This is a genomic window from Terriglobales bacterium (genome assembly GCA_035487355.1).
GTDB lineage: Bacteria > Acidobacteriota > Terriglobia > Terriglobales > Acidobacteriaceae > QIAW01.
Window position 1 is genome coordinate 1 of the sequence record DATHMF010000089.1, and the last position, 57,671, is coordinate 57,671.

Annotated in this window: 50 protein-coding genes (1 of these 50 running past the window's edge); 22 read left to right on the forward strand and 28 right to left on the reverse strand. The window is 55.3% G+C overall.

Annotation, left to right across the window (positions count from 1 at the left end; genetic code table 11):
• Nucleotides 1-402: 402 nt before the first annotated feature.
• Nucleotides 403-837 (reverse strand): hypothetical protein, encoded by a 435-nt coding sequence (locus tag VK738_16300; protein ID HTD24221.1) that lies wholly within the window; start codon nt 835-837, stop codon nt 403-405.
• 894 nt (nt 838-1,731) lie between these two features.
• Here VK738_16300 and VK738_16305 point away from each other — a divergent pair.
• Nucleotides 1,732-2,118, forward strand: coding sequence for a VOC family protein (locus VK738_16305; protein HTD24222.1), 387 nt, complete (start codon nt 1,732-1,734; stop codon nt 2,116-2,118).
• A 281-nt stretch (nt 2,119-2,399) separates the two neighbouring features.
• Here VK738_16305 and VK738_16310 read toward each other — a convergent pair whose 3' ends face one another.
• The gene (locus tag VK738_16310; GenBank protein HTD24223.1) at nt 2,400-3,743 is read right to left on the reverse strand and encodes an amidohydrolase; all 1,344 of its coding nucleotides are present in this window, start codon (nt 3,741-3,743) and stop codon (nt 2,400-2,402) included.
• A gap of 247 nt (nt 3,744-3,990) precedes the next feature.
• Here VK738_16310 and VK738_16315 point away from each other — a divergent pair, with 247 nt between their 5' ends.
• Entirely contained in the window at nt 3,991-4,410 is a 420-nt protein-coding gene (locus tag VK738_16315; GenBank protein HTD24224.1) for a hypothetical protein, read from the forward strand.
• Nucleotides 4,411-4,473: 63 nt separating this feature from the next.
• On the opposite strand, the gene VK738_16320 is transcribed toward VK738_16315, so the two are convergent.
• Nucleotides 4,474-5,316 (reverse strand): hypothetical protein, encoded by an 843-nt coding sequence (locus VK738_16320; protein HTD24225.1) that lies wholly within the window; start codon nt 5,314-5,316, stop codon nt 4,474-4,476.
• Nucleotides 5,317-5,771: 455 nt separating this feature from the next.
• Between VK738_16320 and VK738_16325 the strand changes: the two genes are divergently transcribed.
• Both VK738_16325 and VK738_16330 read left to right on the forward strand, forming a co-directional pair.
• Nucleotides 5,772-8,600, forward strand: a complete 2,829-nt coding sequence (locus tag VK738_16325; GenBank protein ID HTD24226.1) for a hypothetical protein — start codon at nt 5,772-5,774, stop codon at nt 8,598-8,600.
• Nucleotides 8,601-9,095: 495 nt separating this feature from the next.
• Nucleotides 9,096-16,994, forward strand: coding sequence for a hypothetical protein (locus tag VK738_16330; GenBank protein HTD24227.1), 7,899 nt, complete (start codon nt 9,096-9,098; stop codon nt 16,992-16,994).
• 610 nt (nt 16,995-17,604) lie between these two features.
• Here VK738_16330 and VK738_16335 read toward each other — a convergent pair.
• The 7 genes from VK738_16335 to VK738_16365 form a co-directional block, all read right to left on the reverse strand.
• A complete protein-coding gene (locus VK738_16335; protein HTD24228.1) occupies nt 17,605-18,588 on the reverse strand; it encodes a D-2-hydroxyacid dehydrogenase in 984 nt (327 codons plus the stop codon).
• A gap of 175 nt (nt 18,589-18,763) precedes the next feature.
• Nucleotides 18,764-20,371: a 2,3-bisphosphoglycerate-independent phosphoglycerate mutase gene (gene gpmI / locus VK738_16340; GenBank protein ID HTD24229.1), complete on the reverse strand. Its 1,608-nt coding sequence runs from the start codon at nt 20,369-20,371 to the stop codon at nt 18,764-18,766.
• Between the two features lie 61 nt (nt 20,372-20,432).
• The gene (locus VK738_16345) at nt 20,433-20,897 is read right to left on the reverse strand and encodes a DUF4442 domain-containing protein (GenBank protein ID HTD24230.1); all 465 of its coding nucleotides are present in this window, start codon (nt 20,895-20,897) and stop codon (nt 20,433-20,435) included.
• Nucleotides 20,894-21,496 (reverse strand): hypothetical protein, encoded by a 603-nt coding sequence (locus VK738_16350; GenBank protein ID HTD24231.1) that lies wholly within the window; start codon nt 21,494-21,496, stop codon nt 20,894-20,896. Before VK738_16350 ends, VK738_16345 begins: the two co-directional genes overlap by 4 nt.
• 42 nt (nt 21,497-21,538) lie before the next feature.
• Nucleotides 21,539-22,381 carry a DMT family transporter gene (locus VK738_16355; GenBank protein HTD24232.1) on the reverse strand — a complete coding sequence of 281 codons (843 nt, stop codon included), beginning with the start codon at nt 22,379-22,381 and terminating at the stop codon, nt 21,539-21,541.
• 3 nt (nt 22,382-22,384) lie between these two features.
• On the reverse strand, nt 22,385-23,698 hold the full coding sequence (gene eno, locus VK738_16360) for a phosphopyruvate hydratase (GenBank protein HTD24233.1): 1,314 nt from the start codon (nt 23,696-23,698) through the stop codon (nt 22,385-22,387).
• A 142-nt stretch (nt 23,699-23,840) separates the two neighbouring features.
• On the reverse strand, nt 23,841-24,869 hold the full coding sequence (locus VK738_16365) for a zinc-binding dehydrogenase (protein ID HTD24234.1): 1,029 nt from the start codon (nt 24,867-24,869) through the stop codon (nt 23,841-23,843).
• A 233-nt stretch (nt 24,870-25,102) separates the two neighbouring features.
• Between VK738_16365 and VK738_16370 the strand changes: the two genes are divergently transcribed.
• From VK738_16370 to VK738_16385, 4 genes are all read left to right on the forward strand, one after another.
• Nucleotides 25,103-25,924, forward strand: coding sequence for an XdhC/CoxI family protein (locus VK738_16370; GenBank protein ID HTD24235.1), 822 nt, complete (start codon nt 25,103-25,105; stop codon nt 25,922-25,924).
• A 134-nt stretch (nt 25,925-26,058) separates the two neighbouring features.
• Nucleotides 26,059-26,664 (forward strand): nucleotidyltransferase family protein, encoded by a 606-nt coding sequence (locus VK738_16375; GenBank protein HTD24236.1) that lies wholly within the window; start codon nt 26,059-26,061, stop codon nt 26,662-26,664.
• The gene (locus VK738_16380; protein HTD24237.1) at nt 26,645-27,388 is read left to right on the forward strand and encodes a haloacid dehalogenase-like hydrolase; all 744 of its coding nucleotides are present in this window, start codon (nt 26,645-26,647) and stop codon (nt 27,386-27,388) included. Before VK738_16375 ends, VK738_16380 begins: the two co-directional genes overlap by 20 nt.
• A 192-nt stretch (nt 27,389-27,580) precedes the next feature.
• Nucleotides 27,581-27,847 carry a hypothetical protein gene (locus tag VK738_16385; GenBank protein HTD24238.1) on the forward strand — a complete coding sequence of 89 codons (267 nt, stop codon included), beginning with the start codon at nt 27,581-27,583 and terminating at the stop codon, nt 27,845-27,847.
• Here the strand turns inward: VK738_16385 and VK738_16390 are convergent.
• Nucleotides 27,822-28,196, reverse strand: coding sequence for an iron-sulfur cluster assembly scaffold protein (locus VK738_16390; GenBank protein ID HTD24239.1), 375 nt, complete (start codon nt 28,194-28,196; stop codon nt 27,822-27,824). The genes VK738_16385 and VK738_16390 overlap by 26 nt on opposite strands.
• Nucleotides 28,197-28,420: 224 nt before the next feature.
• On the opposite strand from VK738_16390, the gene VK738_16395 reads away from it, so the two are divergent.
• Both VK738_16395 and VK738_16400 read left to right on the forward strand, forming a co-directional pair.
• Nucleotides 28,421-29,263 carry an ABC transporter substrate-binding protein gene (locus VK738_16395; GenBank protein HTD24240.1) on the forward strand — a complete coding sequence of 281 codons (843 nt, stop codon included), beginning with the start codon at nt 28,421-28,423 and terminating at the stop codon, nt 29,261-29,263.
• 140 nt (nt 29,264-29,403) lie between these two features.
• Nucleotides 29,404-29,835: an NUDIX domain-containing protein gene (locus VK738_16400; GenBank protein ID HTD24241.1), complete on the forward strand. Its 432-nt coding sequence runs from the start codon at nt 29,404-29,406 to the stop codon at nt 29,833-29,835.
• Here VK738_16400 and VK738_16405 read toward each other — a convergent pair.
• Together VK738_16405 and VK738_16410 are read right to left on the reverse strand one after the other, a co-directional pair.
• Complete coding sequence (locus VK738_16405) at nt 29,804-31,060, reverse strand: CBS domain-containing protein (GenBank protein HTD24242.1); 1,257 nt, start codon at nt 31,058-31,060, stop codon at nt 29,804-29,806. The genes VK738_16400 and VK738_16405 overlap by 32 nt on opposite strands.
• Nucleotides 31,061-31,237: 177 nt before the next feature.
• Nucleotides 31,238-31,879 carry a hypothetical protein gene (locus tag VK738_16410; protein ID HTD24243.1) on the reverse strand — a complete coding sequence of 214 codons (642 nt, stop codon included), beginning with the start codon at nt 31,877-31,879 and terminating at the stop codon, nt 31,238-31,240.
• 168 nt (nt 31,880-32,047) lie between these two features.
• Between VK738_16410 and VK738_16415 the strand changes: the two genes are divergently transcribed.
• The 4 genes from VK738_16415 (at nt 32,048) to VK738_16430 (ending at nt 33,492) form a co-directional block, all read left to right on the forward strand.
• Nucleotides 32,048-32,500 carry an ATP-binding protein gene (locus VK738_16415; protein ID HTD24244.1) on the forward strand — a complete coding sequence of 151 codons (453 nt, stop codon included), beginning with the start codon at nt 32,048-32,050 and terminating at the stop codon, nt 32,498-32,500.
• Between the two features lie 2 nt (nt 32,501-32,502).
• Nucleotides 32,503-32,844, forward strand: a complete 342-nt coding sequence (locus VK738_16420; protein HTD24245.1) for an STAS domain-containing protein — start codon at nt 32,503-32,505, stop codon at nt 32,842-32,844.
• Nucleotides 32,845-32,967: 123 nt separating this feature from the next.
• The gene (locus tag VK738_16425) at nt 32,968-33,207 is read left to right on the forward strand and encodes a carboxymuconolactone decarboxylase family protein (GenBank protein HTD24246.1); all 240 of its coding nucleotides are present in this window, start codon (nt 32,968-32,970) and stop codon (nt 33,205-33,207) included.
• Between the two features lie 18 nt (nt 33,208-33,225).
• The gene (locus VK738_16430) at nt 33,226-33,492 is read left to right on the forward strand and encodes a hypothetical protein (protein ID HTD24247.1); all 267 of its coding nucleotides are present in this window, start codon (nt 33,226-33,228) and stop codon (nt 33,490-33,492) included.
• Nucleotides 33,493-33,568: 76 nt separating this feature from the next.
• Here VK738_16430 and VK738_16435 read toward each other — a convergent pair whose 3' ends face one another.
• The 4 genes from VK738_16435 to queF form a co-directional block, all read right to left on the reverse strand.
• A complete protein-coding gene (locus tag VK738_16435; protein ID HTD24248.1) occupies nt 33,569-34,120 on the reverse strand; it encodes a hypothetical protein in 552 nt (183 codons plus the stop codon).
• A 160-nt stretch (nt 34,121-34,280) separates the two neighbouring features.
• Entirely contained in the window at nt 34,281-35,459 is a 1,179-nt protein-coding gene (locus VK738_16440; protein ID HTD24249.1) for a glycosyltransferase family 2 protein, read from the reverse strand.
• Nucleotides 35,456-36,700, reverse strand: coding sequence for an MFS transporter (locus VK738_16445; protein HTD24250.1), 1,245 nt, complete (start codon nt 36,698-36,700; stop codon nt 35,456-35,458). Before VK738_16445 ends, VK738_16440 begins: the two co-directional genes overlap by 4 nt.
• 4 nt (nt 36,701-36,704) lie before the next feature.
• Nucleotides 36,705-37,103 carry a preQ(1) synthase gene (queF, locus tag VK738_16450; protein HTD24251.1) on the reverse strand — a complete coding sequence of 133 codons (399 nt, stop codon included), beginning with the start codon at nt 37,101-37,103 and terminating at the stop codon, nt 36,705-36,707.
• A gap of 331 nt (nt 37,104-37,434) precedes the next feature.
• Between queF and VK738_16455 the strand changes: the two genes are divergently transcribed.
• The 7 genes from VK738_16455 to VK738_16485 all read left to right on the forward strand — a co-directional run bounded on the left by VK738_16455 (nt 37,435) and on the right by VK738_16485 (nt 44,209).
• Complete coding sequence (locus tag VK738_16455; GenBank protein HTD24252.1) at nt 37,435-38,664, forward strand: efflux RND transporter periplasmic adaptor subunit; 1,230 nt, start codon at nt 37,435-37,437, stop codon at nt 38,662-38,664.
• A 55-nt stretch (nt 38,665-38,719) separates the two neighbouring features.
• Complete coding sequence (locus VK738_16460) at nt 38,720-39,661, forward strand: tetratricopeptide repeat protein (GenBank protein ID HTD24253.1); 942 nt, start codon at nt 38,720-38,722, stop codon at nt 39,659-39,661.
• Between the two features lie 147 nt (nt 39,662-39,808).
• Nucleotides 39,809-41,176 (forward strand): TolC family protein, encoded by a 1,368-nt coding sequence (locus tag VK738_16465; GenBank protein ID HTD24254.1) that lies wholly within the window; start codon nt 39,809-39,811, stop codon nt 41,174-41,176.
• A 112-nt stretch (nt 41,177-41,288) separates the two neighbouring features.
• Nucleotides 41,289-41,762 carry a hypothetical protein gene (locus VK738_16470; GenBank protein ID HTD24255.1) on the forward strand — a complete coding sequence of 158 codons (474 nt, stop codon included), beginning with the start codon at nt 41,289-41,291 and terminating at the stop codon, nt 41,760-41,762.
• 155 nt (nt 41,763-41,917) lie between these two features.
• A complete protein-coding gene (gene hpnJ / locus VK738_16475; protein HTD24256.1) occupies nt 41,918-43,405 on the forward strand; it encodes a hopanoid biosynthesis associated radical SAM protein HpnJ in 1,488 nt (495 codons plus the stop codon).
• Nucleotides 43,406-43,451: 46 nt separating this feature from the next.
• The gene (locus VK738_16480; protein ID HTD24257.1) at nt 43,452-43,826 is read left to right on the forward strand and encodes an EamA family transporter; all 375 of its coding nucleotides are present in this window, start codon (nt 43,452-43,454) and stop codon (nt 43,824-43,826) included.
• On the forward strand, nt 43,823-44,209 hold the full coding sequence (locus VK738_16485) for an EamA family transporter (GenBank protein HTD24258.1): 387 nt from the start codon (nt 43,823-43,825) through the stop codon (nt 44,207-44,209). The genes VK738_16480 and VK738_16485 overlap by 4 nt, the downstream gene beginning before the upstream one ends.
• Nucleotides 44,210-44,241: 32 nt before the next feature.
• Here VK738_16485 and VK738_16490 read toward each other — a convergent pair whose 3' ends face one another.
• From VK738_16490 to recN, 11 genes are all read right to left on the reverse strand, one after another.
• Nucleotides 44,242-45,210: a phytoene/squalene synthase family protein gene (locus VK738_16490; protein HTD24259.1), complete on the reverse strand. Its 969-nt coding sequence runs from the start codon at nt 45,208-45,210 to the stop codon at nt 44,242-44,244.
• A gap of 24 nt (nt 45,211-45,234) precedes the next feature.
• The gene (locus VK738_16495; GenBank protein HTD24260.1) at nt 45,235-46,395 is read right to left on the reverse strand and encodes a phytoene/squalene synthase family protein; all 1,161 of its coding nucleotides are present in this window, start codon (nt 46,393-46,395) and stop codon (nt 45,235-45,237) included.
• A gap of 20 nt (nt 46,396-46,415) precedes the next feature.
• Nucleotides 46,416-47,513 (reverse strand): zinc-binding dehydrogenase, encoded by a 1,098-nt coding sequence (locus VK738_16500; GenBank protein HTD24261.1) that lies wholly within the window; start codon nt 47,511-47,513, stop codon nt 46,416-46,418.
• Nucleotides 47,510-48,634, reverse strand: coding sequence for a zinc-dependent dehydrogenase (locus tag VK738_16505; GenBank protein ID HTD24262.1), 1,125 nt, complete (start codon nt 48,632-48,634; stop codon nt 47,510-47,512). Before VK738_16505 ends, VK738_16500 begins: the two co-directional genes overlap by 4 nt.
• Nucleotides 48,635-48,636: 2 nt before the next feature.
• Nucleotides 48,637-49,389: a hypothetical protein gene (locus VK738_16510; GenBank protein ID HTD24263.1), complete on the reverse strand. Its 753-nt coding sequence runs from the start codon at nt 49,387-49,389 to the stop codon at nt 48,637-48,639.
• Entirely contained in the window at nt 49,373-50,389 is a 1,017-nt protein-coding gene (gene hpnA, locus VK738_16515; GenBank protein ID HTD24264.1) for a hopanoid-associated sugar epimerase, read from the reverse strand. Before hpnA ends, VK738_16510 begins: the two co-directional genes overlap by 17 nt.
• Before the next feature lie 44 nt (nt 50,390-50,433).
• Nucleotides 50,434-50,913: a hypothetical protein gene (locus VK738_16520; GenBank protein HTD24265.1), complete on the reverse strand. Its 480-nt coding sequence runs from the start codon at nt 50,911-50,913 to the stop codon at nt 50,434-50,436.
• Complete coding sequence (gene hpnH / locus VK738_16525; protein ID HTD24266.1) at nt 50,910-52,037, reverse strand: adenosyl-hopene transferase HpnH; 1,128 nt, start codon at nt 52,035-52,037, stop codon at nt 50,910-50,912. Before hpnH ends, VK738_16520 begins: the two co-directional genes overlap by 4 nt.
• Nucleotides 52,038-52,170: 133 nt before the next feature.
• Nucleotides 52,171-54,183 (reverse strand): squalene--hopene cyclase, encoded by a 2,013-nt coding sequence (gene shc / locus VK738_16530; protein ID HTD24267.1) that lies wholly within the window; start codon nt 54,181-54,183, stop codon nt 52,171-52,173.
• 3 nt (nt 54,184-54,186) lie between these two features.
• On the reverse strand, nt 54,187-55,191 hold the full coding sequence (gene ispH, locus VK738_16535) for a 4-hydroxy-3-methylbut-2-enyl diphosphate reductase (protein HTD24268.1): 1,005 nt from the start codon (nt 55,189-55,191) through the stop codon (nt 54,187-54,189).
• Nucleotides 55,192-55,366: 175 nt separating this feature from the next.
• Nucleotides 55,367-57,088 (reverse strand): DNA repair protein RecN, encoded by a 1,722-nt coding sequence (gene recN, locus VK738_16540; GenBank protein ID HTD24269.1) that lies wholly within the window; start codon nt 57,086-57,088, stop codon nt 55,367-55,369.
• A gap of 240 nt (nt 57,089-57,328) precedes the next feature.
• Between recN and VK738_16545 the strand changes: the two genes are divergently transcribed.
• On the forward strand, nt 57,329-57,671 hold the 5' end (the start) of the coding sequence (locus VK738_16545; protein ID HTD24270.1) for a MotA/TolQ/ExbB proton channel family protein. Its footprint extends 374 nt past the window's final position; only the first 343 of its 717 coding nucleotides appear in the window; its start codon is at nt 57,329-57,331; the stop codon falls past the right edge of the window.

The window sequence follows — 57,671 nt, forward strand, 5'->3', positions numbered from 1 at the left end:
CTCAGCGCCAAATAAGCGCCCAAGCCATACCAAACGAACCACTTGAGCTGTTTCATGCTCCCACCTCCAGAAAATCACCGATCGTGCAGGCGCCCCCAAGGGCCAGATAAGTTCAATCGAATCTCCGAGCTTTCGACGTTAGCTGCTCCCTGCGTTGCATTCGCTGATCAGCACTTGCAGTAAAACAAAACATGATCGTCTGAGGATGTATATGCCTCAGGAGCCCAACCGTCAAAAGCAATTTAATTTCAATTAATAGCGGAGAGAAAGTAATACTACGGGTTTAGCTCTCAGCGCGGCAAGAAGTTTTTTGCGTGGCCCCAACCGAAATTCCCATACTGGCCTTATTCCTGTTTTGAGACGGCTTTGGGAAATTCCGCATACATCCGCGGCGGAAATCAGCTACAGGTCCTTAAAGTTAATGACTTCAATTTCCGGCTGGAAGGCGCGTTTGACCGAAGGCCGGGTCAGATAGACCGCAATCGCTCCACCCCATAGCAGGAATCCGAAATAGAGCAACGCCATGAAGGACACAACGCCGAAGTGCGTCACCAGCAATATTCCGCTGGCTGCGCAAATAGCGAGCACGATTAAGCAGGAAACGCGCGCGCTGTTTTGCATATTCCACAGTCCCCAGCCTAGCAAACCGGGCAGTGCCATCACAAAAAGTTGAAACAGGGCCATAGGACCGTTAAACAAGACGGCGGGACCGTACTTGATGAGTTCGATCAGCAGTCCGAGCAAAGTGAATGCAATCGGCAATCCCGAAAGCGCCATCAAGAATATTGCGATGATCACCACTCCCACCGGACGCGCGGTTGTCTCTGCCGGGCTCATGGCTGCGAAGCATACCCCCCGCTCACGCTTGTCATTGGCCCAACCCGCAACGCAATTGGCTGACCCGCATTGAGGGCAATGGTCTGCAAACCCGTCAGAATACTAAATCACCCGCCCCTCCGTTGGGGTTGGAATATGGAAAAAGCAGTTGCCAACCGCGGGCACTCCTCCGTCTTTGTTCCTTTGTGTCCTTTGTGGTTAGCTTTTTTGAATTCCGCGAGTGACTCACTTCCCTTTCTTTTTTGCGTCCAATCTAAGCAACTGGTTGATGTAGAAATTTGCCGATACACCCATCTTGGCTGCTTCCCTGTGCAGAAATTTATGGTTTGCCGGAGTCAGTCGCATCGAAGCGGCGACGTGTGGACCACGAGCTTTGTGTGCGTATTTTTTCATGCTACTCCTTGTTCGCATGGCGCCAATCCACGCCTATAACGTACATAGACGCGGACTAAACCTTTGAATATTGGCTCACCTGCATTGGCTGGATTTTACATGATCGGCGGCGGTAAACCTCGGAATATTGAGTGCTGACTGTTAACTGAGTGGTATCACCCTGGTATCAAACAGCCCGTCCCAAGAGAATTGCAGGCCATAATTGCCCCGGGACGCGTGTTTTCGTTGCGCATTCAAGAAGCGGTTTGACCACTACTTGCAACGTTATTTATATGCGCCGTATATCGTTGATTTTGCATGTGTTAGCACACGCATCGACTACTTAAAGTAGTGGGGGTACTACTACTCGCGATACGTGCCGGGCATATGGCTGTGGCGCCGATATAGCACGCGAGTATTTGAGCGCCAAGGACAGCGACGCAGGCAAGAAGAAGTAGCCCTCAGGATTCAGGCCAGGCAATCCGCGTGCTAGAATGACCGCTACTTTTGAGAGGAGCCCTGATGCCCCCTACACTCGCCAACGGCAAGATATGTTACATCGAGATGCCCGCTGACGACGTCCGTCGTTCGGCTGATTTCTACACCAAGGTTTTCGGCTGGAACATCAGGAAGCGTGGCGACGGTAACATCGCATTCGACGACACCACCGGCCAAGTGAGCGGCACCTGGGTGGTCGGCCGGCCACCGTCTTCAACGCCGGGTCTGCTCATCTATATTATGGTTGATAGCGTGGCCGCGACCATCAAGGCTGTCATGGCCCAGGGATGCGAGATCGTGCAAGACGTCGGCGCGGATGCGCCCGAGATCACCGCCAGGTTCCGCGATCCCGGAGGCAACGTGCTCGGCCTCTACCAGCAGCCCAGCGGCTCTTCTTCTTCCAACAAGTAAAACAATCCGAGTGGCTAGACAGAACTTGGAGAAATCTGTGCGGGTAATGTGCGGGTAATGCAAGATGAGACGAATCACATTAACAGTCATCCTGTTTGGAGTGTTAGGACTGTCTGGTTTTGTAATTATCTCGGGACCCTATCGTGTCCTAGTCAAAGCCGGCGGGTTAATGATTATTTCTCTCCTTCTGTGCTTGCTGTCATTCCTCTACAGTAAAGCCGGCAAAGGCTCTGCAGATAAATGATTCTCTGCGCTACTCCGCGTCCTCTGCGGTTAAGTAATCACTGCTGATGCGTCAACTTCTGCAGATCATCGACCGATTTGTTCAGAAGATCGCGGAGCACGGCCACCTCGGCGGCGATGCCGGTATGCAGTGCGGGATCCACATCGGGAGCGAACAGCGGAGAGTGGTTCGAGGGCAGCGAGGTTCCCGCCGCGTTTGCCTGCGCGTATTTTTCAGGATTGGCTCCTCCCAAAGTGAAGTAGAAACCGGGGATGCCCTGTTCGACAAAGTAAGAAAAATCTTCCGAGCCTGTGATCGGCTCCTCCATTGAAACATTCTCTTTGCCAAGCGCCGATTCAAGCGTGGCCCTGAGACTCTGGGCCAGCGCGGGATTGTTGTACACCGAATCGGTGAACTCATAGTGTTCAATCAACGGCTCTCGCGGCGCGCCCGCAGCTTCGGCTTCGGCCTTGGTGATGCGCGCAATGGCTGCGAGCACCTGCTTGCGAACGTCAGACTTATAGGTGCGTACCGTCAGCCCCATCTCGGCCCGGTCAGGGATGATGTTATTCTTCGTGCCTGCCTGGATGTAGCCGACCGTGATCACCACCATTTCTCCGGGCTTCACCTCGCGTGAAGGAATGGTCTGCAAGGCCAGTATCGTACGGGCTGCAATCACAATGGGATCAACCGTGGTGTGAGGCGATGCGCCGTGTCCGCCCTTGCCGTAGATTGTGACGCGCAGCGAATCGGCATTGGCGTCGTAGGTCCCCGCTACTACCCCGACCTTCCCCGCTGGAAGCAAATTCATGACGTGCAACGCCACAGCCACGTCCGGTTTTGGGAAACGCTTGAGGAAGCCATCTTCGATCATGTTCCTGGCGCCAGAAATGGTCTCTTCAGCCGGCTGGCCAATCAGCATGAGCGTTCCATGCCAGGTGTCTTTGCTGTGCGCCATGATCGCGGCGGTTGCCACCAGCGACGCCATATGCAGGTCGTGTCCGCAGGCATGCGCCACAGGCACGTCGCGTCCGGAATCATCTTTCGCATGCACTTTGCTGGCGTAAGCGAGGCCGGTCTTTTCTTCCACCGGAAGCGCATCCAGTTCTGTACGCAGCATGATGGTTGGCCCGGGACCATTTTTGAGGACCGCGACGATTCCTGTTCCGCCAACATGTTCGGTGACGTCATAGCCGAGGCCACGGAGGCGTGTCGCCAGCTTCGCAGCGGTTTGTGTTTCATGCGAAGAGAGCTCCGGATTTTGGTGTATGTCCAGATAGAGGGCATGCGCTTCGGGATATACAGTCTCGACTTCGTTCGACGCTGAAGGAGTTTGGCCCGAAGCCTGTCCTAAAGCTGAGGCGGTAAGTGTGGAGAGGAGGAAAAATTCTGCCAATCGCATTGTGGCATGATAGTTGCCGCTTGTTCAGCTTGCAACTCAATTGGATGAAAAACGCGGATTGAAGTACACCACGCGTTTATTGAGTGATTGCGTCATCGAGTCATTGACTATTTTGTGACAATTCCGTGACAAGTTGGCCGAGCGACCTTGACTATACTCAGCGGAGTTTTGAACGGACCTCTCCTCGCTTCACGAAAGCGCTGGTCGTCCACCCTTAGGAGAGGTCACGCTGATACTGGAGGTTACAATGGCGAAACTCAGAACTTATTCTCTCGGCAAAGCCTGCATCGCGTTATCTCTGCTTGCACTTGTAGGATGCGGCGCAAACACCATGATGATGAACCCCAATCGTGTGCTGCAGATGATGACCGTCTCTCCTCCCGTGGCCGACGGGCAGAATTTTGCCATGGGCCAGGTGCAGTTCACAGCCATGGGAACTTTCAGCAGGCCGCCCTCACCGGCTGCGGTGACCTTCGTCGCACCGTTCTCCGGCAGTTGGAGCGTCTCTGACATGAACGTCGCAACGATTAATCAGAACGGCATGGCCCAGTGCATGATAGGAGCTAAGGGCACGGTGACCGTCATGGCGCAGGCATCCACGAACTCAGCAGGACCGGGCGCCATGTCGCCGGCTGTCAGTGCAAGCGCGCAACTCACCTGTCCGTAGAGCAGTTTCGAGTTTCAGGGTTCGGATTTTTCGACGTGGGCGAAAATTCGAGAGCCTTCTTCACTATTTTGACACGCGCCACTCACCGTTCAACTTCGTGGTTGTCATGATGGTGGTGTCGCTTGCGCCTGGCTGCTTGTGCTGGAGCGTGACTTCGGCTTTGTCGTCGCCGTGCATGACCACTTTGGTGATCTTCAGCTTCGAGTCAAACATCGTGGGCAGCATTTGGAGCATCGCCGCGCCCTGAGGACCATCCAGATCAGCGGCCATGTTGGGCATGATGGTCTTCTTGATGGCTTCTTTGTTTTTGGTGGCAATGGCGCGGATGAACGCCTGGACGGCGAGTGCCGGAGGGCTATCCAGCGCGGCGCGCTTTTCAACGGGTTTGGGAATAATAGGCGCGCTGAAGGTGGCTGAGTACACCCACTTCTCCTCATCCCCGAAGCTGGATTGTGGCTCGACATAGAGCTTGCCGGCGATCAGCTTTCCGGCCTCGAAGTGCCGGGGAACGAATTTGTGCATGCCGCTGACCGAGACGTTGGCAGCGTCTTTGAAATTGTTATTGAAGAGCTCGCCTTGGTTAGGCTGAGCCTCATCGTCGAATTCGACCTCGATGGCGTGCAGCGTGCCCGCCTTGGCGGGATCGAACAGGCCGAACGGATCGCGCAGCTGGTCGTCGGCAACGGGAACGTCGCTCAGCACGACAAAAAGCTCGTCTTTTTCTTTTTGAAACATATCGGGCTTGATGAGCGCGTACACATACTTCAGTTGCACGGTCTTGCCGTTTACGGTAAACGTGCCGGTGACAGTAGACTGCGAACTGGGCGCCTGTGCGGCGACGATTGTGGTGCAGATCAGGACTACAAAAACGAGGGCCCAAAACAGAACAATGCGGCGCGAAACCATAGTCGGCTCCTTGAATGATATTGCCGGGGAAACAACAAGCTAAACGAAAGCTGCGGGCTTGTCACGCAGTTTTTTCGCCGCGGATGGACGCGGATCAGCGCGGATCGGACTAGGGATAGACACCCCTACCCCCAAGAACCGTCGCCGAAATCCATGAGAGAATGCCTTGCTGCGGCATTGTAATGAACACATCCTCGGGATCCTTCGCCTGCGGCTCAGGATGACAGACTTAAAACACCAATGAACTGCGCACAATATCGCGACTTTAACTATCTTCAAATAGTATCTTGCGATTGATATTTCCAGGGTGCTCGGATAGAGTGTTACATTCCCCCTTACATTTTAAAGATATTTCCCTCGTGTATGGGAACTGGGTGATCAACCCGGCTGGGTTACAGCATCCTCGCAGGAAGAACCCCAGCCCGTATGAGATCCAAGTGGAGAAGTCACACAATATGCACACGGCCGATCAAGACCAACATCCAAGCTCTTTTCATCAGCAATTGCAACGGCCTACGATCCTCAACGAGGAAGGCGCCATCTCAGTGAAGAAGCTGGTTGTCTTTTTCGTTCACACTCTCTGTGGGATGTTCTTGTTGAATCACGCCGCATGGGCACAAACTGTACAAACCCATCCCCAGGTAATTCCGACTTTGCAATTCGATGTATCGCCACCTTTGCGCGATATCAAGCCGGTGATCGTGCCCAGGACGGAAGCCGAAGCGGAGCCTGTCCGCCGGATTCCGCGTCCTGCGCCGGTGGCAGGAGTGACCGACGGTGCTCTGCAGCGCTCCTATGCTCCACAGCGCTTAATGCCCACTACAATAGCCAGCTTCATTGGCATTGGCCAAGGATTCTCCGGGCCAGCAGGTGCATTTACCGTTTCAGGCGCACCGCCGGATACCAATATGGCTGTGGGACCCACCCGCATCGTGCAGATTGTTAATACTGACTTTGCCGTTTTCAATAAAACCGGGACAGTCCTCTTTGGACCTGTCGCAATTAACACGCTTTGGTCGGGCTTTGGAGGTGGTTGTCAGACCAACAACGACGGCGATCCTGTCGTGCAGTATGACTCGATTGCTGACCGCTGGGTCATTACTCAGTTTTCGGTTTCTGGCTCGCCAGATTCGGAATGTATAGCTGTCTCGACAAGCCCGGATCCGACCGGTTCTTATAACCGGTATTCATTCAACTACGGCACTGATTTCAATGATTACCCCAAGCTGGGCGTTTGGCCGGATGCCTATTACATCACTTATAACATCTTCGCCAACGGCAGCACTTTTGCCGGGACCAAGATCTGCGCCCTCGACCGCGCCAAAATGCTGGCGGGACTGGCTGCCACACAGCAATGCTTCAACACCAGTAGCAGCTATGGCGGCGTGTTGCCAGCAGATCTTGATGGCTCCAGACTGCCACCGGCAGGTTCTCCCAACTACCTGCTGGCCTTGGGCGTGAGCAATAACGACCTGGCGTTCTGGAAATTTCATGTGGATTGGACCACTCCCGGTAATTCAACTCTTACTGGACCCACAGCTTTGACTGTTGCCACTTATACTGCGGCCTGTAGCGGAGGCACATGCATTCCGCAATCGGGAACATCGCAACAGTTGGATTCCCTGGCCGACCGTATGATGTATCGCCTTGCCTATCGGAACTTTGGAGACCATGAAGCCCTGGTGGTGAACCATTCGGTGACGGCAGGAAGCAGCACAGGCGCTCGCTGGTATGAGTTGCGGGTTGCGAGTGGTAACCTCTCACTCTTTCAACAAGGTACGTATGCCCCTAACACAAGCTTCCGCTGGATGGGCGGCATCGCCATGGACCAGAAGGGCAATATGGGACTGGGATTCAGCGTTTCATCAGGTACATTGCATCCCGGAATTGCCTGGACAGGACGCCTTGCCGGAGATGCAGCCGGCCAAATGACGCAAGGCGAATCAACCATCTTCAGCGGAAATGGGTCGCAGAGTGGCCCCCGGGGACTCACGCGCTGGGGCGATTACAGTGCCATGCGTATTGATCCCAATGATGACTGCACTTTTTGGTATACAACCGAATACATACCCTCCACCGGTGAATTCAACTGGGCCACAGGGATTGCTTCTTTCAAATTCCCTTCCTGCGGCGCCATTAGTCAGCCGCCAACGATCAGCAAAACTTTCGGGGCAGCCAGTATTGCGCGGAATGGATCAACTTCGCTCAGCTTCACGATCCACAATCCGAACGCCAGTTCTTCACTGAGCGGTATCGGCTTCAGTGACACGCTGCCGGCAGGCTTGGTCATCTCAACGCCCAACGGTTTAGCCGGGAGTTGCGGCGGTGGAACGATTACTGCTGCGCAAGGAACCAACGTCATTAGTCTGTCGGCAGCAACGCTCGGGGCGAGCGCCTCGTGCACGTTCTCTGTGAACGTAACCGGCACAGCGGCTGGAGATCAAAACAACACCACAGGCAACATCACCTCCACGGAAGGCGGGGCAGGCGGGACAGCTTCGGCCACTCTCAAAGTGGTGGCGCCACCCTCCATTAACAAAACTTTTATAGCTGGCGCCATCGCCCCAGGCGGGACGACCCAGTTAACCTTCACCATCACCAACCCCGCGGCCAACACGGCAGCACTCACGGGAGTTGCTTTCACGGACTCTCTGCCGGTGGGAATTCTGGTAGCAACACCCAATGGACTGATCGGATCATGTGGAGGTGGAACCATCACGGCTACACAAGGATCGGGCTCGGTAAGCCTGTCGGGCGCAACCCTGGCCATCAATAGCTCGTGCACGTTCGCAGTCAACGTGACCAGCAACACCCCCGGCAACTACACCAACACCACGGGCGCGGTGACCTCAACCAATGGGGGCACCGGTAACACGGCTTCTGCCAACATCAATGTAGGTGTAGCGGATATTTCCGTAACGCTGGCCCATCATCCTGATCCGGCGACCTTTGGCGGCAAACTGGTTTTCGTTGCCACCGTAACCAATCACGGTCCACAAACCGCCAACGTGAGTTTTGCGGAGAACTTTATAGGGGCACACTACGTGAACTCGGCCGCCGTAACTACCGGAACAGGAACGTGTGGAATAACAGAACCGGTAAGCTGCACATTGTCAGCCATGGGCAACGGCGAGTCCAGACAGGTCACAATTGTAGTAACGCCGCAGTTGGGAAGGAACGTAGTTGGAACAGCCTCAGTAGCACCAGACGTAACTGATTCGAATCCGAATAACAACACAGCCAGCAGTACGGCACGAGTCAGGTTCAGGCCGCAAAGGTTCTAAGAGCAGCACTCGGTACTCGGTACCCAGTACTCAGTTATCGCAAAAGCCTCGACGCAGAGTTGGGGCTTTGCTTTTAGCGATCACGTTCGCTCATTCCATGTACTTCGTCCGCTCCTTCAGTGGAATTTTCCGATTGATATTTTCGAGGTTCTCGGTTAAAGTTCGAGTTTATTCCCCCTATATCTATATCTATGTATTTCCTCCCTCGTTTGCTGAAATTCGGCTTTTAAAACAGGTCTGGTTAAACGACTTTTGTAGAAGAATATACCGGTTCGTACAAAGCGCCGAGTGGAGAGCTATGGTGGATATCCACAAAAATGCAGTACAACGACTTATGTAGGTTCGAGGAAGATAGTGGTCTTCAGGTGGGCAAACAACACCATGAAACGTGAGTCCTAAATAGGGCGATGGTGCGCCTTATGTTCTCAATCGAGGAAAGTGAGTGTGGGGTCAATGTTTACAATAATCCGCTCCCGAACAGCTAGTTTTCTAATTTTGACAATCCTTATTTTCGGATTTGGGACCACGCTCCAGGCTGGTTCCGGGACCTCTGGGAACAAAACCACGCCAGCGGCACCGCAGACAGCAGAGCGGGAGGCGGGGGCCTCAGGGGGAGATGCAAGCCCGCAGGATGAAGACAACGACCCTGACATGCCTGCCTTTCTGCAAGGCAAACTAGATAAGCAAACATACCTACAGCTACGCAGTGAGTACATTGGACGATTACGCGGAATTGATCCGGCGAACCCTCCCGATCCCAATGTACGCGTCAATGCGATCCATACTTTAGAGCAGCAGGAACAGACGATGCGAGATGAGCTCGCGCGACGCTCCGGCACAGGACCTGCGGGATCTATTCCACCTTTTTCACCCCCCAGTTGGACAGAGCTCGGTCCGTTCCCAATCCCCAATGGGCAAACGACACCGACCGAAGTTGCAGTCAGCGGACGGGTTACGGCGATTGCGGTGCATCCGACCAATCCCAACATCATTTATGTTGGCGCAGCGCAGGGCGGAGTCTATCGCTCTCTGAATGGAGGAACAACGTGGACGCAATTAATGGATAGTGCGTTGTCGCTGGCCGTAGGCGCAATTGCTATTGCTCCCTCCCAACCTTCTACGATTTATGTGGGAACCGGTGAGGGTAACTTCTCCGCTGATAGTTTCTTCGGCGTAGGCGTGTACCGCATTGACAACGCTGATACCAGCCCGGTGTTGGTTGGACCTCTCAATAAAGACGGCGGAAGCAATGACATATTTACTGGGCGAGCGATCTCACAAATTCTGGTTCACCCTACTGACCCCAACACGATCTTTGTATCGTCAACTTCTGGTATTTCTGGCCTCAGCGGAAGCCCATTCTCTGTTCTTCCGTCCCGTGGTCTTTATCGTTCTACAAACGCGGCAGGCGCAGCGGGATCGGTTACGTTTACTCAACTTACTGTAGCTACTGTGAGCAGCAATCGCAGTATTACAGATATCGCAATGGAGCCAGGCAATCCTAACAACCTGGTAACAGCCGTTTTCGGCAATGCTGTTGCTGGCGATGGTGGTTATTACCGCACCACTAACGCCTTGGCGGCAACTCCGACCTTCACGCAAACGTTGGTTTTAAATGCAATCACCATGAAGTTTGCGATTAACAAAGTGGGCTCAACAGTAACCGTGCTCGCCGGTAGCGGCGATGGCGGCGGGGCGACAGGCACGTTAAGAATTTCGACTGATGGCGGTGCTACCTGGGGCGCTGCTGTCGCCGCCGCGAATGGATTCTGCGGAGGACAGTGTTTCTACGATGCGCCACTGGCCATCAAACCGGATGATGCCAATACATTTTTTGTCGGTGGATCGGCAGGAAGCTCAAACCCCGGGGCAGCAAGTCTTAAGAAGACCATCAATGGCGGTACGTCGTTCACGATTCCCAATGGCACACTACATGCCGACACTCATGTGATCGTTTATGCTCCCTCAGACTTTACCGTCATGTATGAAGGAAATGACGGAGGTATTTGGCGCTCAGCCGATGGTGGCAATACCTGGACCAGCATTAATACCAGCGGCTTCAGCGCCACGCAATTTCAAAGCCTGGCATTGCACCCAACAGACCGCCAATTCATGATTGGAGGAACGCAAGATAACGGCACGGAATTTAAAAAGCCGGATGCAAGCTGGACGCGGGCAGACTTTGGCGACGGCGGCTACGCACTGATTGACCAGAGCGCCGTAGATACGACCAATGTCACGATGTATCACACATACTTCAATCAATCCAACAATTTGATCGGTTATGCCCACGTGACTGGTACGGCTAATGCCACCGAAGGCAACTGGAATTTTTCCGGATGCAATGGCAACGTTTCTTTCAATGGGATTACGTGCGCGGATGCAGTTCTGTTTTATGCACCTATGGCGGTGGGACCGGGAACTCCGAATACCGTCTATTACGGCAGTGATCGTTTGTATCGTTCGGCGAATATCGGGACCAACAATACTGTTGTCAGCCAAGCGCCAATTGTCAGCACTGTACCGATCAGCACCATTGGCATCTCGCCGCAGAATGACAACGTCCGTATTGTGGGCCTGAGAAACGGAAAGGTCTTTGCCACCACCACCGGCTCCTCAACTTTGACGGACGTCACCGGCGCGATCCCGGCACACTATGTAGCCCGCGCGGTGATCGATCCTAATAACGTAAACACTGCGTATGTCACTCTTGACGACTATGGCTTGGCCGCAAACCAACATGTGTGGAAAACCACCAATCTTAATAATGCGACTCCGACGTGGACGGCTTCAGGAAGCGGGATTCCTGATGTGCCCACGAACTCAATCGTGATTGACCCAACCAACTCCAATTCACTTTTTGTAGGCACAGATATTGGCGTGTATCACTCCGCCGATGGCGGAGCTAGCTGGAGCCCTTACGGCACCGGCCTTCCACGTGTAGCAGTATTCGATATCGCCATCCAGAGCACAAATCACATATTGCGGGCGGCCACTCACGGCCGCGGCCTATGGGAGATTGCCAGCGTCACCATACTGCCGCCAACCATCAGCAAATCATTCGGCGCGGCGAGTATTCCATTGAACGGCTCAACTTCGCTGAGCTTTACGATCAACAATCCCAATGCGAGCACGTCGCTGAGCGGGATCGGATTCGGCGACACACTACCTACTGGCCTGGTTGTGGCCACGCCTAACGGCCTAACCGGTTCCTGCGGCGGGGGAACGATTACGGCGACTGCTGCATCAAGCAGCGTTAGCCTGGCGAGCGCAACCCTTGCGGCGAGCACCGGGTGCACATTCTCAGTCAATGTGACGGGGACGACCGCCGGTGTGAAAAGCAATACCACTGGAGCCGTAAGTTCAACCGAGGGGGGCACGGGCGCCACGGCATCGGCCAGCCTGAACGTGGACGGGCCTCCAACGCTCGGCAAGGCCTTTAATCCAACCACGATTGCTGTGAATGCGACTTCGTTGCTTACGTTCACTGTCACCAATCCTGCTGCTAACCCCGATGCACTCACTGGAGTCGCGTTCAGCGACACTCTGCCTGTGGGGCTTACCGTGGCCAACGGCACGTTCGGCAATTGCAGCGGCGGGACTGTGACTACAACTGCACCTCGGACGATCGCGCTCTCGAGCGGGACGATCGCAGTAAACAGCCAATGCACCTTCGGAGTGACGGTGACCGGTGCAGTTGCCGGCAGCTACACTAATACGACGGGCAACGTGACCTCAACCAATGGCGGAACGGGCGGAACGGCCACGGCGAACCTGACGGTCGCCGCCGCACCGACCATCAGCAAATCGTTCGGGGCGTTGACCATTCCGTTGAATGGAACGACTTCTCTGAGCTTTACCATCAACAATCCGAATGCGGGTAGTTCCCTTACGGGAGTCTCCTTCAGTGACACACTGCCTGCAGGCTTGGTGGTTTCAACGCCCAATGGGCTTACCGGTTCATGCGGCGGTGGAACGATTACGGCGACAGCAGGCTCAGGCTCTGTCAGCCTAGCGGGAGCAACGCTCGGGGCGAGCACCGGGTGCACGTTCTCAGTGAACGTGACGGGCACGACTGCCGGGGCAAAGAACAACACAACCGGCAATGTGACTGCTACTGAGAGTGGCGCGGGCCTGACGGCCTCGGCCAGCGTTACGGTGATTGCACCGCCGACGATCAGCAAATCGTTTGGCGCGGCCACGGTTCCGTTGAATGGCTCAACTTCGCTGAGCTTCACGATCAACAATCCCAACGCGAGCAACTCGTTGAGTGGAATTGGTTTCACTGACACCCTGCCTACCGGCCTCGTGGTAGCCACGCCCAATGGCCTGACCGGTTCCTGTGGAGGCGGAACGATTACTGCGACTGCTGCATCGAGCAGCGTCAGCTTGTCTGGAGCGACGCTGGCGGCGAGCACTGGATGCACGTTCTCGGTGAATGTGACCGGTACGACCGCCGGGGCAAAGTCCAACACGACCAGCGCGGTGACTTCAACCGAAGGCGGAACAGGCGGGACCAGTAACACGGCGAATCTTACAGTTGTCGGGCCGCCGAGCATCACCAAAGCATTTGGTGCGCCGACGGTTGCGCTGAACCAGAGCGTCTCGCTGACGTTTACGATTAACAATCCCAACGGCGGCACTGCGCTGAACGGAATCGGATTCACCGATACCATGCCGGCAGGCCTGTCAGTAGCCGTCGGCAGCTTCAGCAACACATGCGGCGCTTCATTTAGCGGTACAAACAGCACCACCATCGTGATCTCGGGCGGAATTTTGGCTGCGGGGGCATCGTGCAACGTGTCAGGAAACGTGACCGGCATAGCGCCGGGATTGCAGAGTAACAGCGTTACGATCAACTCGAACAATGGCGGCACGGGGAATACGTCGCTCGCGAACGTGACCGTGGTGGGGCCGCCGACAATCGGCGAGGCGTTCGGAGTTCCCAGCATGTTGGACACCGGGACAACTACGCTGACCTTTACCCTCAGCAACCCGAATACCTCCACCACTTTGACCGGGATCGGCTTCACAGACCCGGTGCTGACCAACTTGGCTATCTCTACTCCGAATGGTCTTACCGGTACTTGCCTCACTGTAGCTGGAGGCGTGACCAATGCCGGTATTGTCACGGCAACCAGCGGACAATCCAGCCTTTCGCTGTCGGGGCTGGGACTGGCCGCCAGCAGCTCTTGCACGTTCACGGTGAACGTGACAGGGAACAATCCGGGGTTCTCGGGAACAATCACCAACACGACGAACGCTGTTACCTCAACGAACGGCGGGAACGGCGGGACAGGGACAGCCACCATCTTTCTGCTGGTGCCGCCCACAATCGGTAAAGCATTTTCACCGACTACGGTTGCGGTGAATGGCACAAGCACGCTTACTTTCACCCTGAGTAACGGCAACGTGGCGGGTGCAGGTTCAGGTCTGTCGGGAATGGGCTTCACCGACACATTCCCGGCCAACCTTGTAGTGGCTACACCGAATGGATTGAGCAACACATGCGGCGGAACCCCCACGGCGGTCGCCGGATCGGGAAGCGTATCGCTGAGTGGAGTCTCGCTTACGGGTGGCGCCTCCTGCACGCTGGCGGTGAACGTCACAGGCACTACCCCGGGACTAAAGAACAACGTCAGCGGAGCTGTGACTTCAAACGAGGCTGGCCCGGGCAACACAGCAGCAGCCAGCCTGGGTGTGGCTGCGCCGCCGACTATCAGCAAGGCTTTTGGCGCGTCCACAATTCCGCTGAATGGTTCAACTTCCTTAACTCTCACCATTACGAACCCAACCAGCGGCGTTGCGTTGAGCGGAGTGGCGTTCACCGACAACTTGCCCGCAGGTCTGATTGTGGCAACGCCAAACAATCTGAACAACAATGGTTGCAGTGGGACGGCCACAGCCGTAGCGGGTTCTTCTTCGGTAAGCCTGAGCGGTGGAACGCTGGCCGGCAACAGTTCATGCACCATCACGCTCAACGTAACCGGAACTACGAGCGGGACGAAGAGCAATACCACTGGCGCTGTGACCGCAACGGAAAGCGGAGCGGGCACGACCAGCAACACCGCGGTACTGACCGTAGTAGCACCGCCGACCATCAGCAAGGCATTTGGCGCACCCAGGATTGCGGTGACAGGTACGGCCACACTGACCTTTACTATTAACAATCCGAATAGCGGCACGCCGTTGACCGGCGTCGGCTTCAGCGATACGCTGCCCGCGGGCCTGGTCATCAACACACCCAATGGCCTGAGCGGCTCTTGCGGCGGTGGCACAATTACCGCCACGCAGAACACCAACGTGATCAGCCTGTCGGGGGCATCGCTGGCGGCCAGCACCGGATGCACCTTCTCAGTCAACGTGCTCGGCATCGCTGGCGGGGACCAGAACAACACTACCGGCAACGTGACCTCAACCGAAGGCGGAACAGGCGGAACCGCGTCAGCTACCATCAACGTAATAGCCCCGCCGACGCTCAGCCTCGCGTTCAATCCCACTACCATTGCGCTGAGTGCGACGACTTCGTTGCAGTTCACCATTACCAATCCGGCGGCGAATACGACTGCTCTGAACGGGGTTGCCTTCACCGACACGCTGCCTGCGGGGCTCACGGTGGCCAGCAATGGCGGCGCGAGCCAGTGCGGCGGAACGTTGACTACGACCAATCCCACGACCATCCACCTCGCGGGCGCGACCGTCAACCAAAACAGCCAGTGCGTTTTTAGTGTGACGGTAACGGGAGCGGTTGCCGGCAACTACAGCAATTTGGTCTCCGGCGGCGGCGCGATCACTTCGACTACCGGCGGCATCGGTGCAACTGGCCCCGCCAGCAACACGGCCAATCTGACTGTGGCTGCGCCACCGGTCATCACGAAGTCTTTTGGCGCAAGCACCGTGCCTAAGAGCGGCACCGTCTCACTGACATTCAATATCAACAATCCGAACACTACGGCAGCGCTGACCGGTATCGCCTTCACCGATAACCTGCCTTCGGGATTGTTTGACGGCAATCCGCCCAACCTAAACAACACCTGCGGCGGAACGGCCACGGCCAACGCGGGAACGACCGTGATCACGCTCTCGGGCGCAACACTGCCTGCCAACAGCAGTTGCTCGGTTACCTTGAATATATTGGGCGTTTCGGCAGGAGTGAAGAACAACAGCGTTCAGGTAACATCGAACGAGGGCGGGACGGGCAACACGTCGAATGCTTCGGTTACGGTGGTGTATCCGCCGGTTCTCATGAAGTCGTTTGGCACAGCCAGCATTCCGCTGAACGGCACGACTTCACTGACCTTCTCGCTGAGCACGATCAATGCAACCACCACGCTGACGGGCATCTCCTTCAGCGATCCGTTGCCCGGGGGCTTGATCATCTCTACACCCAATGGGCTGACGAGCAACTGCGGCGGCACCGTTACCGCTACGCAGGGAACCAGCGTCATCAGCCTGTCGGGCGGAACGTTGGCGCCTTCCACCTCCTGCAATATCGTGGTCAACGTGACCGGCACAGCCGTGGGAACACAGAACAACACCACAAGCGCGGCGACCTCGATTGAGGGTGGCACGGGTACAAATGGCATGGCCTCGCTGAATGTGGATGGACCGCCCACGGTGGCCAAAGCTTTCGGCGCGGGCAGCATAGCTCAAAACGGGACGACTACTCTGACCTTCACCTTGACTAATCCCGCGGCCAATCCCGACACTCTGACCGGGATAGGGTTTACCGACAACCTGCAGAGCGGGATTGTCGTCGCCACACCCAATGGACTGACAGGCAGTTGCCTGACGGTGGCGGGAGCGGTCACCAATGCGGGATCGGTTACGGCGGTTGCAGGAAGCACCAGCATCAGCCTCTCTGCATTAGCTCTGACCAGCAACGGCACATGTACGTTTACGGTGAATGTAACGGGAACACTGTTGGGCAACAACATACCTAATACCACCAGCACGGTCACATCCACCAACGGCGGCACGGGCGCTACCAGCAACACGGCAAACTTGACTGTTGGCGGGGCGGATCTTGCGGTGAGTTTGACACATCATCCTGATCCGGCGGCATTCGGCGGCAAATTGATTTTTGTGGCTACTGTGACCAATCACGGGCCCAGCAGCGCAAATGTAACGTTTCAACAGACCTTTACCGGAGCGCAATACCTGGTATCGGCCAGCTCTACGTTGGGAAGCTGCGTTGCCGCAGAACCGGTAAACTGCAACCTGGGGAGTATGTCCAACGGTCAAACAGCAACTGTCACAATCGTGGTAACGCCGTTGCTGGGAAGGACCGTTATGGGAACAGCTACAGTGACGCCGGACGTAACAGATCCGAATCCGAACAATAATACGAACAGCAGTACGGCCCGAATCAGGATTAAGCCGCAACATTTTTAGAAACAGTGCTCAGTACCCGGTTACCGTAAAAGCCTCGACGCAAAGTCGGGGCTTTTGCTTTTATAGCAATTCCAGACTTGTTGTATCTGCGCGGCACCGCGGATGAAGCAACTGCGTGAGAGGTCTCACCAGCTCACCCCTCGGCAGGAATCGGCTGTTGTTGCCTTGCGAGTTACCTGCCCGCCAAGTCAGGGTGATGGAAGCGGGGGTACTTGCTGGTAGTGGGCAAAGTGCGTGCGAGGAGAACAGGAGCCCCGTCATTATTGAGGAAAATCGCTCCGAGGTTAAGGACTAGCTGAGTAGTCTTGACTATTGTCATACTTGTAAACAGCGGTGGAAGTCGTGCAAACTTCTACTGTAGTCCAACTATCTTAGGACCATAGAATTTCGGCACAAAAGGGATTCCTCTCCCTCTTTGCGGGATCGGAATGACAAGAAAGCCGATACAGTAATTATGGAATCACTATAGAAATCGCGATTGGCAATGAGTTGTCAAGGAGCTGAGGGGCACACAAGGTCCCCGGCATTCTCGAATGCCCAGGACAAAGATGAACCATAAACGCGAGGAAGTCAGCCTTTTGGGGCCAGAGTGGTACCACTATTATGGCGCTCAATATCCTTTTGCCTTATCCACAACGTTGCGCAAAGGCTGCTTGGCCAAATAGAGGCGCAAATTGTCTGCGATGAGAGCGTAGTGCCGCTCCCACAACTTTGCGGTGAGGGCGGCGGTGTGAGGCGTGATCAAAAGATTCTCCAACGACCAGAAGGGGGATTCGGGCGGCAAAGGTTCGGTGGAAAATACGTCGAGAGCGGCGCCGGCAATCTGCTTTTTCTGCAGGCACTCCAGAAGCGCCTGTTCATCAATCAGCGCGCCCCGGCTCACATTAACAAGATAGGCATCGGATTTCATTTTGGAGAGGCGCTCACGGTTGAACAGACTGAGCGTGCTGGGGAGGGTAGGAAGAGTAATGAGCACGAAATCGGCACGAGGGAGAAGGCGGTCAAGCTCGCTCATCGCATATACTTCGTCCGCACCTTCGGCGCCTTTGTGCACGTCCTCACGGACTACGATTATTTTCATGCCAAAGGCCCTGGCGCGCGGAACCACTTCGCGGCCAATGCTGCCTGCGCCCAGCAGAAGCAACGTTGCATCGGCGAGTTCGCGGGGCATGGGAGATTCCTGAGACATATCGCCTTGTCCCCATTTGCGCTGCGCCTGGTACCGAAATGCGGAGGGCAGACGCTTGGCCAGCGCCAGCATGAACGCCATAGAGTGCTCGGCGACAACCATGCCGTGAATGGTGCGTCCGTTGGTGATGACTACGTCGCTGGCGATGACCTCAGGCAACATGAATTGATTCACGCCGGTCGAAGGCGAATGGATCCAACGGAGTTTTTTGGCGCGCTGGAACTGCTCGAGACGCAAAGATGTGCCAACGAAGATTTCAGCGTCGGCGAATTCCTCGTTTATGCGATCGTAGTCAAGAAGCTGGACAACTTCCACGCCAGGAAACCCGGCACGAAGGCGGTCGGCCATCCAGGTGGGAGCGTTCCATAGTGGGAAACGGTGAGGATGGACGAGAAGAAGTTTCAAGTTTCGAGTTTCAGGTTTCAAGTTATCAGTTCCCAGTTTTTTCGCCGCGGATGAACGCGGATTTTCCAAATCCTTCAGAGAATGCCTTGCGGCTGCGTGTACGACCGACACATCCTCGGGGTCCTTCGACTCGGGCGTTCGCCCTCGCTCAGGATGACAGACTTAAATTAGACGTTCAATTTTTTAAAACTCGTAAATCATTACCGGTCATATCTTTAGGCTCGGATATATCAAGCATCGCTAGTATTGTTGGTGAGATGTCTCGCAGGGCTCCATCGGGACGCAAGGAGTATTGCTTTGCATCTTCGCTCACCAGGATCAGGGGCACGGGATTGGTGGTGTGCGCGGTATGCGGACCACCGCTGACGGGATCAACCATCAGCTCGGCGTTGCCGTGATCGGCGGTGATGAGCATTGCACCTCCACGCTGGCGCAGCGCGGTATGAATGCGTCCCAGGCAGGCGTCTACGGTCTCGACGGCTTTGACTGTGGGCTCAAGTTTCCCGGAGTGGCCTACCATATCGGCGTTAGCAAAGTTCACGATGACGACATCGAAGGTTGCATCTTCAATCGCTTTGACGACAGCGTCGGCGATGCCCGAGGCGCTCATCTCAGGTTTGAGATCGTAGGTCGCAACTTTTTGTGAAGGGACGAGCACGCGGTCTTCTCCAGGAAAGGGTTGCTCGACGCCACCGTTGAAGAAGTACGTAACGTGGGCATACTTTTCTGTTTCTGCCACGCGCAGGTTGCGCATGCCAAGATTGCCCATGACATTAGCCAGGATATTATTCAACGACTCGGAAGGCACGACCACCGGCAGGGTGAATTTCTTGTCGTACTCGGTCATGCAAATGTATTTGAGATTTTTGGGAATGCGGCTGCGCGGGATGGCGGCATCGAGCGCTTCGGCGTCGGGCAGGTCGCCGCCGGCTTCTTTGCTGATTCCACTTTCCCGGGCGAGGCAGCGGGCGATCTGACGGGCACGATCGGCGCGGAAGTTGAAGCTGATACAGACATCTTCGTCGCGGATGGATGCTACCGGTTCGCCGCGATTATCAATGCAGACAAAGGGAACGATGAATTCATCGGTGACGTCTTTGTTGTAGGAGTCTTTAATTCCCTGCACCGGATCCACGTAACGTCCACCCTCGCCGCGACCTTCGACCATGGCGGAGAAGGCTTTATCTTCGCGCTCCCAGCGGCGGTCGCGATCCATAGCGTAGTAACGGCCGCTGACGCTGGCCACTTTGCCGCCGAACTCGCGCATCTTCTGCTGGAGCTGCTGCAAGTAGAGGACGCCGTTGGTGGGCAAGGTGTCGCGGCCATCCATGAAAGCATGGACGAAGACGCGGTCCACACCGTTTTGCTTGGCCATCCGCAACAAGGCATAGAGATGGTTCTGATGTGAGTGCACACCGCCATCGGAGACCAAACCAAATATATGCAGGCGGCGTCCACCGCTGCGCGCGTGCTTGATGGCATCGAGAAGAACCGGATTGCTGAAGAACTCTCCGTTCTCGATCATGACGTCAATCTTGGAGATATCCATGGAGACGACGCGACCGGCGCCGATGTTAAGATGGCCGACTTCGCTGTTACCCATTTGTCCGTTGGGCAGGCCGACGTAGCGTCCGCTGGTGTGAATGAGCGTGTTCGGAAAATCACGCAGAAGCTGATCGTAGTTCGGTTTGCGCGCCAGGGCGATGGCATTGGCCTTGGTTTCGGCGCGAAAGCCCCAGCCATCAAGAATGATAAGAACAAGAGGTTTGGGTCGGGTTGGCATTTGGATTCAGTGAAGCTCGATTGTAAAGGAATTTTTCGGCAGTTTCAGGCGGTACCAGGCTTCAGCTTGATATTTGATCCTTCTTTCGGACGTGCAGCAGCTTCTGGACCTCTGCGATAACGGCGCCGGATTCATCTTTGACCTCAACCATGAACGTTCGTTCTATCTTCTCTTCGGTTTTCAGTGCCTGCCTGATCTCTTCGATCTGCTCGCCGGACAAGTGGAAAATGGCGGAAACTTTGCCTTTACCGGGCTTGCGGAAGCGGATGCTGGCGGACTTGTCCCAAACGATGTAGTCCCGCCCCAAATTCTCGATCAGCATAAGCATGAAAAACGGATCGGTCATGGAATACAGCGAGCCTCCATAGTGGGTGCCAACGTAATTCGAGTTCAAGCGACGGAGCTTCATTTCCACCGCAATCTCTTTCCAGTCGGGCTGCAGGCGCTTTACCCTGATCCCCGCGCCCAGAAAGGGCGGCCAAAGATTCATTAGCATTCGCATGTGGCGTTTCAAGGCTTTCTTCACAATATGCTCCTGCTGAAGTTAGCAGCTCTAATCAATAGAACCAACCCTGCCACGAGGGCACACGCAAACAGCAACTGAGTAAGCATCAAGCTCATGGCAATGACCGACCAAAGCCAGAAAGAGAGCCGATCACGCGCATTGGCCGAGGGCAATGCCTGATCTAATTTAAGTTGCCCACGCAACGTGCCAACCTCAACATCTAACAATGACTCTTGAAACACGCTGGAATACAGGTTCAACGAATGGCGTCCGCGAATGAACGCCGCATATACGCGCCGGGGCGCGAAGAGCTCTCCCATGGCGAGTGCACCCAGATTCAATTGCCATGCCGCGTAATAGCTCTTGCAGCCGGAAGCAATCTCCCAGGCCGCGATTTCAGCCTCTCCGGTCAGGCTGGTATCGTATTCTGTCAAGATGTGGTGGATGTCGTGCAATTTGACCGCTCTCACGCGGGCCTTGGTGTTGGGGAAATAGATAGGAAGCGGGCCTGCTTGAACCTTGACCCATTTACTGTTGTATCCGCCATCGCCGAAATTGTTGGTTTGAAAATATTGTGCGCGAGCGTCGCGAACCGTAAGAGTTGGAGCATAGCGGGGCATGCGGAATTTCTATTTCATATTTTACTTTGGTGAGACTGAGTTCTAAGCTGCGATGAACGGGATTGCCACCAGCACAACCCACATACCTGCAGTTTGAATGCGATTCATCCGCTCCTTCAAAATAGAACGCGCCAGGATCACAGTGACCACGGGATACAACGATGAAAGCACGGCGGCGACATCGAGCCTGCCGACTTGCGTGGCCATCATGAAGAAGCCGTTGCCCAGGGTATCCAGAATTCCAGTAAGGGCGGCGAGGGGCAGGAGCCTGGCCGGCGGAAGACACGACTCGCGAGTGAAAAGACAAAACACGCACATCAGAAGTGCAGAGGCAAGACGCGCCGTACACAGAGGCCAAAGCACGGCCGAAGCGCTGGCCAGCTTCATGCAGGTGAGAAATCCGCCAAAGCCTAAGCCAGCGATCACAGCAAGACCGATGCCCACGGGACGCTCATGCAGACTTTCTGGCTTAGAGACAAACACAATGCCAATGATGGCAATCACAAACCCCAAGAGCTGGAGTTTGCCGGGTCTGCCTTGCAGCAGAATTCCAATTGCAACCGGAAGCGCGGCCGTAATGACCGCCGCCACGGGAGCGTTGATTCCCATTTTCCCCACTGCGAGCGCGCGGTAAAAGGCGGCGAGGCCGATGCTGCCAAGGAGGCCTCCGGCGATGGCCCACAGGAGCGAATGACGATCGGGTATGGCCTCGTGCTTCAGCAAGGCCAGCGCAAGCACCAAAAGGAAGCCCGTACTATGCGCAGCCACGACGAGACCAAAGACACTGGTGCGCTTGGCGGCGATGCCACCGCTAAAATCTCCTACTCCCCAGGAGGCGGCGGAGGCGAGACTGAGACCTACTGAAGCGAATTGCGTTGGAGCCAAACCCTAAGCTCCTGCTTGAGAGGCGAGATCGCCGTTGCAGTTCAGCGCTGCCAAGCCGGGGAACCTGACGGCATTGCCCAACTCTTCTTCAATGCGGAGCAATTGGTTGTACTTGGCGACGCGGTCGGTGCGTGAGGCAGAGCCGGTCTTGATCTGTCCGGTGCCGGCACCGACGGCAAGATCGGCGATAAACGTATCTTCGGTTTCGCCGGAGCGGTGCGAGGCGACAGAGGTGTATCCGTTGCGGCGGGCCATCTCGATGGCATCCAGGGTCTCGCTCACGGTGCCGATCTGGTTGACCTTGATCAAAATGGAATTGGCAACATCCTCTTCGATACCCCGGGCCAGGCGGTCAGTGTTGGTGACAAACAGATCATCGCCTACGAGCTGAATCTTGCCGCCGATTTCGTGAGTCAGCAACTTCCAGCCGGCCCAATCATCTTCAGCCAGTCCGTCTTCGATAGAGACAATGGGATATTTGCTTACCCAATCGGACCAGTAGCGAACCATCTGCTCGGAGCTGTACTCACTCTTATCCGACTTTTTGAAAATATATTTGCCGTCTTTGAAGAATTCGCTAGCCGCGGGGTCGAGCGCAATCGCCACCTGCTTGCCAGGTGTGAAACCTGCCGCCTGAATTGCTTCCACAACTAGCTCAATCGCTTCTACGTTCGACTTCACCGAGGGAGCGAATCCGCCTTCATCGCCCACGCCGGTATTGTATCCGCGCTTCTTGAGCACGCCTTTCAGGGTATGGAAGATTTCCGCGCCCCAGCGCAGCGCCTCAGAAAACGAAGGAGCGCCCACGGGCATGACCATGAATTCCTGAAAATCAACGTTGTTATCGGCATGCGCCCCGCCGTTCAGAATGTTCATCATAGGAACGGGCAGAGTGCGCGCATTGACTCCACCGATATAACGGTAGAGCGGCATTCCCAACGATGCAGCAGCGGCACGGGCTGCGGCCATGGAAACTGCCAGCAGAGCGTTGGCACCCAGGCGGGCTTTGTTTTCGGTGCCGTCGAGCGAGATCATCTCTGCATCGAGGGCGCGCTGGTCGGTGGCGTCGAAGCCGCCGAGCGCGTTGGCGATCTCCGTTTCAATATTCTCCACCGCCTTGAGCACACCCTTGCCCAGATAACGCTTTTTATCGTTGTCGCGTAGCTCAACCGCTTCGTGTTCGCCGGTAGAGGCTCCGCTGGGAACGGCGGCGCGTCCTAAAGTTCCGTCGCTCAGGCGAACTTCCGCCTCTACTGTAGGATTGCCGCGTGAATCAAGAATCTCGCGGCCATGAATGCTTATGATGGAAGTGGCCATTTTTTTAGTCCCTTAAATAGTTTTAAATGAAACCTTAATTATAAAGCAGTGAGTAGTGCTCAGTACCCGGTACTCAGTACTCAGAAATTAGCTTTTGGCTCTGTTTTGTTCATGCGCTTCCTGGCAGGATCTGCACGTGAAACTACGGAATGAGCACCACTTTGCCGAATTGGGAGCTGTTTTCCAGATACTCGTGGGCGGCGCGGGCTTCTTTCAGAGGAAAGCTGCGGTCGAGCACTGGCTTTAGTTTCCCGCTGAAGATGTGGCGCAATACTTCGTACATCTCACCCATGGTTCCCATGTAGGAACCCAAAAAGGAAAGCTGGCGGGCAAATAAGAAGCGGATATCGAATTTAGCTTCGGTGCCGGTGGTGGCGCCGCAGGTGACGAGTTTGCCTCCGGGTTTCATGGACTTCATGCTCTCCATCCAGGTGGCTGATCCGACGTGCTCGAAGACGATATCCACTCCGGCGCGGCCGGTGATTTTCTTGACCTCTTCGGAAATTGTCTGCTTGTAGTGATTGATGCCAAAATCGGCGCCAAGTTGGAAGCCTTTGGCCAGCTTCTGCTCGTCACCGGCTGTGGTAATCACCGTAGCGTTGAAGAGCTTGGCAATCTGGATGGCAGCACTGCCTACACCCGACCCCGCTCCCAAGACGAGAACAGTATCGCCGGGCTTGATGGCGCACCGGCCCACCAGCATGTGCCACGCGGTAGTAAAGACCAGAGGAACACTGGCTGCCTGCTCGAAGGTAAGCTGTGCGCTCTCAGGAACAGGAACCACGTTGACACGGGACACCGCGATGTATTCGCAGTTGCCGCCGTCGCCAGAGTAACCGAGGACGCTGAAGTCACGGCAAAAATTCTGGCGTCCGCCGACGCATTCGACGCAGTGGCCGCAGAAAGTCATGGGAGCCAGCAGTACACGCTCACCAACTTTCAGGTCTGTGACATATTCGCCCAGTTCGGCGACCTCGCCGGCGATGTCGCTGCCATTGATATGCGGCAGCTTGATGCCGGGCAGTCCTTTGCGAATGAAGAGATCAAGATGATTCAGGGCACAGGCCTTGACCCGAATGAGTACATGGTCTTTGCGAAGCTGCGGGTCGGGGACATCTTCGTATTGCAAGACCTCAGGACCGCCGAATTGGTGGAAGCGGATTGCTTTCATTTTGCTCCTAATTTCGCTCCTAGAAGAAAACGACATTATAGAGCAGGCGGCTAGCACTCAGCTCTAAGTAGCCTGTAGCTGTTAGCTGTTAGCTTTTAGCTCTTAGCTTGGAGACGCAGCAAGCTGCGTCTCTACGATAGAGTCTCTACGATAAAGCGTTTTGGTTTCTCGGCTGTGAGTCTCACGAGAAGCGGCCTTTCGGCACTTCCCTTTCCAGCGATACAATTGAAGACGTGATCGATATCTACGAAGAGATCGTCAAGCTGAGGCGCGAGGGGCGCAAAGCTGCGCTGGCCACTATTATCAACGTGCGCGGCTCGATTCCCTCTTTCCAGTCGGCCAAGATGCTGGTGCGCGATGATGGCTCGATAATGGGAACGGTAGGCGGTGGCTGCGTCGAGGCCGAGGTCTGGCAGGCGGCGCGCGAGGTCATCGAAAAAGAACGTCCGACCACTCTTACATTTAATCTGAATCACGACCCGAAATACGACACCGGGCTGGTGTGCGGCGGGACGCTGGAAATTTATGTCGAGCCGGTGCTGCCGACTGCGTTGCTCTACCTGTTTGGGGCGGGCCACGTCGCGGTGAATGTTTACAAGATCGCGCTGCAGGCGGGATTTGACGTTATTGTGATTGACGACCGTGAATCCTATGCCAATCGCGAGCGCTTTCCTGAGGCCCGCGAGATCCATGCCGAGGATTTTGAGAAAGTTTGCGCCCAGTTTATCCCCAACGAAGGCGACTTTATGGTCATCGCCACGCGCGGACACCGCGATGACATGCGCGTGCTGCGCTGGGCGGTGGAGACCCCTATCCGCTACCTGGGCATGATCGGCTCGCAGCGCAAGTGGATTGCGATTTGCGACGAGCTGGAACGCGAAGGCATTGCCCGCGAAAAACTCGACCGCGTGCACTCACCCGTGGGCCTGGATATCGGCGCGATTACGCCGGAAGAAATTGCCGTGGCCATTGTGGCGGAGATGATTGCTATCCGGCGACATGCGGAGGCGGGTGTGAAAAGGAAACGTGTGGAGCGTAAGGTGATTGGAACCTAGCTCCCAGCTCCAAGGAAAAGCAACTGCTTACCGCGGATTTCACGGATAACGCGGATTAGTAATTCATCGCAGAGGACGCAGAGGATTTTTTAATCCGTGCTCAGCAGGCATTCTCTCTGGTAATCTTCTAAGTCATGGCACGATCACCGAATTTTGCCGGCCTGATTCTGGCTGCGGGGGATTCTTCACGCATGGGCCGCGACAAGGCCCTGCTTCCCTGGCGGGGTAAAACATTCCTGGCAGCGGCCATAGAATCGCTGGCTCCGCATACGGAGTTGGTAATCGTGGTAGCCGGCAAAAATTCCGAGTCGCTGAAACCGATTATCTATCCTTTCGCTGGGGTCTATCTCGTGGAAAATCCCACGCCTGAACTGGGACAGTTTAGCTCACTGCAAATCGGATTGCGCGAGGTGTTGAATCACGGCCGCGATGCTGCCATTGTGACTTTAGTGGACCGGCCTCCGGCGCAACCTGCAACCGTGGAGAAACTGCTGGACCGATTTTTGCAGGTCGTTCCGTTGGGCTGGTGGGCGGTGATACCAGAGTTCAACGGACATCATGGGCATCCCATCGTTGTAGGCCGCGAGATGATCGAGGCATTCCTGAAAGCGCCAGCCTCCTCTACCGCACGCGAGATCGAGCACTCGTTGCAAAAGATCATTGACTACTTCCCAGTCAGTGACCCGGCGGTGACTACAAACATCAATACGCCCGAGGAATATGAACAACTTCAGCGATAAGAGGGGCCCTATTCCCATTTCTGAAAAAGTTATTTCCCTTTCTGAAAAAGCTACTAGATTTATTGATGCCATCGTGGCGCTGCGCCCGGCGATTGCCGTATTCGATTGCGATGACACGCTGTGGAAGGGGGATTCGGGAAAAGGTTTTATGGATTGGGAGATTGAAAATAAGATCGTCTCCGATAAAGTGGCCGCCTGGGCCCGGGTGCGTTACGCCGAGTACGTGCAAGGTAAAGTCAGCGAGGAAGACATGTGCGGCGAGATGGTAGCGTGGCATAAGGGGACCGAGATTGCTGTGCTGGAAGACGCTGGAGAGCGCTATTTCGTGGAAAGGGTGGAAAAGCAGGTTTTCCCCGAGATGCAGGAGTTGGTGGCGCGCCTGATCAACGCGGGCTGCGATGTCTGGGCGGTTTCCTCAACGAATGAATGGGTGATCCGCGCCGGCGTGAGTCGCTATGGCATACGCGCCGACCACGTGTTGGCGGTGAGTCTTGAGAGTAAAAACGGAATTGCAACAGAAAAGCTGATCCGGGTGCCGACGGGTGAAGGCAAGGCTGTGGCCGTGCGGCAATTCATCGGCGGGCAGGTAGACATGGTCTTCGGAAACTCAGTTCACGATGCCGCTATGCTGGGGCTGGCGCGGCACGCGTATGCTGTTAATCCCAATCCTGATCTGAAGCGGATTGCGCAAGAGCGGGGATGGACGATCTACGAGCCGGATTGAAGAAGCAGTCAGTACTCAGCATTCAGCACTCAGCCCCGATACCGCTTTCGTGACTACGGGGGGCGCCCCGAGTTCAAGGTGGGCCAACAGCTCGCCGAAACGAATCCCGAACCAGTAGTGAAAACTCCACGACGAGCTAAGGTTCCGGAACGTCCTGATCCGCAGGACAGGCCGCGCACATCGAATAGGCCTATGACACCGAAGGACCGGAGTCTTCAAGGCACACAAGAACAATTAGAAGGTATGGAACAGTATCAGGAGGACAAGGTAAAACAAGGAGCTGGAGCTGGTGAACGAGATGAACAACCGGGAGGCTATGGCGTCAGCAAGAGTAAGAGTGACCAGGCTGCCCAGCAGCGTCGCGGCAAAATCAGAAGTTTGAAGGACGCAGTGGAAGACGAGAAGCAAAGGAACGCAGAAGAGGACGTCACTGTTATCTTGTGTCGTTTGATCTTTTGACGTTAGCTATGGCGGCACGAAGGGTATCAATGGCCAGGGCGGCGGCGTGATTTGATTCGGGATTCAATCCACCTAAACCGGCAGTAAGGTCTTCGCTGCTGAGTTTTTTTGCGTAATCGAGAGTCCGATTGGTGACCAACTCAGTTAAAAGTGACCCGCAGGCGATGGAGGCAACGCATCCTTTGGCGCGAAAGCGGGCTTCAGTGATGTATCCATCCTTGAGTGTCAGCGTGAGGCGCAGCACATCGCCGCACACGGGGTTTTCCAGTTGCGCCGAAGCCGTGGGAGCAGGCAGGTCGCCCGCGTTGCGGGGGTGTTCGAAGTGATCGAGAAGTTGAGGTGAGTACATTATGAACGACTTACGGCACGAATAAAGAGGCTGCGGAAAAGCATCTATTTTGGCGCTCCGCTTCGCTGCGCGCATGCCTGCGGCAGCGCGGAAGTATTAGTTTCCAGCAACTTACGGCACAGCTAAAGCTGTGCCCCTCCGAAAGATCGCGCGCAAATTGAGTTTTTCAGCAAGGTCTGAAGTCATGCCCCCATCCGGAAGCTAATTTACATTATTCTAGCTGCATGCATTCTAATTACATTCCGCGACGGGTGGTATCGTTGCAGCCCAGCGCCACGGTCACGCTTGAGCGCCTGGGGCTGCTGGAGCGCGTAGTAGCCTGCACCAAGTGGTGTGGCGATGTTTGTCCACAAATCGCCGATCAGGCCCACACCATTGTTGCCGACTCGTGGACGGCCAAATCGGCAGATATTCTCGCCGCGCGTCCTGATCTGGTGATTGCTTCGGTTCCTTACCAGGCAGAGGCAGTGGGCGAAATCCTGAAGGCCGGAATCATGTTTCTGGGGCTGGCGCCACATTCGCTGCATGACATCTACACCGACATCGCTGCCATAGCCCGCATCATGGGAGAGCAGGAGGGCGGGCAGAAGGTTATTGGCGAGATGCAGGCGGAAATTCAACGGATCAAAACTACAGCCGAGGACGGCTGTGCCACACTTTTTTCTGAGGGCTCCGCTGCCCAGCGGCCTTTGGTTTTTTGTGAGGAGTGGGGCAAACCCGTCATTCATTCGCAAACCTGGGTAGCGGAACTGGTGGAAGCCGCTGGAGGCAAGTTCCTGGGCACCGCGGGAAGCAAAACCGATGCGGAGACCGTTAGCGCGGCGGATCCTGATGTGATGGTCATGGCCTGGTGTGGTGCAGGAGACCGGGTGCCACTGGAAAAGATCATCGAGCAGCGGGGCTGGGAAGGTTTAGCAGCCGCGCGGGAGCGCCGCATCTACTGCGTGCCCGACGAATTTCTTAACACACCCGCGCCTACGCTGATGGATGGATTGCATGCGCTGGCAGGAATTATTCATCCGGAGATATTTCCTGCGCACCCGAGAGTGAGGCGGATTGAGCATTGAGTCATTGAATCATCGGGTCATTTGGTCATTGAAGAATTGAGGAATCGGGTAATTGTGCAATTCAATCATTCCCTCCCCTCCTGTTACACTCACAAAATGCGTTTCGGAAAAATCCCAGCTTGTTGGATGGAGGCCGCACGATGAAGCAAGTGGTGGCGGCGCTGATCCTGGGCAATGACGGCAAGCTGCTTATCTGCCAGCGCACGAAGCACCAGTCTCTACCGCTGAAGTGGGAGTTCCCCGGAGGCAAGATCGAACCTGGAGAGCAGCCACGGGAGGCCCTCCGCCGCGAGTTGGAAGAGGAGCTGGGAATACAGGCACAAATAGGCGAAGAGGTAGCCCGCGTTCGGCATACTTACCAGAACGGAAATGTAGTTGATCTGCGCTTTTACCTGGTGCGTGAATACGATGGTAAATTGGTAAACCGGATTTTCCGCGACATACGCTGGGTTGAGCTTAAAGAGTTGCCGGGGTATGACTTTCTGGATGCGGACATTGGCCTGGTACACGATCTTGCAAGCGGCAAGTTATCGCTGCCGGCTATTTCTTCTTCATCGTCCGCAGAATTGTAATCACCATATCGGCGGTGATGATGCCGGCGAGCTCTCCTTTTTCATCTACCACGGGCAGGCTGAGCAAGTTGTATTTGTCGAAAAGCTCCACAACCTCGTCTTCGCTGGTTTCGAGCCGGCAGGAGATCAATTCAGGAGAAGAAATTTCCTTCAACGGAGTGGCTGGCGGCGCAATCGCGACGCTGACCAGGGGCACGGTGCCGACCAATTTGTTGGACTCATCCACCAGGTGGAGTGTGCTTAGAGTTTCTCTGCTGCCCTCGAAGGTGTAGAGGGCCTGGATAGCATCGGCAGCCGTGGCCTGGGGCCCAAAAGAAAGGAGGTAGGTGGTCATGCGACCGGCAGCAGTGTTTTCCGCATGCTCCAGCAGCTCTTCCACACTCTCGCGCTCTTCCGGTTCCATTTCCTCCAGAATTTCTTCGGAGGTTTCTTGCGACAGATCGGCAAGCAGGTCGGCGGCAGCGCTGGGGTCCATTTCTTCTACGATGTTGGCGGCACGGTCGTAATCCAGCGACTCCAAGATGGAAACTTGCATTTTAGGATCAACTTCTTCCAGAGCCCCAGCAGCCACTTCTTCATCAAGGGTTTCAAAGACAGCTTCGCGCTCGGCCGGGGCCAAATCTTCCAGAATGTCGGCAATATCCGCAGGATGGAGCTTGGAAAGACGAGTATGCTCGATGCGAAGTTTGACCCGGCGTGCCGGGTCGGTCTCGATCAGATCAACGAACTCCCAGGGAATGATGCGAGGAGGAATTTTTTCAAGTAAAGGCCGCAACGCAGGCCAAGGCACAACACCCTTGAGCAATCGCCGGACAGCGCCGCGCGCGCCTACATCAACGCCGGTGACTTTCAGCGCAATGTGATGATTGACGGCAACCGGCTCCAGATCAACATCGTTGACGCGTACAACCTTACGTCCGTGGACGTCTATGATCTGCTGGTCGAGCAGGTCGCGCTCCAAAAATAAATATCCTTCCGGACCCTTTCCGGAAAATTCCTGCCAGCCGCTGGAAGCAAGCGAAGATCGCAAGGAACGGCTTTCGACCGATTGCAAGGCATCGCGCAGAAGAAGACGGTCACCGTGTTTGGTGCGCACTACGATGCCGGCGATGCGGACCGGATCTTCCTGAGGAGAAATCGCCAAGCCACGCACACGACCAGCAACCGCGCCCGAAGAGTCTACTACGGGCGCGCCCAGCAGTTCGGTGAGCGCAACATTGGCCATGATTTAAGGATGCCTTGATTTCAGAATACCGTGGAGCGCAGCAAGAGGCCAGCTATTTTCGATGAATTAGATGGGTACCTTGAGGATTGAGCGATTGGGTCATTGAATCATTTAGTCATTGGGTTGGGTCAATTACCAAGCTTACTTAATGACTCAATGGTCCGATGACTCAATGACTCAATTCTTCTCTTCCACCACCAGCTCGCCGTTTTCGATGTGGACGCTTTTGACAAAGTCAGGCAGTTTGAGCTGCTCCCGGTTTTCGGGTTCGGCGAGCTTTTTCTGGAGGACATCATTGACAAGCGAAACCGGAACGATGAAATCGCCCACTTTAAAGCCAGTGGGATCGAAGGTCACATAGCCATCCTTGCTGCCCAGGCGACCAGAAACCGTAATGTAAACATCCTTGCCGTAGAGGTTTGTAGTAAATTGGCCAGTAACCTGGTCGCCATGAAAATTTACATCCACGGGATGAACGGGTGTGTTTTCAGCGACTTGGGAGTTAGGCGTTAAGTTCGGAGATTTTTGCTGGCTGGCGGCAGGCGAGGTTGTTCCGGAATCTGGCTCGGCAAGCTGTTGGGAAAAGGCCGCTGATATTTCATCGGACGTGAAATGGGCTTGTGTGTTTTGGCCACTCGACAGTTCATTCAGCTTCCGGTTGAACGATTCTGCCTGTTCCTTGGTCTCTTGCGGGGTCATGGGAAGCGAAGGGCGCGAGGGCCGGCGCAACATCATAAAACCGACCAGCACCAAGGTTCCCATCACGACCCAGAGGAAAATCTTGTAAAAACTAACAAAAAGGTTGGGTTGCCTAGGCATAAAGTGCATTCTAGTGCAGTTTTTCACGGGGAATACCGTAAAATAAACACTCAGCGTTGACATTTAAGAGTTCGACAGGCAAACTGTCGCCTTCCACCTACTTTGCAAGATGCAATTGGGTTTAGACAGTTCAAACAAATTGCCGGTTCAACAAGGTTGACAGCAAACGTGAAAATAGCCGGAAACCGGGTCTCGTACACGCTGGACTCCACACTCGAGAGCGTGAATCGTGCCGAACAGACCGCTGAGAACATGGCGGCCAGGGCGGGTTTCTCCGAGGACGACTGCCATCGTATTTCGATGGCGGTGCGGGAGGCGGCAGTCAATGCCGTACTGCACGGCAACGCTTACGATCCGCGCAAGAAGGTGCGGGTTGCGTTTGAGAATACCGGAGAGGCGCTGGTGATCACCATCGCCGATGAAGGCCCGGGGTTGTGCGAGAAGGATGTGCCCAACCCACTGGCGCCGGAAAATTTGCTGAAGCAATCGGGGCGTGGTATTTTCCTCATTCGATCTTTTATGGATGACGTAAAGTTCCGCACCCTTGAGCCCGGCACCGAAATTACTTTAATCAAGCATGTTCCCGGAAACTCGGCGGGACACACGGAGGAAGCAAAGTGACCATGAAGGCCAGTACGCGGCAAGTAGACGGCGTGACCGTCGTAGACCTGAGCGGACGAATTACGCTCGGCGAAGGCAGCGTTGTGCTGCGGGATACGGTGCGCGATTTGATCTCCCACGGGGACAAGAGAATCCTGCTGAACCTGGGAGACGTTACCTACATTGACAGCTCAGGCATCGGCGAACTGGTGAGCGCCTTCACCACTGTCCGCAACCAGGGCGGCGAGCTGAAGTTGCTCAAGCTCACCAAGAAAGTCCATGATCTGCTGCAAATCACCAAACTGTACACCGTCTTCGACGTCAGGGACGACGAAGCCCAGGCCATCGCGTCATTTAAGAAATAATTGAGTCATTGAACCATTGAGTCATCGGGTGATTGGGTCATTGTGTAATTTGGTAATTGTGCAATTCAAAAATTACTTCAATTACGCAATTACCCGATTACACAATTATTCAATCCGATTTTCATGCGCATTACCCGCCTAGACCGCACTCAAGTTGACGCCGAATCACAGGCCGTCTATGACGACTTCATGAAAGAACGCGGCAACGTGCCGAACATGTTCCGCAGCGCCGCCCACCGGCCGGAGATCATGCGCACCATGGTGGCGCACTTCCGCGCGGTCATGAATACCGGCACGGTCACCAAGAAATTGAAAGAACTGGTGATCGTACGTACTACCCAACTCAACCGCTGCGAGTATTGACTGGCCTCTCATACCGTCTTGGCAAGACGGCTGGGCTGGACGGACGATCAGATTACGAATCTCACAGATTTTGAGAAGCGCTCCGACTTCACGGAAGCAGAGAAAGCGGCTTTGCGCCTGACGGAACGCATGACCCTGGACGCACACAAAGTAGACGAAGAGTTGTGGAAGCAGTTGCGTCAACATTTTGACGAGGGTGAAGTCGTGGAATTGTGCGCGGCCATTGGGCTGTTCAATTATTTCAACCGGTTCAATGACGCGCTGCAGATGGAACCAACGAAGTAGGAAGCCCGAAGGAATAAACCGTAGTAGCAAATAAGTTCACCGACACATCCATATTGCCGAAAGGATGCATCAGCCGCTATTTGCTCTCTACACTCACGAGGAAACTATACGTATTGGTGGCTCCGGCCTTCGAAGGCCAATCGCCCTCCGCGCCTAAGAGAAACACTGTTGCCTGGTCAAAGCGGTAATCGATCTTTGCGCTGGACATCCGCGGCACACCCCAGGCGTGGGCCAGGGATTTTGGAAACCCGTCTACGGGTAGCGGGGTACCCTGCGGATATAAATCGAAAGATGCGTCCGAGTTTCCACTCCCTACTGTGATTGAGATATGTAGCGTGCCTCCATTCACAAACCGGCTTGCATCCAGCCTGATAAGCCGGTACTTGTGTTTCCCATCCCCCGGGGCGATGAGAGTTCCCTGGCCGGAAAAACTTTCACCGGGAACCAGGCGGACGGTCGTGTCGGGATTCACACTGACGTCATCGCTGGTAAAGACTTTGGTGGGGGAAGATCCGTTCTTGCCTTGTTGCTTGCGGACCTTGCGTGCGGCGTCGCCCAGCGACTGTCCGCAGCAGACACTGCCGATCAGCAAGAGGATGGACAAAATTCCTGAAGTGAGTCGCTGCATGAAAACCTCCCACGATTACTCCGCTCATTCGTTAGGCCCACGATGTGCGATCCGCAGCCCCAAATTTTCCATAAACCTGAGGCGGGGGCTGAAAAGGCCAGCTTTCGATGAGAGGCTAACAAAAATCTTCTGGAATCGCCATCTTTTAACCCCATACTTCTCACACCAGCCCTTTCTTCAACTCTTCCAGCGGATACTTTGTTCCCCGCCAGGTGATGCCACCGGTCCACTGGGTCACACAAGCTGAGCGCAGCATGGCATAAATCACCAGCACGGTCCCCACCGGATGAGTGAATACATAGAGCGGTGAGATAGGAGCGTGGAAAGACATTGCCACATAGAAACAAAAGATTGCGGCCAGGGCCAGCAAGAAGCCTGCTTTGCTCCATCCGGGGGCCAGTACCGCTCCGGCATAGGGCAGCAAAAAGAAAAAAATCATTGCCAGGATGATGAGCAGCGCTCGCCACCATTGAAATTCAACAAACGCAAAAAAGTTCTTGGTGACGTTGCGGACGAAGCCAAAGGCCCCCACAATCCAGCGGATACTGATCAGACCGGGGCCGAGGGCGCAGCGCTGGGTAAACCCATTTTCTTTGACCAGCTTGCCCAGCTTCATGTCTTCAACTACCTCCATACGCAGCGCGCGAAAGCTCCCTATCCGCTCATAGACGGAGCGGCGGACCATGTTGAATACTCCTCCGCCCATGTACTGGCGCGAGGTGGGATCGGCTGCCTTCCAGGGACGATATCCCAGGACCATAAAGCTTCCGAATAAACTCATCATCATGCGCTCGCCCGGACTGCGCATTTCCATTTCAGGAACCAAAGTGAGGTGGTCGGTGCGTACGGCTTCGGCATAGGCGAGGGCGCGGCGCACCGAATCGGTGCGAAAAATCACATCGGCATCTGTAAACAGCAGCCAATCACCGCTGGCCTGCTGTGCTGCCTTCCACATGGCGTGCGGCTTGCCAAGCCAGTTGGCGGGAAGTTCGGCAATATGAATCACGCGGAGTTTGCCATTGGAAGCCGCAGCAAGGCGATCCATGATCTCGCCGGTGCGGTCGGCGGAGCGGTCATTGACAGCGATGATCTCGTAATTCTTGTAATCCAGATGGAGCAGCGATGTCAGCGCCGATTCGATGTTCTCCGCTTCATTCAACGCTGGAACTATGATGCTCACTCGCGGCTGGAATATTTGCACGTCCCACTCAGGCTGGCTGATATTGGCGATCTTGCGCATACCCCATGCGGTCTCGATCAGCCGCCAGGACCACAGAAAGCCGAGGATGCCCCCGGTGATCCAATAAAACCAATCGGCGTGGAACGCATGAAAGATCATTTGGAACCGACGTCGGCGGGGATTGCTTCCTGGTTGATGGGGACTGCAGGCGCAAAGCGCATGCCGTAGAACAAAACCGCGCCGGAGAATGCACATGCGACCATGGCGGGGATAAAGGCAATCGGTAATGAGCTGTGGTCGGAGATGAATCCCATTAGGGGCGGCGAGGGGATGTCTCCAAGAATGTGAATCACAAATAAGTTTACTGCCACAGCGGTTGAGCGGATGGGTGCGGACACGGAATTAACCAACGCGGCATTGGCCGGGCCGGAGTTGGACATCAAGAAGAATATCGAGAGCAACACGGCCGGATACATGAGAATCCCGGCGTGGAAGATGGCCACGATCATGAAAGGAATGGCAATCAGCACACTCCAGGCCGAGAGCCGGTAGTAAGCCGCCTTATCGCGACGCAGCATCCAGTCACCCAGCCAGCCGCCTAACAGGGTGGCTATTACGCCATCGAAGAGGACGATCCCGCCGAAGATCAGATTGGCTTTGGTAAGGGGGATACCGCGCACGCGCGAGAGAAAAGTTGGCATCCACTGAGAGATTCCTCCGATGGCGAAGGTGAACATGGCCATCCCCAGAGAGATGGTCCAATAGGCGGGATTGCGGATTAATCCCAGCACGGTGGCGCGCTCCGGGGTGGCATGCAGGCGATCAGCGCTGCCCCGCTGCGGCTCGGGCATCAGCATCACCAGCAAGGCCAGGAGGAATCCGGGCAGGGCGGCAACTAGAAACGGCGCCCGCCAGCCGTGCGAAGGCCCGAGAGCGCCTCCAAGCAGATATCCACCGGCAGCCCCCGCCGGGATCGCCATGTAAAGAACTGCCAGCATGCGTCCGCGGTGGTGCTCGGGAAAGAGATCGGAGACCAGCGACGGAGCAATGACAACAAAGCTGGCCTCACCGATGCCGACCAGAGTGTGCCGCACCAGCAAGGCCTGATAGGTGTGCGTTACAGCGGTCAGTAAAGTGGCGCCGCTCCATACAATGGCCCCGCCCGCTACCAGCCATTTACGCGCGTAACGATCGGCTAGGATTCCCACGAATGGCGATGCAGCCACATAACAAAAGAAAAAAACTCCAGTCAGCCAGCCCATATCGGCATCACTGCGGTTAAATTCTTTTTGAACCAGGGGCTGCACGGCGGCGAGCACGTAACGATCCACGTAGTTAAAAAAATTCAGGGCGGTCAATACTGCCAAGGCCAGGAAGGGATAGAGTTTGCTCTCTCGCATGAGGTTATTTTTTGGGCCGGGGATACCGGGCTTCAATCGTAGTCCCAATGCCGCCGCGCGGACGAAACTCCCCGCTCACGACTGCCCAAACTGGCTTGGAGGCCCGAACTACGTCATCGAGCACGCGGTTCACAATGTTTTCCTGAAAGATACCCAGGTTGCGGTAGGTGAAAAGATATTCTTTCAGCGACTTCAGCTCCAGGCAGAGTTTGTTGGGCATGTAGCGGATATTGAGCACACCGAAATCAGGCAGTCCGGTCTTGGGGCAAACCGAGGTAAATTCGGGGACATCCACCACAATCTCGTAGCCAGAAAACTGGTTCGGCCAGGTTTCTATGTCGGGAAACTTCGCGTCTAACCCGGCAGCGGCATGCTCAGGGGTGTAACGGGGCGCTTTAGGCATGTTTTCTATTGTAATGGCGAAGTGTAGGGGAAGAGTGCAGGCCTGACTTCTTTTTGACATGTCGACATGCTTATCGATTCGTTAAGGAGTTTTTCCGACAAAAAAAGGGACTTAATGCACGATGCATGCATCTAACAATAAAAAGCTTACATGCCATTTACGTCTACTTGATTGAAGAGAAAAACCAATTTGGGGCGGGTGAGCCCAGCCGTGCTGGAATCAAAAACAGGAAAATGTAAAGGCGCGTCAGATATACTGAATTGTTTCCCTCTCAACATGCTCCCAGCCAGCCCAGAGCATGAATTTCGGGAAAACGCCAAGGAACCAGGTATTGAGTAAGCGGATTTGGACCATTATTGCCGCCGTGGTTGTGGGTGTGATCATCCTCGCCGCATTCATGACATCGTCACGCGGGGAGCTTCCTGTGCGCACCGAAACGGCACGGCGCGAAACCATCATCAACACCATCCAGACCAACGGAAAGATTGAGCCCATCCAGAACTTTGAGGCCCATGCGCCGGTTGCAACTACAGTCAAGAAGCTGCTGGTCAATGAAGGGGACACGGTAAAAAAGGGAGAGCTTCTGCTGCAGCTTGACGACGCCGATGCCCGCGCCCAGGCCGCCAGAGCGCTCGCCCAAATGCGCAGCGCTGATGCCAATTTGATTGCTACACACACTGGCGGCACACACGAAGAGGTGCTCTCGAACGAGGCAAGTTTGGTGAAAGCGCACGGTGACTTCAGCTCGGCGCAAAGAAATTTAGACGCCATGAGGCGCTTGCAGCAAAGCGGCGCAGCGTCACCGGCGGAGGTTTCTGAGGCAGAGAACCGGCTGCAAACCGCCCAGGCACAGGTAAATCTGCTGGAACAGAAGCTCAAGGAACGATACTCCCAACCCGAAGTACAACGCGTTTTCGCACAAAAGATAGAGGCAGCGACTGCTTATAATGCCGCAAAGGATATCCTCGACAGTTCGAATGTGCGTGCGCCGCAGGACGGAATCGTTTATTCATTGCCGGTGCGGCAAGGGCAGTATGTCAATGCCGGCGATCTGCTGTTGCAGGTAGCCAATCTCTCTAAAGTCCAGGTGCGCGGCTTTGTGGATGAACCCGACATCGGGCGCCTGCAAACTGGACAGAAGGTCTCCATTGAGTGGGATGCCATTCCCGGGCGTATCTGGGAGGGCAAGCTGACCCGTGTCCCTACTACTGTAATTGTGCGGGGCACACGCACTGTGGGCGAAATCAAGTGTGAAGTGGACAACGGCGACGGCAAGCTGCTGCCGAATATCAACGTCAACGTGACCATCCTGACGGCACACGAGAACAATGCGCTTACCGTCTCGCGAGAGGCCATGCATCAGGAAGACCATGTCCATTTTGTTTATCAAATTGTGGATGGCAAACTGAAACGCAAGGACGTGGAAACTTCCATTTTCAACCTTACCCGCATCCAAGTGGTGAAAGGACTCGATGACGGCGCCGAGGTGGCCCTGGGCTCAACCAATGGCACGCCCCTGCAAGCCGGAGTCTCAGTTCACATAGTGCAAGGTACGAATTAATTTTTATAACTTCTTAAAACCAATGAAAAGAAACTTATTAATTGTCGCTCTTATAATGGCTGGCGCCTTTGTAACCAGTACCAGCACTTTTGCCGCTGACGCCATAACCCGCGAAACGCTGGCAGACGGACAGATCAACGACGTTATTGCCACATTGAAATCGCATACCCAATCTTCTCCTCAAGACGCTGAAGCTTTTCATCTGCTCTCGCATGCCTATTTCGAGCTGGAACACTGGGATGACGCCATTAATGCCGAACAGCAGGCGGTTGCGCTGGCGCCTGACAGCAGTGAGTATCACCTCTGGCTGGGCTGCTCTTACGGCAACAAGGCCGAGCACTCGAGTTGGTTTACAGCGTTGCGCTATGCGCGTCGGACACGGGAAGCATTTGAAAAGGCAGTAGAGTTGGACGAAAAAAATGTCGAGGCGCGCCGTGACCTCTCTGAGTTCTACATACTAGCACCGGGGTTCTTAGGTGGCGGCAAAGATAAAGCTTTCGCCCAAGCCGAGAAGCTGAAGGATACCGATGCAGCAGCATCGCACTGGATCAAGGCACGGGCTGCGGAAGAAGACAACAAGAACGACGTGGCCGAGACGGAGTACCGCGCCGCCATCGCGGCTTCTGCCAATCCGGCTGCGGAATGGCTCAGTTTGGCGTCGTTTTACCGGCATAAAAAACGCTATCCGGAGATGGAAGACGCCCTCAACAAGGCCGTAGCGGCTGATGACAAGAAGCCCAGCAACGTGGTCTTTGACGCTGCTTCACAATTGCTGCGTGCAGGACGCAATTTTCCTCTGGCGGCCAGCCTTGCAAACAAATATATCTCCGAAAAAGTGCATGCTTTTGATGCGCCTGTGTTCCAGGCGCATTTCCTGCTGGGGCAAATCCTGGAAAAGCAAGGCGATAAAAACGGGGCCATCGAGGAATACAAGGCCGTTCTGGCCGTCGCCGGCGACTATAAGCGCGCTCAGGACGCTCTGAAACACTTGAAGTAATATTCCGTGATTAGATTCTGTAGGTTTTGTGTGGGCAAGATCCGATGCCCACGCGACGCCGGCGCTACTGAAGGAAACCGGGCGCACAGGCCCCGGGCCTTGTTATACTTCCAGATTCCTTAGATTCCAATAATTTAGGTGATGGTGATGCGAGTCACATTGCGTTTTTCAGTTTGCTGTCTGGTTGTTCTAGCCGTTCTAACATGCACTGCCACGAGTTTGAAAGCGGCGGAACCCCTGGCGTTCCGCCACGCCGTTGATCTGGCGTTGCACCACAGCACCACCATGGCCATCGCCTCGGCTGACCAGGCGCGGGCGCATGCAGCAGTCCAGGCAGGACGCAACCTGTTTCTGCCACGCGTGGAGGCCGGCTCCGGCGTTGCCTACACCTACGGGTATCCACTCAGCCTTGAAGGCTCTGCACCCACCGTCTTCAACGTTACGACACAACAGTTTCTCTTCAATCCCTCACAGCACGAGTTTCTGCGTTCGTACCAAAGCGAGTGGAAGGCCACGACTTTTACCTCTGACGACAAAAAGAACCAGGTCATTCTGGAAACGGCCACAGACTACATTGAACTCGATACTGTCACCTCGATGCTGAGCATTCTGCAGCAGCAGAACGAAGCAGTCCAGCGCGCCGAGCAGGTGGTCGGCCAGCGAGTCAAGGAAGGCGTGGATAGCGAAGTAGAGCTGACCAGGGCCAAGCTGGCCAGCGCCCGCGTGCGCATGAAAGCGGCGCAGGCACAAACCACGGCTGACCTGTTGCGGGAGCGGCTGTCGCAGCTTACAGGATTACCGGTCGCAGAGATCCAAACCGCATCCGAATCCATTCCCAAGCTACCCGGGGTGGATCAGAACGAGGACTTGATGGCGAGGGCCTTAGAGTATAGTCCCGCACTCAAGGGAGCAAACGAACATGCAGAGGCCAGGCATTTCACCGCCAAAGGCGAACACAAAGCGCTCTATCCCAGCATTGATCTGGCCGGCCAGTATGGTTATTTCGCCAAGTACAATCACTTTCAGGATTACTTCAGTGGGACCAGGAAGTTCCGCAGCAATAATGCCGTGTACGGCATGGTGATCCGCATACCAATCTTCAATTCTGCGCAGAAGGCACAGGCAATGGCCGCTGACCAAGAGGCGCTCATCGCCAGGAAGCAGGCAGAAGATGTAAAAGACCAGGTCTCCTCCGACACGCTGAGATTGCAACGCTCGCTTCGCCAGCTTGCCGAAGCGAAGGAGGTAGCGCGGTTGGAACACGAACTTGCCCAGTCCGACGTGGAAGCAGCCCAGGCGCGGCTACAGGCGGGAACAGCTACGATCAAAGACGAACAGCAGGCACGAGTTCATGAACATGAGACCTATATCAATCTGCTGGACGCCTCTTTCACTCTGGATAAGACACAGATGGAATTAATGCGCTCTACAGGCGAGCTGCAACACTGGGCAATCGCTCCGGACACAACTACGCCGAATAGCCCTCCCAGCACGACTACACCCAACCATCCCTAAGCCGGGTCTTTATGAATAAACAGCAGGGTGAATCAACAGCAGGATGACTGAACAACAGCGTAAGCGAAGTGGGTCTGACTCCGCAGATTACGGAACAGAGTTGGGAAACTTTGTGCAACGGATTGTGACCACCATCAAGCCGCGCCTGGCCGTCGAGGACCGCGGTGATGACGGATTTACTCTCGCCCTGGCTCGAGGTTTGAGCGAGAACGGGTTCGGCAAACTCATTACCTGCGACTCAGACGCAACCCGGTGCGCGCAAGTGCAACAAGAGGTTGCGGCGGCTGGCTTCACGGCCCTGGTTGAGGTGCGCAATCAACCGGTTTTGGAAAGCAAAATTGAGGGCAATATTGACCTGCTCTTTAGTTCTACTAACTACAGCTCTGCCAACTACGAACAGGTAGTACAGCGATTTCTTCCGCAGATCAATCCTTTCGGACTTCTGCTGCTGCACACTAGCGAAGGCGATTACGAGAAGGCGCGTGAATTCGCCCTGCGACTGGATAGAGAAGGAATTCTCTCGGTAGTGCTTTTGCCGGCAAACTTAAAACTGGTGATGGCGCAGAAGAGGAGTGGAAGAAAGTGAAAGAACAGTTCTCGGTTCTCAGTTCTAATTCAGGACAGGTTCAAAGCGTTCAGGATATCTACAGGGCCAAATGGCATTCATACTATTAATAAATTTTATTTTCATTTCCTTTCAACCATGCCGTTACAGATGTTACTATTAATAGTTTACTTATTATGCCTCTCAAGACACTGCTCTTAAATCCGCCGTCTTTCGAGGGTTTTGATGGGGGCGCAAGTTCGCGCTGGCCTGCAACCCGCGAGATTGAATCATATTGGTATCCGGTCTGGCTGGCGTATCCGGCTGGAATGCTGGAAGGCTCGCGTCTGCTGGATGCGTCGCCGCACCACGTCTCTGCCCAACAGACCATCGAACTGGTCAAAGAATATGAGTTCCTGGTGCTCTTTACGAGCACTCCGGGGTTTAAGGGCGACTGCGCCCTGGCCGCTGCGATGAAAGACGCCAACCCCAAGCTCAAGATTGCCTTTGTGGGCCCGCATGTGACCACGCTCACCGAACAGTCGCTGAACGACTGCCCGGCCATTGATTTTGTCACCCGGCGGGAGTTCGACTACGCCGTGGTCGATTTCGCCAATGGCAAGCCGCTGGCGGATATCCTGGGAATTTCTTATCGGGTGAATGGCAAGATTGTGCACAATCCTGACTGCCCAGAGGTCACCGATCTGGACGCTCTGCCTGATGTGGTGGATGTCTACAAGCGCGATCTCGACGTGCACCGCTACAATGTGCCGTTTCTGCTGCATCCCTATCTTTCGTTCTACACCACGCGCGGCTGCCCGGCGCAGTGCACGTTCTGCTTGTGGCCGCAGTTGCTCAGCGGGCATCCGTGGCGCAAGCGCTCTACCGACCGCGTGGCGCGCGAGATGGCCAAAGTAAAAGAATACTGGCCCGATTTGAAAGAAGTCTTCTTCGATGATGACACCTTCAACATCCAGAAGGCGCGTACGGTTGAGCTGTGTTCCAAGCTCAAACCCCTGAACATGACGTGGTCATGCACCTCGCGAGTGACTACGGACTACGAAACCCTTAGAGCGCAAAAAGAAGCGGGATGCCGCCTGCTGATTGTGGGATACGAATCCGGCAATGCGCAAATCCTGAAAAACATCAAGAAAGGCGCGACCATCGAACGTGCTCGTGACTTTACGCGCGACACCAAAAAACTCGGACTGACTGTGCACGGCGATTTTATTATCGGTCTGCCGGGAGAGACGCGTGAAACGATAGAGCAAACCATCAAGTTTGCCAAAGAGCTCGACGTGGAAACCATTCAGGTATCGCTGGCGCATGCATATCCCGGCACCGAACTATTCGATTTTGCCAAGAAGAACGGTTTCATCGTTAATGACCAGCAGATGGTGGATGAGGGCGGACATCAACTGGCCCAAATTGAGTATCCTGGCCTGCCGCGTGAAGAGGCCCTGGAAGCTGTGCACCGCTTCTACGATGAATACTACTTCCGGCCCAAGGCAATTTTCCGCATCGTGCGCAAAGCCGTGTTCGATTCAACCGAACGCAAGCGGCTCATTAAGGAAGGCAAATCGTTCATGAAGCTGCGCGCAGCGCGCAAGAAGTATGTTGCAGGACGTCGCAATACAGAAGCCGCAGGCAGAAACACCGAAACCGCTGGAACCGCCGAAGCATAGGAACCCAGGCTCCTTGACCCTTCACCGGTACCTGATACTGGCAGCAATGGTTGTCCTCAGTTCTGTGGGAGACGTCTGTCTCTCGCGTGGCATGAGGAACATCGGCGCACTCTCGGTTGGAGACTTTCGCCGTCTGATACCCGCCGTGTTCAGCCCGTGGGTAGGAGTGGGAGTATTGCTCCTGCTCGGCTTTTTTGCCGCCTACTCCATTGCCCTCTCCTGGGCGGACCTGACCTACGTGCTTCCAGCATCTTCTATCGCCTACGTGCTGGTGGCCGTACTGGGATGGCTCATCCTGCATGAACACATCACTCCTACGCGCTGGGCAGGAATTCTGCTGATAAGCTGCGGCGTCGGAATTGTGGCCGGCGGGCCCATTGCGACCCGGCGCCATCATCCTGCGGAGGAACCTCATTCATGAGTTCGCAAACCGCATATACCTGGGGCTCGATCGCACTCATGGTGACCTGCTCAACGGTGGGTGATGTGCTCATTTCGAAATCTATGAAGCACGTTGGCGATATCGGTGAGCTGCGAAAACGCGCCGGCCTGGGCACGGTAATACGGCGGGTGGCAGGGACCAGTACTTTTTGGATTGGGCTGTTCTTTATGATGATTACGTTTTATACGCTGCTCTTCGCCCTCTCCCATGCCGATGTAAGCCTCGTAGTACCCGCCACAACTTCACTCACCTTTGTGACCAATGCCGTCGCCGCCAGATTCTTTCTGCATGAAAACGTAGACGGCCGCCGCTGGGCCGCCACCGTGTTTGTATTTGTTGGGGTGGCGCTACTGGCGAGCTAGTTCTCAACTCTCCAAATAAACGAAATCTGAATTCATGTGATGATGCGGCTCAGCAGGCCGCGGGAGAGCACTCCTAGTTTTTCTGCTGTACTCACACGCACCCGCTCACTGAAGACATCGTAATTGCGGCGGGCAATCTTCTCCAGCAGGCGGCTGTAAATCTCAATCAGCACCCACAGGGCGGGACGGCTTTCGTAGTCAACCAGATCGATGAGCTCGCGCCCGGACTTGTAGAATTCGCGGGCGCGCTGCGCTTCAAACTCCAGCAGCGCGCGAAATTTGTTGGGCTGAAAGCCATTGCCAAGACTCGCGGAAGATAAATCCTGGGGCGAGCGGCCAAATTGCGCCATATCCTGCTGCGGGAGGTACACACGCCCCATAGCCGCATCTTCCTTTACATCACGGATGATATTGGTCATCTGAAAGGCGATGCCGCAACGCTCGGCAAGAATCTCAGCATGCGGATCACGATAGCCAAAGATGCGAATGCAGACCAGGCCTACAACCGAAGCAACGTGATAGCAGTATTGGTATAGATCTTCAAAGGTCGCGTAGAGGGCCACAGGAGCATGGCTTACCCCCTCACCGGCTGCACTGGCGGCGTCACCGCTGCGAACAGCCAAGGTGTGCTCCAGGTCCATGGCAGTACCCTGCACCAGCTTTTCAAAAAGCTCGACCGGGATTTTGTAGCGGCGCTGGGCATCGGCCAGAGCAAACAGAACCGCGTCATCCGTCGTATCGCCAGCGAAGGCGTGCCTCGCGCTCTCCAGCCAATCCTCCAGCTTCTGGTAGCGCTGCTCTGCAGGCAAATTTTCATCGTCGCTGAGGTCATCGGCATGGCGCATGAAGGCATACACAGCGCACAGCGCATTGCGCTTGTGCTTGGGAAGCGCCAGAAAGGAATAATAAAAATTCTTGGCTGCCGAGCGGGCAATGGTACGGCAGGCGGCGTAGGCGGCACTGAGCTGCATCTCACGCGCGCTGCTAGGGGAATTTGCCATAAGGGTCAGGTCAATAAAGATTTACTACGCCAAATTGCCGTTGGACGCAACAGCTTTTACCGTTGGTGAAAACAATTGCCGCCACAGAAACGGAAACGGATACGCCAGCACCGAACATGCAATCATGCCGCGAACTTCGCTGCGTGAGACCTTCACGCGCTGCTGCAACTGATCCACATTCGCAGTACGCAGTTTTCCAATCGTCTTGGCGCCTATTAAGATTGGCCAGGCGCACGCAAGGCGGACGCGAAGTTGCGAAAAGGGCAACGCATTCGTGTAATTCCAGCCAGCAAGCAAATGTGATTCCGCCTGGTCAAGATAACGGTGATACAGCGGCAGCAATTTTGCCTGACTGGCGGTCGACAGCAATGTTTGCGGCAATAAATCCACGAGCTCCAGTTTGTCTATCGGCAAATAGCAGCGGCCCTTTTCCAAATCCGCCGGAAGATCCCGCAAAATGTTCACGAGCTGCAAACCTTTACCGAACCGAATGCCGTCAGCGATGAGTTGTTTCTCATCCAGTGGCGCGTTCGGGAATAAATGCGCGCGGCAAATCTTGGTCCAGAATTCGCCAACGCAGCCGGCCACGCGGTATATGTAATCGTCCAGCTCAATTTCCGTTTCCAGCGCGTAGGTATGTTCCATGGATGCCTTGGCGAATCGGCGCAAATCCAATTCCTGTCCGCTGGTGATAGTTTGGAGCACGTCACGAATCAATTTTTGATCGTCTGCAGAAAAATGTTGCAACGCTGACAAACTATCTTCGACTCGTTCTAACAATAATTTTTCAGAGGCTGAACCCTGTTGCTTCGCGAATTCGCCGAAATTCAACGGCGCAGAACTTTGACCGCCGTTTTGAATACCGCTGTTTTGAGCTAAGACCCGTTCACGAAGTTTTTGCAGCGCATCCAGCCGTTGATCGAGCGGCAGGATTTCAGTATCGGCAATGGTATCGGTCGTGCGCGCGAGCAAATATGCAAGCCCAATCTGCGGGCGAACGCGAGCGGGCAACACGCGCAACGTCAGATAAAACGAGCGCGAGGTCGCCTTGAGCAAATCATCAATTGACTGTTTTGATGCAATCATTGTGGAACGCGAATCTTCCGCCGGCCGCGCCGCCCATCCTTCTGCCGCTGTCCTCGTCTCAGGGCTGGAAAGCGGCGGGTTGAATTGCGCGTTATTCATCGTGGCAGATCTTTCAACGTTTAATTTCGTGGCAGAATTGCCGTTTTAATATCGCCCTGGTTGCCATTGGTCCGCTCCATCATATGACGAAACACCTGCGGCAGTTCCGTCAGTGGTGCGCGTGCAGTGATGTAATCCGCCGGTCTGACTCTATTTTCGCAGATAAGAGCAAAGGCTTCACGTATCGCCTGCGGTGTGTGATGGAAGGTCGCCAGCATACGCAACGCAGAGTAGTGGATGCGGTTGGTATCAAGCTCAACCCTGGTGCCGGCAGCGCATCCGCCGAAAAACTGTACGGTACCGCCCTTGCGCACCATATCAACCGACCACTGCCAGGCTTCGGGCCGACCCACGGCTTCAATCACAACATCGGCCCCGAGGTTTTGCGTGAGCTTGCGAATGGCAGCAATCGTGTCTGATTGCGAACTGGTTGGGTCCGGAAGAATCTGCACAACTTCGTCGGCACCGAACTGGCTGGCGATCTGCACCTGCTCGTCGCGTTTGACTACGCTAATAACGCGGCAGTTTTTCGCTTTGGCAACTTGAATGAACATCAGGCCAATAGGCCCACCGCCGATAACAACGACGTTATCCCCAGCGTGAACATTGCTTTCATTCAGGCCAAGCAGAACACAGGCCAGCGGCTCCACCATCGCCGCCTCTTCAAAACTCACTTTGTCAGGAATAATGAGGGTGTTCTTTTCCACGATGCGCTTTGGAATGCGAATGTATTCGGCATAGGCGCCGTTGTTGAACTGAAGATCGTCGCACAGATTTTCCTGGCGATGTTTGCAGTAGAAACATGCGCCGCAGGGGGCGGAGTTGGCGGCAACAACGCGCGTGCCTTTGCGGAAGTTGCTCACGCCAGGACCGATTTCTTCAACTTCTCCCGCCAGCTCGTGTCCGAAGAGCGCAGGAGGAACCAGCATCTTAGCGTGATAGCCGCGACGATAAACTTTGAGATCTGTACCGCAGGTAAGGGCGGCATGCACCTTCACTAGAATCTCGCCCTCACCCAAAGTGGGAATAGGCACGCGCTCTATCTTGATGTCCTCTTTGCCGTAGAGGACTGCGGCGGTCATGGTGCCGCTGGAAGCAATTTTGGAATCTGCACTCACGGCTTCTTCCCTTCCCAGTTCAGGCCCGGAGTGATGACGATCTTGAGCGAATCGGGCTGCGGATGCATGGCCAGCTTAATTCCTTCGACGGCCTGCTCCAGCGGAAAGCGATGCGTGACCAGGCGGCTCATATCCATGTCACCGCTGAAGACGAAACGTTCGGATTCTTTCTGCAGATCTACCGAAGCGCTGTAGGAGCCAAGAAGAAGTTTTTCGTCCATGCAGACGGCGGAGGGATCCATAGTCGCCTGGCTGCGTGTGGTCTGGGCAAACAGAAGCACGCGGCCGCCGGGGCGGGTGGCATCCAGAGCAACCTGAACCAAAGCGTTTCCGGCTACGGCGACGATTACGGCATCGGCGCCGCGGCCATCGGTAATCTGGCGAATGCGCTGGGTTGCGTCTTCCTTGGAGGCATCAATCGTATCTGTGATACCGAAGCTGCGGGCTGCGGCAAGGCGCTGCGCATACATATCAGAGGCAAAGACGCGCGCGCCTGTAGCCTGAGACAGCTTGGCCAGCATCATGCCGATGGGGCCCTGGCCGATTACCAGAACCGTCTCTTCGGGCTGCAAGCGCAGGGTCTCAATACCCTTCTGGCAGGTGTTAATCGGCTCGATAAAGGCCGCCTGCTCATAGCTGACGTTCTGAGGGATGCGAACTACGCCACCGCGCTGGACGATCCAATCCATGACGCGCACGTATTCGGCAAAACCTCCACCGCTAGGTTCGTAACCGGCGGTCACGCCCACTTTCTTGTATACAGGACACTGGGCAAACACCTTGCGATTGCAATAGAAGCAGTCACGGCAAGGGATGTGATGAAAGACCATCACACGCTCACCCAGGGAATAACTTGTCACGCCCTCGCCTACGGCCACAATCATGCCTGAGGTCTCGTGGCCGAAGATGCGTGGAGCAGAGTGCGAGCCGGTACTGATTTTCTTGAGGTCTGTGCCGCAGATGCCGCAGGTGTGTACCCGAATCAGCAATTCGCCTGGGCCAATCGTGGGCACAGGGACGGTTTCCATGCGGACATCATTCTGCCCGTGATAGACAGCAGCCCGCATGGTCGCGGGAATCTTGCCTAAAGTCGTGCTGCCGGTTTGAGTTGCAGTTGCCATAGTTAAGAGTCAAATTTCGCCAATTTAGATTCTATCGCGTTCGCGGATAAATCCTGGTTCTCAATCAGATGCTGGATGAGTGGCACCAGCGCCTTAGCCGCCCGGCTGCTGTTGCGTGCCAAACGAAATACCACTGGCCACATCGCAGGCCGGAGCGTGGCGTGCAATACGAATTTCCCGGTGTCAAAATTGCCGTCGACATCCACGAATTTGTCCATCGGCGGCATGGGAAACTCCAGCTCATCAGAGATTGCCTTCACCGCAAAGAAAGGCAGTCCAGCCTGAGCAGCAACTTCGGCTACGGCGGCTGCTTCCATATCAACCGCGTGGGCTGCGAAACGTTGCGCCAGGGCACGCTTTTCTTCCGATCCCAGAATCTTGTTAGCAGTTACCAATATCCGAATTCCGGGGCCCGTGGAGTAACCTTTGCCGCTGGCAGCATCAATTACGTTGGCTGCCAGAAAAGCCTCGCCCACCTTGACGCCGCTGGTGAGGCTACCAGCCAGCCCTGCCGAGACCAACGCCTCCGGGTGATATGTGTTCACAGCAGCTTCAGCAGCTAAATGGGCCGCACTAGCGCCGATTCCACCGCACACCAGCACCGCTTTTTCTGATTCGTAGAAGCGCAGAGTCTTGCCGCCGTGCTCGACGTCGCGATGTTTCCAGCCGTGGATGATAGGAGCGATTTCACGCTGCAAGGCGGCGATGATGGCGAGGCGAGAATGCGAGGATTCCGTGTTATTTCGCCCGGACATAACCGTGTCCCTTAAACCAATCCACCGCGCGACGCAGAGCGTCGTCAACTGGAACAACTTTGTATCCCAACTCTCGCTCAGCCTTGGCGGAAGAGGCAAACATCTTTTTGCGGCCCATGCGGACCGCATCCACCGTAGCACGCGGCTCCTTGCCCAGCAGCAGACCAGTAAATACCTGATCGCATGCCGCGAAACCCATGGCGACCATGTGCGGGACTTTCATCGTGGGAGCTGGCAATCCGGTGATGGCGGCTAGCTTGTCGAGAATCTGCTTCAATGTAAGGTTCTCGCCGCCGATGATATAGCGCTCGCCGGGATGGGCCTTTTCTATCGCGGTAATGTGGGCACGGGCACACTCGGTTACATCCACGAGATTAAGTCCGGTATCTACATACGCCGGAAATTGGCGGTTCAGGAAATCTACGATGATCCGGCCCGTAGGAGTGGGCTTGATGTCCTGCTCGCCGATAGGAGTCGTAGGATTCACCAAAACCACGTTGACGCCGTTGCGTCCGGCTTCGAGGACAACCTGCTCCGCCATGAATTTCGAACGCTTGTAGTGCCCAATCATGTTGGACAGCGCAACCGGCGAGTCTTCGTTGCAGGGCTCACCATTTCCGGTAAAACCCATGGTCGCCACCGAACTCGTATAAACTACCCGGCGCACGCCAGCCTCCTGTGCGGCCTGGAGAATAGCGCGCGTGCCCTCGACGTTGGCGCGGTACATCTGCTCAGGATCGCGGACCCAGAGGCGGTAATCAGCGGCCACGTGGAAGACGAAATCGCATCCCTGCATTCCTTTTTTCAACGACTGGGGATCGGTGAGATCACCGGTCACACGCTCGGCCTTGAGGGCATCAATGTTGGCTGTGGGGCTGCTGGATCGCGTCAGCAGACGCAAATCCGCGCCCTGCGCCGCCAGCAGGCGGGCGACGTGGCTGCCGACGAATCCGGTGGCTCCAGTGACGAAGGCTTTCATGGAAGTAGAAAGGCACGGCATACGCCGTGCCCGAGGTTAAAATTCTTAGATGCAGAAAACAAAGTCTAGTCGAGTTTTTCCGCTTCGATTCCGATGTTTTTCTCGCCAGCAGAGCGCTTTTCCCAGTATTTGCGGACCCAGGCTTCCCAGCTCCTGCCCGCTGCGGTATCGCGTCCGCTGAAGGCAAGCGCGGCGATATCGGCGTAGGCGACGCTGAGTTTCTCATCCGAGCCGGCGGGAAAGAGGCGCACGCAAGAATCTGCCAGAGTTTTACCGGAGCGCCGGTCAAAGATGTAGCCTTCAACCTTGTTTCCGTTTTTCAAAGTGATGGAGACATCGCCGCGGTAATCAAAGGCCTTTTCCAGGGCTTCGCGGATTTCCGTTTCACCGGCTAGTTGCGGAATCCAGCCCTCGAGCTTTTCGTGAAGTGTTCCCGGAGAAACCTCAAGGGCATCAGGATTGCTTGCGACCGGCTCAGTTACAGCCGAGGACGGCTGTGCCACACGCTTTTCAGTTTTCGTTTCCACGGAAGGAGTGCCACTCATGCCCGGGTCTCCTCAAGCTCGGTCTCGGTCTTTTCAATCTGCACCAGCGGATTATAGGCATGCACCGGGCGCGCAGTTTCATTCAAAAGCTGACGGGCGTCGTCATCCTTGTAGCTTTGGAAGAGCGTGGCCTTAACGGTTTCAAGAAAACCCTTCACTGAGCTGAAGGTGTGGTTGACGGCTGAAGCCTCATAGCCGCTGTGCACCATGCAATTGGCACACTTGGGATTTCCCGATTCAGTCCCATATTCGTGCCATTCGGTGGCTTCCATCAGCTCCTGGAAGGTATCGGCGTAACCATCCTGAAGCAAGTAGCAAGGCTTTTGCCAGCCGAAGATGTTATACGTCGGCATGCCCCAGGGAGTGCAGGTATACTGCCGCTTGCCCATCAGGAATTCAAGAAAGAGCGGCGACATATTGAATTGCCAGTTCTTCTTGCGGTTGGAAAGAATGGCGCGGAAGAGCCGCCGGGTGCGGGCGCGTCCGAGGAAATGTTTCTGATCGGGCGCCTTGTCATAAGAATATCCGGGCGAGAGCATCATGCCCTCGACGCCAAGCGCCATGATTTCGTCAAAGCAAGCGCGCACGCTGTTGGGGTCAGCACCGTCGAACAGAGTCGTGTTCGTAGTCACGCGGAAACCGCGATTCAGGGCCTCTTTGACAGCTTCGACGGCAACGTCGTAACCACCTTCACGGCAGACGGAAAAATCGTGGTGCTCGCGCTGCCCGTCGAGGTGAACGGAAAATGTAAGATACTTGCTGGGCTTGAAGAGATCGAGTTTTTCTTTCAGCAGCAGAGCGTTGGTGCACAGGTAAATGTACTTTTTGCGCTCGACCAGACCTTCGACAATCTCGCCGATCTGGGGATGCATCAGCGGCTCGCCACCAGGGATGCTGACCATGGGAGTGCCGCACTCCTCCACCGCGCGGAAGCATTGCTCTGGCGTGAGGTCCTTCTTCAGGATGTGCGCCGGATACTGAATCTTGCCGCAGCCTGCACAGGCAAGATTGCAGCGAAAGAGTGGTTCCAGCATAAGAACCAGCGGATAGCGCTTACGGCCGGCCATCTTCTGCTTCAGGACGTAGCTTGCTACGGTCCACATCTGCGAAACTGGTACGGGCACTCGAGCTCCTCTCGAAATCTAAAAGTGTTACCTCAGGGGCTAAAGCCCCCTGTCTTTATAAAGCCTTATCGGCACTTTTCGCTTCGCTCACCCATGCCTAAAGGCATGGGCTGGGCCGTGCCCCTTCGAAAACTTAAAGATTATCAACCTGCACAAGGTTGCGACTTACCTTGCGCGGGTTTTCAATATTGGCAAAGACCCGCGCATACGTTGCCAGCGCGAGCATGGGGAAATAATTCCGGTACAGGTGATACGCCAGGTAAAAGACCCGTGGGAAACCTGTTCCAGTGTACTGCGGCTCGTCCCAGGAGCCGTCTTTTTTCTGCGTCCGCAATAAATATGCGATGCCGCGGGCCACGCCTTCGCTGCGCGTATCGCCCGCCGCCAGCAATCCCATTACAGCCCAGGCTGTCTGCGATGGCGTGCTTGGGCCTACGCCCTTCAGCGCGGGATCATCATACGATCCGCAGGTCTCGCCCCAGCCGCCATCCGGGTTCTGGAACATGCGCAGCCACTCTGCCGCCTGTTGGATGTAAGGCTCGTGGTTCCATACCCCCATGGCCTCGAGGCCCCTCAGGACGCACATGGTTCCATAGATATAGTTTACCCCCCAGCGGCCAAACCAGGAACCATCAGGCTCCTGCTCGCGGATAATAAAATCAATGGCCTTGCGCACGCGCTTGTCTTCGCGGGTGTAGCCGTAAACCGCGAGCATCTCGAGGACGCGACCGGTGATATCCACGGTGGGTGGGTCGAGCATGGCGTTGTGGTCGGCAAAGGGAACGTACTGGAAGACCATGCGGTCGTTATCTTTGTCGAACGAGGCCCAGCCGCCATTCTTGCACTGCATGGAAAAGATCCACTCGATGGCGCGCTGGGAGGATTCGTGCTGATAGCGCTCGTTAGGATTGTCTACATGGCTCAGGCCAAGCAGCACCATGGCGCTGTCATCCACGTCAGGGTAGAACTCGTTATTGAATTCAAAGTACCAGCCGGCGGGAGCAGCGTTGGGATTTTTTACGCTCCAGTCGCCTTTGTGTGTGACCTGCTTTTTCAGCATCCAGTCGGCTGCCGCCACTATGCGGGGCTCGGACGGGGAAACTCCACACTCGCCGAGGGCAAAGAGCGCATAGGCCGTATCCCAAACCGGCGACATGCAGGGCTGCATGCGGAAGGTGTTCTTTTCTTCGATGCCGAGCTTTTCAAATTCATCCATGGCGCGGATGAATTGGGGGTCATCCACGGAGTACCCCAGGCAGCGCAGCGCAAGAATCGAATTAAGAATACTAGGATAAATTGAGCCCAGGCCGTCGGACATCTCAAAGCGCTCGAGCATCCATTTTTCGGCCTTGCGGAGCGCCAAGGCACGCAACGGGCGCACATGCACGCGCTCGAAAAAGTGCACGAGGTGATCGAGCACCAGGAAGAAGTTCCGCCAACTCAAGATCTTTTTCGACCACTTCAACTTCAGGTTGATTTGGTCACGATCACCGGGGAAAAGCTCATCAATTCCCTGCTCCGCGGAGATTTTCTTAAAGGGTTTCTTGGCGTAGACGATCGAAAGCGGAACCAGGATGGCCCGCGACCAGGAAGAAATCTCATAAATGTTGAACCAGAACCAATTCGGGAACAACACAATCTCCGGAGGAATGGCCGGTACAGCGTCGTAATCGTACTGTCCCAGGAAGCAAAGATAAATCTTGGTAAAGGTATTGACCTCAGGCACGCCGCCCATTTCGAGGATGCGTCCGCGAGCGCGAACCAGCGCCGGATGATCGGGTTTGTAGCCCATCAGCTTCAGGCCAAAATAAGCTTTCACCGAAGCACTGATGTTCGACGGCCCGCCCTGATAGATCGGCCAGCCGCCATCTTCGTTCTGATGACGAAGAATCTCAACAGTTGCCTTGGCCATCTTGCGGGGATCGCCCGTGCCCAGCAGGGTATGCATCAGGATGTAATCGGATTCCAGGGTGGTATCGGCTTCTAATTCGCCGCACCAGAAGCCTTCCTCCGTCTGGATGGAGAGGAGGTATTTACGGATGGCATCAATGGCCGCAGCCACGCGGCTGCGCATGTCATCAAGCTTGCCAAAGGTCATTGGCGGAAGATGGCGCTCAGATGCGCCCTGGGAAAAGGGCTGTTCCATCGCTTACTCCGCAATTGCCGGCGCGGGAGCTTCGCCAATAGCGGCAACGATCTCGGGAGGCAAGCCGAAACGAACATTTTCGGGCATGACCTCGACCTCACGAAGGTTGGTGAACCCTTTGTTCTGCAAGAACAAAATTACTTCTTCTACCAAACACTCCGGAGCTGAAGCTCCTGCGGTTAGGGCAATAGTTCTGACGCCGTCCAACCACTCCGGCGCGATTGCCCGGAAATTTTCAATCAAATGAGAAGAGCGCCCTAAGTTGCGCGCAACTTCCACCAGGCGGTTCGAGTTGGAGCTGTTATCGGAACCCACAACCAGCAACAGGTCGGCTTCTTCTGCAATATGCTTGACCGCAACCTGGCGGTTTTCAGTGGCATAGCAGATATCCTGTGCGTGCGGTCCACGAATGTAGGGGAACTTGTTCTTCAGAGCGGCGATGATGTCTTTGGCTTCATCGAGACTCAAGGTGGTCTGGGTGATATAGGCCACGCGGTTGGGATCGGGAACAACCAGTGCTTCTACCTCTTCGGTAGTGCTCACAACCTGAGTCACAAGAGGAGCTTCGCCCAGGGTCCCAATAACTTCGTCATGATCGCGATGGCCAATCAAAATGATGGAATAACCTTCCTTGGCGTACTTGACGGCTTCCACGTGGACTTTGGTGACCAGCGGGCAGGTGGCATCCACCACGCGTAGGTTGCGCTTTTTGCTGGCCTCGCGCACTTCCGGCGAAACACCGTGGGCGCTATAGATAACACGCTCGCCATCGGGGACTTCTTCCACACTGTCTACAAAGATGGCACCTTTGCCCTTGAGTTCATCCACGACATAACGGTTGTGAACAATCTCTTTGCGCACATAAATAGGTGCGCCAAAAGCCTCCAAGGCTATTCGGACAATATCAATGGCTCTTACCACCCCGGCGCAGAAACCACGGGGTTTGAGCAAAATAAGCGTTTTGGCTTCGACTTGGGCTCGGGGCTGGGCTTCGGTTGGTTTGTTCATTCGCTTATGTTTTAAGTATACAGGAGGCCTAAGTTTTTCAGAATCAAAACCTTACAAGATTTCAGACTCAAACCTTACAAGAAAGGTACCGTTGCCGTCAATGTAAACCATAGAAAAAAGGGGGAATTAGCATTGAATGGGCGTTTCAGAGCAGCGAATGGTAACAGGCAGAGGTTCAAACCTTGGCTTTGAGCATCTGCTCGGCATGGCGGAGCGAGGTCTCAGTCAGCTTGGCCCCGCTTAACATTCGGGCAATCTCCTCGGTGCGCTCGGCCTCCGACAGCCGCCGGATGGTGGTATGCACCCGCACAGTACCGGATTCCTTCTTTTCTTTCTTTTCAATTACATAATGCTGGTCGGCAAAGGAAGCGATCTGCGGCAGGTGGGTTATACAAAGCACCTGATGACTGTGACCGAGAGCCTTCAACTTTATACCCACAGCCTCAGCGGCCCGGCCTCCGATGCCGGTATCAATTTCGTCGAAGACGAGGGTACGCATTCCGGCTTCGGATTTCCCATGCCTGGAATTAGGGCGGGCGGCGTGTGGAGGCCCGTCAGCCTCAACCGTCGCCTTCAGCGCCAGCATCACGCGCGACATCTCACCACCGGAGGCGATCTGCTCCACCGGATGCAGCAGTTCGCCTGCATTGGTGGCGATGAGATACGCGGCCTCATCAAAGCCCTCGGCTGACCATGAGGCCTGATCTTCGTTGGCAGACAGCTCTACATGGAAGCGGACCTTCATGGCCAGGTCGTTGATTTCGGCTTCCACTAATTTTTCCAGCTTGTGGGCAAGCTCCTGGCGTTTTTTGGAAACGCTGCGCGCCTGCTTCAGATAATCTTCAGCGGCGACTGCAACGTTTTTGCGTAACTGATGCAGAATTTCGTCGCGGTTCTCGACTTCATTCAGTTTGCGCGCGACCTCTTCACCGAAGGCGATGATTTCATCCACGCTCTGGCCGTACTTGCGCTTCAAGCGATCCATGAGCGCGAGCCGGTCTTCAATTTCAGCCAGCCGCTGCGGAGAGGCGTCAATCCCTTCGGCGTAATCGCGCAGCGTGATACCGGCATCTTCCACCGTGATGCGAGCTGATTCCAGCGCAGCCAGTGTCTCCTGAAATTTGGCATCGTAGCGCGTCAGCTCTTCCAACTGCTTGATGGCCGCACGCAATGAAGAGGCCGCGGAAGAATTCGACTCATACAGAAGCTCGTGCGCACCCATAGCAGCGGAATAGAGTTTTTCCGCATTGGCCAGAACGCGCTTTTCCGATTCCAGGCGCTGATCTTCGCCAGATTCAAGTCCAGCCTGCTGAATTTCTTTTTTCTGGAATTGCCACAGATCAAGCAGGCGCAAACGATCTTGCTCATCGCGCTCCAGGTCAGAGATGCGCTGCTGCAATTCGCGCCAGCGATGGTACGTCTCAGCGACTGTCTCGGTCTCGATGTTGCCAAAGCGATCGAGCAGCCGCAGGCGTTCACCCGCACCGAAAGCCAGCAGAGTTTCGCTTTGCGCATGGATATGAGCCAACTCAGGCGCAAGCTGTTTAAGCACCGCCACCGTGGCCGGCTGATTGTTGATAAATACCCTGCCCTTACCGCCGTGGGCAATCTCGCGGCGAAAAATCAGTTGTTCCTCGGCATGATCAATGCCATTTTTTTCGAGGATATCGGTAATCGCGCGACTTTTCACGTCAAAGACGGCGGAAACAACGGCCTTCTCTGCGCCGTGGCGGATCATGTCATTGGAGGCACGTTCGCCCAGCAGGAGCGCTAATGCATCAATCAGGATGGATTTGCCCGCGCCGGTTTCGCCCGTCAGCAGATTCAAGCCGGGGGCAAACTCCACCACGACGTTATCAATGACGGCGTAATTTTCGACGCGAAGCTCGAGCAGCACGCTGCGTTTCCCTCGGAGATTTGGAAGATTATCTACTAAAAAGCGGCTGGGAGCTACTGGCTGCTAAAAGCAGTTCTCGGTTTCCAGTTGCCAGTTCCCAGTTTTTGCCCAATGGGGAATAGAGAGGCCGTACCGCAAGGGTAATTCGTCCTATAAAAAAAATTAACTGACCGATGATTGACGAGGGCGTACACTGGATGCTAGGTTGCATATAGCCACTTTCACTCGAATTCCATCGAGATGACCATACACCTCATTTCAACATGCATTGTCGAAAACGAGATCGTTAATCTCATTCAAGACAGCGGTCTGGTTGCCAAAGTTGTTCTCCTGATTCTTCTTGGGTTCAGCGTACTTTCCTGGGGAATCATTCTTTCCAAGTGGGCCCGGTTTGGCCGAGCGCGGAGCCAGAGCGGACGCTTTGTGCGCGCCTTCCGCAAGGCCCAGCGGCTTCAGGATATTTCTGCGGTAGCTGAGCAATTCAAACCTAGTCCCCTGGTGGCAGTGTTCGAGGGTGGGTATGAAGAGTACCGCCGGCAGGTTGGGAACCCCAGCGGGACGATCCGCAGCCTGGAGGCAATCC

Coding starts and splice junctions, on each gene's coding strand:
- VK738_16425 (HTD24246.1), top strand. CDS start 32,968: ATGCGCATTACCCGCCTAGACCGCACTCAAGTTGACGCCGAATCACAG.
- hpnA (HTD24264.1), bottom strand. CDS start 50,389: ATGCCGTGCCTTTCTACTTCCATGAAAGCCTTCGTCACTGGAGCCACC.
- VK738_16445 (HTD24250.1), bottom strand. CDS start 36,700: ATGCGAGAGAGCAAACTCTATCCCTTCCTGGCCTTGGCAGTATTGACC.
- VK738_16520 (HTD24265.1), bottom strand. CDS start 50,913: ATGAGTGGCACTCCTTCCGTGGAAACGAAAACTGAAAAGCGTGTGGCA.
- queF (HTD24251.1), bottom strand. CDS start 37,103: ATGCCTAAAGCGCCCCGTTACACCCCTGAGCATGCCGCTGCCGGGTTA.
- VK738_16485 (HTD24258.1), top strand. CDS start 43,823: ATGAGTTCGCAAACCGCATATACCTGGGGCTCGATCGCACTCATGGTG.
- VK738_16465 (HTD24254.1), top strand. CDS start 39,809: ATGCGAGTCACATTGCGTTTTTCAGTTTGCTGTCTGGTTGTTCTAGCC.
- VK738_16305 (HTD24222.1), top strand. CDS start 1,732: ATGCCCCCTACACTCGCCAACGGCAAGATATGTTACATCGAGATGCCC.
- VK738_16440 (HTD24249.1), bottom strand. CDS start 35,459: ATGATCTTTCATGCGTTCCACGCCGATTGGTTTTATTGGATCACCGGG.
- ispH (HTD24268.1), bottom strand. CDS start 55,191: ATGAACAAACCAACCGAAGCCCAGCCCCGAGCCCAAGTCGAAGCCAAA.
- VK738_16395 (HTD24240.1), top strand. CDS start 28,421: ATGCATTCTAATTACATTCCGCGACGGGTGGTATCGTTGCAGCCCAGC.
- VK738_16320 (HTD24225.1), bottom strand. CDS start 5,316: ATGGTTTCGCGCCGCATTGTTCTGTTTTGGGCCCTCGTTTTTGTAGTC.
- VK738_16490 (HTD24259.1), bottom strand. CDS start 45,210: ATGGCAAATTCCCCTAGCAGCGCGCGTGAGATGCAGCTCAGTGCCGCC.
- VK738_16405 (HTD24242.1), bottom strand. CDS start 31,060: ATGGCCAATGTTGCGCTCACCGAACTGCTGGGCGCGCCCGTAGTAGAC.
- VK738_16460 (HTD24253.1), top strand. CDS start 38,720: ATGGCTGGCGCCTTTGTAACCAGTACCAGCACTTTTGCCGCTGACGCC.
- VK738_16300 (HTD24221.1), bottom strand. CDS start 837: ATGAGCCCGGCAGAGACAACCGCGCGTCCGGTGGGAGTGGTGATCATC.
- VK738_16310 (HTD24223.1), bottom strand. CDS start 3,743: ATGCGATTGGCAGAATTTTTCCTCCTCTCCACACTTACCGCCTCAGCT.
- VK738_16510 (HTD24263.1), bottom strand. CDS start 49,389: ATGTCCGGGCGAAATAACACGGAATCCTCGCATTCTCGCCTCGCCATC.
- shc (HTD24267.1), bottom strand. CDS start 54,183: ATGGAACAGCCCTTTTCCCAGGGCGCATCTGAGCGCCATCTTCCGCCA.
- VK738_16385 (HTD24238.1), top strand. CDS start 27,581: ATGACACCGAAGGACCGGAGTCTTCAAGGCACACAAGAACAATTAGAA.
- VK738_16380 (HTD24237.1), top strand. CDS start 26,645: ATGAACAACTTCAGCGATAAGAGGGGCCCTATTCCCATTTCTGAAAAA.
- VK738_16400 (HTD24241.1), top strand. CDS start 29,404: ATGAAGCAAGTGGTGGCGGCGCTGATCCTGGGCAATGACGGCAAGCTG.
- VK738_16375 (HTD24236.1), top strand. CDS start 26,059: ATGGCACGATCACCGAATTTTGCCGGCCTGATTCTGGCTGCGGGGGAT.
- gpmI (HTD24229.1), bottom strand. CDS start 20,371: ATGCCAACCCGACCCAAACCTCTTGTTCTTATCATTCTTGATGGCTGG.
- VK738_16315 (HTD24224.1), top strand. CDS start 3,991: ATGGCGAAACTCAGAACTTATTCTCTCGGCAAAGCCTGCATCGCGTTA.
- VK738_16505 (HTD24262.1), bottom strand. CDS start 48,634: ATGGCAACTGCAACTCAAACCGGCAGCACGACTTTAGGCAAGATTCCC.
- hpnJ (HTD24256.1), top strand. CDS start 41,918: ATGCCTCTCAAGACACTGCTCTTAAATCCGCCGTCTTTCGAGGGTTTT.
- VK738_16325 (HTD24226.1), top strand. CDS start 5,772: ATGCACACGGCCGATCAAGACCAACATCCAAGCTCTTTTCATCAGCAA.
- VK738_16435 (HTD24248.1), bottom strand. CDS start 34,120: ATGCAGCGACTCACTTCAGGAATTTTGTCCATCCTCTTGCTGATCGGC.
- VK738_16365 (HTD24234.1), bottom strand. CDS start 24,869: ATGAAAGCAATCCGCTTCCACCAATTCGGCGGTCCTGAGGTCTTGCAA.
- VK738_16495 (HTD24260.1), bottom strand. CDS start 46,395: ATGAATAACGCGCAATTCAACCCGCCGCTTTCCAGCCCTGAGACGAGG.
- VK738_16410 (HTD24243.1), bottom strand. CDS start 31,879: ATGCCTAGGCAACCCAACCTTTTTGTTAGTTTTTACAAGATTTTCCTC.
- VK738_16350 (HTD24231.1), bottom strand. CDS start 21,496: ATGCCCCGCTATGCTCCAACTCTTACGGTTCGCGACGCTCGCGCACAA.
- VK738_16390 (HTD24239.1), bottom strand. CDS start 28,196: ATGTACTCACCTCAACTTCTCGATCACTTCGAACACCCCCGCAACGCG.
- VK738_16480 (HTD24257.1), top strand. CDS start 43,452: ATGGTTGTCCTCAGTTCTGTGGGAGACGTCTGTCTCTCGCGTGGCATG.
- VK738_16420 (HTD24245.1), top strand. CDS start 32,503: ATGAAGGCCAGTACGCGGCAAGTAGACGGCGTGACCGTCGTAGACCTG.
- eno (HTD24233.1), bottom strand. CDS start 23,698: ATGGCCACTTCCATCATAAGCATTCATGGCCGCGAGATTCTTGATTCA.